The 54,957-nt window shown below is 71.0% G+C and carries 57 protein-coding genes and 1 pseudogene (2 of these 58 cut by a window edge); 36 read left to right on the top strand and 22 right to left on the bottom strand.

Annotated features, from left to right (window positions below; genetic code table 11):
- Positions 1-205 carry the 5' end (the start) of an enoyl-CoA hydratase/isomerase family protein gene (locus tag M8542_RS15210; protein WP_257920798.1) on the bottom strand. 533 nt of this gene lie to the left of the window's left edge, so 205 of the gene's 738 nt are visible here — the first part of the coding sequence; its start codon is at positions 203-205; the stop codon falls past the left edge of the window.
- A 48-nt stretch (positions 206-253) separates the two neighbouring features.
- On the opposite strand from M8542_RS15210, the gene M8542_RS15205 reads away from it, so the two are divergent.
- Entirely contained in the window at positions 254-1,840 is a 1,587-nt protein-coding gene (locus M8542_RS15205) for an amidohydrolase (protein ID WP_257920797.1), read from the top strand.
- A gap of 4 nt (positions 1,841-1,844) precedes the next feature.
- Here M8542_RS15205 and M8542_RS15200 read toward each other — a convergent pair whose 3' ends face one another.
- Positions 1,845-2,165, bottom strand: a complete 321-nt coding sequence (locus M8542_RS15200) for a hypothetical protein (protein ID WP_257920796.1) — start codon at positions 2,163-2,165, stop codon at positions 1,845-1,847.
- A gap of 55 nt (positions 2,166-2,220) precedes the next feature.
- Between M8542_RS15200 and M8542_RS15195 the strand changes: the two genes are divergently transcribed.
- Together M8542_RS15195 and M8542_RS15190 are read left to right on the top strand one after the other, a co-directional pair.
- A complete protein-coding gene (locus M8542_RS15195; protein ID WP_257920795.1) occupies positions 2,221-2,661 on the top strand; it encodes a GNAT family N-acetyltransferase in 441 nt (146 codons plus the stop codon).
- Between the two features lie 39 nt (positions 2,662-2,700).
- Complete coding sequence (locus M8542_RS15190; RefSeq protein ID WP_257920794.1) at positions 2,701-3,384, top strand: metal-dependent transcriptional regulator; 684 nt, start codon at positions 2,701-2,703, stop codon at positions 3,382-3,384.
- Between the two features lie 5 nt (positions 3,385-3,389).
- Here M8542_RS15190 and M8542_RS15185 read toward each other — a convergent pair whose 3' ends face one another.
- Complete coding sequence (locus M8542_RS15185; protein WP_257920793.1) at positions 3,390-3,998, bottom strand: hypothetical protein; 609 nt, start codon at positions 3,996-3,998, stop codon at positions 3,390-3,392.
- A gap of 143 nt (positions 3,999-4,141) precedes the next feature.
- On the opposite strand from M8542_RS15185, the gene M8542_RS15180 reads away from it, so the two are divergent.
- From M8542_RS15180 to M8542_RS15165, 4 genes and pseudogenes are all read left to right on the top strand, one after another.
- Positions 4,142-4,954 (top strand): LLM class flavin-dependent oxidoreductase, encoded by an 813-nt coding sequence (locus M8542_RS15180; protein WP_257920792.1) that lies wholly within the window; start codon positions 4,142-4,144, stop codon positions 4,952-4,954.
- Positions 4,955-5,041: 87 nt separating this feature from the next.
- Complete coding sequence (locus tag M8542_RS15175) at positions 5,042-5,386, top strand: transcriptional regulator (protein WP_257920791.1); 345 nt, start codon at positions 5,042-5,044, stop codon at positions 5,384-5,386.
- A gap of 51 nt (positions 5,387-5,437) precedes the next feature.
- Positions 5,438-6,495 (top strand): annotated as a pseudogene (locus M8542_RS15170) (zinc-binding dehydrogenase).
- A 248-nt stretch (positions 6,496-6,743) separates the two neighbouring features.
- The gene (locus tag M8542_RS15165; RefSeq protein WP_257920790.1) at positions 6,744-7,367 is read left to right on the top strand and encodes an alpha-ketoglutarate-dependent dioxygenase AlkB family protein; all 624 of its coding nucleotides are present in this window, start codon (positions 6,744-6,746) and stop codon (positions 7,365-7,367) included.
- Here M8542_RS15165 and M8542_RS15160 read toward each other — a convergent pair.
- Positions 7,364-7,942, bottom strand: a complete 579-nt coding sequence (locus tag M8542_RS15160) for an ArsR/SmtB family transcription factor (protein ID WP_257920789.1) — start codon at positions 7,940-7,942, stop codon at positions 7,364-7,366. The two genes, M8542_RS15165 and M8542_RS15160, sit on opposite strands and share 4 nt — an antisense overlap.
- Before the next feature lie 61 nt (positions 7,943-8,003).
- Between M8542_RS15160 and M8542_RS15155 the strand changes: the two genes are divergently transcribed.
- The 3 genes from M8542_RS15155 to M8542_RS15145 are packed head-to-tail and all read left to right on the top strand — an operon-like array spanning position 8,004 to position 9,782.
- A complete protein-coding gene (locus M8542_RS15155) occupies positions 8,004-8,372 on the top strand; it encodes a hypothetical protein (RefSeq protein ID WP_257920788.1) in 369 nt (122 codons plus the stop codon).
- A complete protein-coding gene (locus tag M8542_RS15150) occupies positions 8,365-8,556 on the top strand; it encodes a hypothetical protein (RefSeq protein ID WP_257920787.1) in 192 nt (63 codons plus the stop codon). Before M8542_RS15155 ends, M8542_RS15150 begins: the two co-directional genes overlap by 8 nt.
- Before the next feature lie 35 nt (positions 8,557-8,591).
- Entirely contained in the window at positions 8,592-9,782 is a 1,191-nt protein-coding gene (locus M8542_RS15145) for an FAD-dependent monooxygenase (protein ID WP_257920786.1), read from the top strand.
- Here M8542_RS15145 and M8542_RS15140 read toward each other — a convergent pair.
- Genes M8542_RS15140 through M8542_RS15120 form a run of 5 tightly spaced genes read right to left on the bottom strand, consistent with a single transcriptional unit; the run spans position 9,734 to position 13,990 of the window.
- Positions 9,734-10,585, bottom strand: a complete 852-nt coding sequence (locus tag M8542_RS15140) for a 5-oxoprolinase subunit C family protein (protein WP_257920785.1) — start codon at positions 10,583-10,585, stop codon at positions 9,734-9,736. The two genes, M8542_RS15145 and M8542_RS15140, sit on opposite strands and share 49 nt — an antisense overlap.
- A complete protein-coding gene (locus tag M8542_RS15135; protein WP_257920784.1) occupies positions 10,582-11,193 on the bottom strand; it encodes a 5-oxoprolinase subunit B family protein in 612 nt (203 codons plus the stop codon). The genes M8542_RS15140 and M8542_RS15135 overlap by 4 nt, the downstream gene beginning before the upstream one ends.
- Positions 11,190-11,939, bottom strand: a complete 750-nt coding sequence (locus M8542_RS15130; protein ID WP_257920783.1) for a LamB/YcsF family protein — start codon at positions 11,937-11,939, stop codon at positions 11,190-11,192. Before M8542_RS15130 ends, M8542_RS15135 begins: the two co-directional genes overlap by 4 nt.
- Position 11,940: 1 nt before the next feature.
- Positions 11,941-12,735, bottom strand: coding sequence for a putative hydro-lyase (locus M8542_RS15125; RefSeq protein WP_257920782.1), 795 nt, complete (start codon positions 12,733-12,735; stop codon positions 11,941-11,943).
- A gap of 10 nt (positions 12,736-12,745) precedes the next feature.
- Positions 12,746-13,990 carry an MFS transporter gene (locus tag M8542_RS15120; RefSeq protein ID WP_257920781.1) on the bottom strand — a complete coding sequence of 415 codons (1,245 nt, stop codon included), beginning with the start codon at positions 13,988-13,990 and terminating at the stop codon, positions 12,746-12,748.
- Positions 13,991-14,103: 113 nt separating this feature from the next.
- On the opposite strand from M8542_RS15120, the gene M8542_RS15115 reads away from it, so the two are divergent.
- Positions 14,104-14,823, top strand: a complete 720-nt coding sequence (locus M8542_RS15115) for a GntR family transcriptional regulator (RefSeq protein ID WP_257920780.1) — start codon at positions 14,104-14,106, stop codon at positions 14,821-14,823.
- Between the two features lie 232 nt (positions 14,824-15,055).
- On the opposite strand, the gene M8542_RS15110 is transcribed toward M8542_RS15115, so the two are convergent.
- From M8542_RS15110 to M8542_RS15090, 5 genes are all read right to left on the bottom strand, one after another.
- The gene (locus tag M8542_RS15110) at positions 15,056-16,477 is read right to left on the bottom strand and encodes a ricin-type beta-trefoil lectin domain protein (protein WP_257920779.1); all 1,422 of its coding nucleotides are present in this window, start codon (positions 16,475-16,477) and stop codon (positions 15,056-15,058) included.
- Positions 16,474-18,327, bottom strand: a complete 1,854-nt coding sequence (locus tag M8542_RS15105; RefSeq protein ID WP_257920778.1) for a ricin-type beta-trefoil lectin domain protein — start codon at positions 18,325-18,327, stop codon at positions 16,474-16,476. Before M8542_RS15105 ends, M8542_RS15110 begins: the two co-directional genes overlap by 4 nt.
- Positions 18,324-19,367, bottom strand: coding sequence for a ricin-type beta-trefoil lectin domain protein (locus M8542_RS15100; protein ID WP_257920777.1), 1,044 nt, complete (start codon positions 19,365-19,367; stop codon positions 18,324-18,326). Before M8542_RS15100 ends, M8542_RS15105 begins: the two co-directional genes overlap by 4 nt.
- Before the next feature lie 106 nt (positions 19,368-19,473).
- The gene (locus tag M8542_RS15095) at positions 19,474-20,703 is read right to left on the bottom strand and encodes a family 16 glycosylhydrolase (protein ID WP_257920776.1); all 1,230 of its coding nucleotides are present in this window, start codon (positions 20,701-20,703) and stop codon (positions 19,474-19,476) included.
- A 469-nt stretch (positions 20,704-21,172) separates the two neighbouring features.
- Complete coding sequence (locus M8542_RS15090) at positions 21,173-22,402, bottom strand: ROK family transcriptional regulator (protein ID WP_257920775.1); 1,230 nt, start codon at positions 22,400-22,402, stop codon at positions 21,173-21,175.
- 132 nt (positions 22,403-22,534) lie between these two features.
- Between M8542_RS15090 and M8542_RS15085 the strand changes: the two genes are divergently transcribed.
- From M8542_RS15085 to M8542_RS15050, 8 genes are all read left to right on the top strand, one after another.
- Positions 22,535-23,791 carry an ROK family transcriptional regulator gene (locus tag M8542_RS15085; protein WP_257920774.1) on the top strand — a complete coding sequence of 419 codons (1,257 nt, stop codon included), beginning with the start codon at positions 22,535-22,537 and terminating at the stop codon, positions 23,789-23,791.
- Between the two features lie 206 nt (positions 23,792-23,997).
- Positions 23,998-25,668 (top strand): ABC transporter substrate-binding protein, encoded by a 1,671-nt coding sequence (locus M8542_RS15080; RefSeq protein WP_257920773.1) that lies wholly within the window; start codon positions 23,998-24,000, stop codon positions 25,666-25,668.
- Positions 25,669-25,682: 14 nt separating this feature from the next.
- Positions 25,683-26,777: an ABC transporter ATP-binding protein gene (locus M8542_RS15075; protein ID WP_257920772.1), complete on the top strand. Its 1,095-nt coding sequence runs from the start codon at positions 25,683-25,685 to the stop codon at positions 26,775-26,777.
- A complete protein-coding gene (locus M8542_RS15070) occupies positions 26,774-27,754 on the top strand; it encodes an ABC transporter permease (protein WP_257920771.1) in 981 nt (326 codons plus the stop codon). The genes M8542_RS15075 and M8542_RS15070 overlap by 4 nt, the downstream gene beginning before the upstream one ends.
- 1 nt (position 27,755) lies before the next feature.
- Entirely contained in the window at positions 27,756-28,739 is a 984-nt protein-coding gene (locus tag M8542_RS15065; protein WP_257920770.1) for an ABC transporter permease, read from the top strand.
- The gene (locus M8542_RS15060) at positions 28,736-29,731 is read left to right on the top strand and encodes an ABC transporter ATP-binding protein (protein ID WP_257920769.1); all 996 of its coding nucleotides are present in this window, start codon (positions 28,736-28,738) and stop codon (positions 29,729-29,731) included. Before M8542_RS15065 ends, M8542_RS15060 begins: the two co-directional genes overlap by 4 nt.
- A gap of 41 nt (positions 29,732-29,772) precedes the next feature.
- Positions 29,773-31,176, top strand: coding sequence for a GH1 family beta-glucosidase (locus M8542_RS15055; RefSeq protein ID WP_257920768.1), 1,404 nt, complete (start codon positions 29,773-29,775; stop codon positions 31,174-31,176).
- A gap of 223 nt (positions 31,177-31,399) precedes the next feature.
- The gene (locus M8542_RS15050) at positions 31,400-32,017 is read left to right on the top strand and encodes a DUF2306 domain-containing protein (protein WP_372508538.1); all 618 of its coding nucleotides are present in this window, start codon (positions 31,400-31,402) and stop codon (positions 32,015-32,017) included.
- Here the strand turns inward: M8542_RS15050 and M8542_RS15045 are convergent.
- Both M8542_RS15045 and M8542_RS15040 read right to left on the bottom strand, forming a co-directional pair.
- The gene (locus tag M8542_RS15045; protein WP_257920766.1) at positions 31,968-33,128 is read right to left on the bottom strand and encodes an acyl-CoA dehydrogenase family protein; all 1,161 of its coding nucleotides are present in this window, start codon (positions 33,126-33,128) and stop codon (positions 31,968-31,970) included. The two genes, M8542_RS15050 and M8542_RS15045, sit on opposite strands and share 50 nt — an antisense overlap.
- The gene (locus M8542_RS15040) at positions 33,125-35,467 is read right to left on the bottom strand and encodes a bifunctional salicylyl-CoA 5-hydroxylase/oxidoreductase (RefSeq protein ID WP_257920765.1); all 2,343 of its coding nucleotides are present in this window, start codon (positions 35,465-35,467) and stop codon (positions 33,125-33,127) included. Before M8542_RS15040 ends, M8542_RS15045 begins: the two co-directional genes overlap by 4 nt.
- A 66-nt stretch (positions 35,468-35,533) precedes the next feature.
- Between M8542_RS15040 and M8542_RS15035 the strand changes: the two genes are divergently transcribed.
- Complete coding sequence (locus M8542_RS15035) at positions 35,534-35,929, top strand: RidA family protein (protein ID WP_257920764.1); 396 nt, start codon at positions 35,534-35,536, stop codon at positions 35,927-35,929.
- Here the strand turns inward: M8542_RS15035 and M8542_RS15030 are convergent.
- On the bottom strand, positions 35,916-36,758 hold the full coding sequence (locus M8542_RS15030) for a PaaX family transcriptional regulator (protein ID WP_257920763.1): 843 nt from the start codon (positions 36,756-36,758) through the stop codon (positions 35,916-35,918). The genes M8542_RS15035 and M8542_RS15030 overlap by 14 nt on opposite strands.
- 202 nt (positions 36,759-36,960) lie before the next feature.
- On the opposite strand from M8542_RS15030, the gene M8542_RS15025 reads away from it, so the two are divergent.
- The 3 genes from M8542_RS15025 to M8542_RS15015 are packed head-to-tail and all read left to right on the top strand — an operon-like array spanning position 36,961 to position 38,749.
- Positions 36,961-37,635: a GNAT family N-acetyltransferase gene (locus tag M8542_RS15025; protein WP_257920762.1), complete on the top strand. Its 675-nt coding sequence runs from the start codon at positions 36,961-36,963 to the stop codon at positions 37,633-37,635.
- Between the two features lie 43 nt (positions 37,636-37,678).
- Complete coding sequence (locus M8542_RS15020; protein WP_257920761.1) at positions 37,679-38,350, top strand: cytochrome P450 family protein; 672 nt, start codon at positions 37,679-37,681, stop codon at positions 38,348-38,350.
- Positions 38,351-38,389: 39 nt separating this feature from the next.
- On the top strand, positions 38,390-38,749 hold the full coding sequence (locus M8542_RS15015; RefSeq protein WP_257920760.1) for a PLDc N-terminal domain-containing protein: 360 nt from the start codon (positions 38,390-38,392) through the stop codon (positions 38,747-38,749).
- Between the two features lie 176 nt (positions 38,750-38,925).
- Here the strand turns inward: M8542_RS15015 and M8542_RS15010 are convergent, their stop codons facing one another.
- Complete coding sequence (locus tag M8542_RS15010) at positions 38,926-39,381, bottom strand: MarR family winged helix-turn-helix transcriptional regulator (protein ID WP_257920759.1); 456 nt, start codon at positions 39,379-39,381, stop codon at positions 38,926-38,928.
- Between the two features lie 103 nt (positions 39,382-39,484).
- Between M8542_RS15010 and M8542_RS15005 the strand changes: the two genes are divergently transcribed.
- Complete coding sequence (locus tag M8542_RS15005; RefSeq protein ID WP_257920758.1) at positions 39,485-39,907, top strand: nitroreductase family deazaflavin-dependent oxidoreductase; 423 nt, start codon at positions 39,485-39,487, stop codon at positions 39,905-39,907.
- On the opposite strand, the gene M8542_RS15000 is transcribed toward M8542_RS15005, so the two are convergent.
- Together M8542_RS15000 and M8542_RS14995 are read right to left on the bottom strand one after the other, a co-directional pair.
- A complete protein-coding gene (locus M8542_RS15000) occupies positions 39,904-41,073 on the bottom strand; it encodes an acyltransferase family protein (RefSeq protein ID WP_257920757.1) in 1,170 nt (389 codons plus the stop codon). The genes M8542_RS15005 and M8542_RS15000 overlap by 4 nt on opposite strands.
- A 40-nt stretch (positions 41,074-41,113) precedes the next feature.
- Entirely contained in the window at positions 41,114-42,397 is a 1,284-nt protein-coding gene (locus M8542_RS14995; protein WP_257920756.1) for an FAD-binding oxidoreductase, read from the bottom strand.
- Between the two features lie 70 nt (positions 42,398-42,467).
- Between M8542_RS14995 and M8542_RS14990 the strand changes: the two genes are divergently transcribed.
- Genes M8542_RS14990 through ligD form a run of 4 tightly spaced genes read left to right on the top strand, consistent with a single transcriptional unit; the run spans position 42,468 to position 46,797 of the window.
- A complete protein-coding gene (locus tag M8542_RS14990) occupies positions 42,468-43,352 on the top strand; it encodes a LysR family transcriptional regulator (RefSeq protein WP_257920755.1) in 885 nt (294 codons plus the stop codon).
- Positions 43,353-43,383: 31 nt separating this feature from the next.
- Entirely contained in the window at positions 43,384-44,181 is a 798-nt protein-coding gene (locus M8542_RS14985) for an oxygenase MpaB family protein (RefSeq protein ID WP_257920754.1), read from the top strand.
- A gap of 49 nt (positions 44,182-44,230) precedes the next feature.
- Positions 44,231-45,805, top strand: a complete 1,575-nt coding sequence (locus M8542_RS14980; protein ID WP_257920753.1) for a DUF8728 domain-containing protein — start codon at positions 44,231-44,233, stop codon at positions 45,803-45,805.
- 38 nt (positions 45,806-45,843) lie between these two features.
- Positions 45,844-46,797 (top strand): non-homologous end-joining DNA ligase, encoded by a 954-nt coding sequence (gene ligD / locus M8542_RS14975; RefSeq protein ID WP_257920752.1) that lies wholly within the window; start codon positions 45,844-45,846, stop codon positions 46,795-46,797.
- 107 nt (positions 46,798-46,904) lie between these two features.
- Here the strand turns inward: ligD and M8542_RS14970 are convergent, their stop codons facing one another.
- Positions 46,905-47,657, bottom strand: coding sequence for a CDP-alcohol phosphatidyltransferase family protein (locus tag M8542_RS14970; protein ID WP_257920751.1), 753 nt, complete (start codon positions 47,655-47,657; stop codon positions 46,905-46,907).
- Positions 47,658-47,734: 77 nt separating this feature from the next.
- On the opposite strand from M8542_RS14970, the gene M8542_RS14965 reads away from it, so the two are divergent.
- From M8542_RS14965 to ribA, 6 genes are read left to right on the top strand one after another with little or no spacing between them, the layout of a single operon-like run.
- The gene (locus M8542_RS14965) at positions 47,735-48,751 is read left to right on the top strand and encodes a zinc-dependent alcohol dehydrogenase (protein WP_257920750.1); all 1,017 of its coding nucleotides are present in this window, start codon (positions 47,735-47,737) and stop codon (positions 48,749-48,751) included.
- Positions 48,729-49,127, top strand: coding sequence for a 6-pyruvoyl trahydropterin synthase family protein (locus tag M8542_RS14960; RefSeq protein ID WP_257920749.1), 399 nt, complete (start codon positions 48,729-48,731; stop codon positions 49,125-49,127). Before M8542_RS14965 ends, M8542_RS14960 begins: the two co-directional genes overlap by 23 nt.
- Positions 49,124-50,191: a glycosyltransferase family 4 protein gene (locus M8542_RS14955; protein WP_257920748.1), complete on the top strand. Its 1,068-nt coding sequence runs from the start codon at positions 49,124-49,126 to the stop codon at positions 50,189-50,191. The genes M8542_RS14960 and M8542_RS14955 overlap by 4 nt, the downstream gene beginning before the upstream one ends.
- Positions 50,188-51,012 carry a methyltransferase domain-containing protein gene (locus M8542_RS14950; RefSeq protein ID WP_257920747.1) on the top strand — a complete coding sequence of 275 codons (825 nt, stop codon included), beginning with the start codon at positions 50,188-50,190 and terminating at the stop codon, positions 51,010-51,012. Before M8542_RS14955 ends, M8542_RS14950 begins: the two co-directional genes overlap by 4 nt.
- A complete protein-coding gene (locus tag M8542_RS14945) occupies positions 51,009-52,028 on the top strand; it encodes a lysylphosphatidylglycerol synthase transmembrane domain-containing protein (protein ID WP_257920746.1) in 1,020 nt (339 codons plus the stop codon). Before M8542_RS14950 ends, M8542_RS14945 begins: the two co-directional genes overlap by 4 nt.
- Positions 52,025-52,681: a GTP cyclohydrolase II gene (gene ribA / locus M8542_RS14940; protein WP_257920745.1), complete on the top strand. Its 657-nt coding sequence runs from the start codon at positions 52,025-52,027 to the stop codon at positions 52,679-52,681. Before M8542_RS14945 ends, ribA begins: the two co-directional genes overlap by 4 nt.
- Here the strand turns inward: ribA and M8542_RS14935 are convergent.
- Positions 52,667-53,365: a creatininase family protein gene (locus tag M8542_RS14935; RefSeq protein ID WP_257920744.1), complete on the bottom strand. Its 699-nt coding sequence runs from the start codon at positions 53,363-53,365 to the stop codon at positions 52,667-52,669. The two genes, ribA and M8542_RS14935, sit on opposite strands and share 15 nt — an antisense overlap.
- A 28-nt stretch (positions 53,366-53,393) precedes the next feature.
- Between M8542_RS14935 and M8542_RS14930 the strand changes: the two genes are divergently transcribed.
- Positions 53,394-54,194 carry an inositol monophosphatase family protein gene (locus tag M8542_RS14930; protein WP_257920743.1) on the top strand — a complete coding sequence of 267 codons (801 nt, stop codon included), beginning with the start codon at positions 53,394-53,396 and terminating at the stop codon, positions 54,192-54,194.
- Between the two features lie 136 nt (positions 54,195-54,330).
- On the top strand, positions 54,331-54,957 hold the 5' end (the start) of the coding sequence (locus M8542_RS14925) for a serine/threonine-protein kinase (protein WP_257920742.1). 858 nt of this gene lie beyond the right edge of the window; the window shows 627 of its 1,485 coding nt (coding positions 1-627); the start codon lies at positions 54,331-54,333; its stop codon lies beyond the right edge, outside the window.

Raw genomic sequence — 54,957 nt, 5'->3', positions numbered from 1 at the left:
GGGTGGGTTCCTTGAGGTCGTGGCCGGCGCAGAAGGCGCGGCCGTTGCCGGAGAGGACGACGACGCGGGCGTCGCTGCGCGCGGCGGCGTCGAGCGCGGTGAGGAAGTCGTCGACCAGGGCGGCGGCGACCGCGTTGAGCCGCTCGGGCCGGTTCAGCCGGATCTGCGCGATGCCGTCCTCGACGGCGAAGTCCACGGTGGGCATGCGGCCGATGCTAGACGTTCGATCGATCGATCGATAGCCTCGGGACTCATGCGGGTCGATGCGGTTTACGAGAACGCCACAGTGTGGACGGGCGTGGGTGTCACCAGCGCACTCGCCGTCCTGCACGGCCGGGTGGTCGCGTTGGGCGACGACGCGGTTTCGCTGTCGGCGCGCTCGCGGGTCGACCTCGCCGGCGGGTTCGTCGTGCCCGGCTTCCACGACGCGCACAACCACATGGCGTGGTTCGGGATGGGCCTCGACGACGTCGCGCTGAGCGGCTGCCGCAGCGTCGAGGAGGTCTACGACGCCGTCGCCGCCCGGGCCGCGAAGCTGCCGGCCGGGAGCTGGGTGGTCGGCAGCGGCTACGACCAGAACAAGCTGGCCGGCGGCCACCCCGACCGGCACGGCCTCGACCGCGCCGCGCCCGGGATGCTCGTTCGGCTCAAGCACACCTCCGGGCACATGACCGTGGTCAACTCGGCCGTGCTCGACCAGCTCGACCTGGCGAACGTGCCCGTCGGTGGCGACGTCGTGCCCGACGCGGACGGCTCGCCGACCGGGCTGCTGCGCGAGCAGGCCCAGCTGCTGCTGCGGCCGCTCACGTACCCGACCCCCGTCGAGCGCATCGTGCGCGGGCTCGACCGGGCGTCCGAGCGGTACTTGTCGGAGGGCATCACCAGCGTCCAGGAAGCCGGGATCGGCGGCGGCCTGGTCGGCGAGACACCCGCGGAACTGGCCGCCTACCAGGAGGCGCGCGATCGCGGCGTGCTGCGCGTGCGCAGCACCGTGATGGTCGCCGCGAGCGTGCTGCACGACCTGCCCGACGACGCCGGCTTCGGCCTCGACCTGGGCTTGCGCACCGGCCTCGGCGACGAGTGGCTGCGCGTCGGCCCGATGAAGTTGTTCGCCGACGGCTCCCTGGTCGGGCGCACCTGCGCGATGCACGACCCCTTCGACGGCGAGCCGGACAACCGCGGCTACTTCCAGGTGCCCGAGGACGCGCTCGCGGAGACGATCCGCCGCGCCCACCAGGCCGGCTGGCAGATCGCGACGCACGCGATCGGTGACCGCGCGATCACAGTCGTCCTCGACGCGTACGAAGCCGCGCTGGCCGTTTCGCCGCGCACGGACCACCGGCACCGCATCGAGCACTGCGCGGTGCTTCAGCCCGCGGAGCTGACTCGCCTGGCATCGCTGGGGTTGCTCGCGTCGCCGCAGGGCCGCTTCGTCAACGAGCTCGGCGACGGCATGCGCGCCGCGCTCGGCGAGTCTCGCGTCCCGTGGTGCTATCGGCTGCGAAGCGTCCTCGACGCGGGTTGCGTGCTTCCCGCGTCTTCGGACCGCCCGGTCGTCGAGGGCGCGCCGCTGCTCGCGCTGGCCGACATGGTGCGCCGGCGCACGTCCTCAGGCGCGCCCTTCGGCCCCGAAGAGGCGCTGACGCCCGAGGAGGCGTTGCGCGCGTACACGTATGGCTCGGCCTACGCGACCTTCGCCGAGCGTGACCTGGGCACGCTCGAACCCGGGAAGCTCGCCGACTTCGCCGTGCTTTCCGGCTCGCCCCTGGAGGAGTCCGCTTTGGACGGGCTCAGCGTGCAAGGCACCGCCGTCGGCGGCGAACTGCGTTATCAAGCGTGATGACTCACTTCCCCTCCACGAATTCCAGCGCTTCTTCGGCCAGCGCGGACCAGGGTTGCGCCGACCCCGTGTCCAACGCCAGCCACTCCTTCATCGGCGTGCCCTTGTTGGCGTCGAAGCGCACGCCATGCCCGCCTTCGGCCAGCTCGTCCACCCTCGCCCGGGGTAGCTTCAGCACCAGCTGCCCGCGGACGAACATCGCGAAGATCCGGCCGTTCGCGCGCAGTGCCGTGCGCCCGAAGCCACCGGTCGCGCCCGGTGGCGTGATGCCCGGACGTCCGGTGAACTCGTCGACCAGGTCCTCGAACCGCTGTTCCGGTGCCATCGATCACCTCCGACCACGACCGTAACGACCACCACCGACAAAAACGGGAGGCACGATGCCCGTCCGCGATGCCGTCTTCGAAGACATCGAGGAAATCTGCGCGCTCATCGAGGAGCACGCCGTCTACGAGGACAACCACGACCTCAAGCTCGACCGCGCCGAGATGAGCGGTCACCTGTTCGGGCCCGATCCCAAGGCGTGGGTGCTGATCGCGACCCCGCCGGGCGAGCCCGGCACGGTCGCCGGCTTCGCGTTCTGCAGCTGGAACTTCTCCACCTGGGAGGCGCGGCCGGGGATCTGGCTGGACGACCTGTTCGTCCGCCCGGCGCACCGCCGCCACGGCCTCGGCGGCGAGCTGCTCGACGAGCTCCGCAACCGCACGACCGGCCGCGTCGAGTGGGACCTGCAGGCGGGCAACGAGAAAGGCGAGGCGTTCTACGCGCAGCTGGGCGCGGAACCGGTGCCCGGCTGGATCCGCTACCGCTGGCGGCCGTGACTTTCACGAGAAAGTACGTAGCCCCGTAAAGTATGCGGCATGGGAGATGGTTCGGTCCGGAGGTCCTCGTCGGTCGAGGACTACGTCCGGGTGATCTACGGCCTGGTCGAGCGGGGTGAGGCGGTCACGAACACCTCGCTCGCCGGCCGGCTGGAGGTCAGCCCGTCCTCGGCGTCGGGGATGGTCACGAAGCTGTCCCAGCTGGGCCTGGTCACCCACGTGCCGTACCGCGGGATCGAGCTGACCGCCGACGGGCGGCTGCTGGCCCGCTCGGTGCTGCGGCGGCACCGGCTGATCGAGACGTACCTGGTGTCGGAGCTCGGCTACACGTGGGACGAGGTCCACGCGGAGGCGGACGCGCTGGAGCACGCGGTGTCGGACAGGCTGGTGGAGCGCATCGCGGCCAAGCTCGGCAACCCGGTCCGCGACCCTCATGGCGACCCGATCCCGGCCCCGGACGGCAGCGTGGAGGAGCTGGCGGTCCGGATCCTGGACGACCTCGAGCCGGGCGCGGTGGGCGAGATCGTCCGGGTCTGGGACACGGACCCGGAGCTGCTGAGGTACCTGACGGAACACGCGATCAACCTGGGCGAACGCATCGAGGTCGTGGAGCGGCAGCCGTTCGGGGGACCGATGGTGGTGAAGGTGGGGTCACCGCCTGATGCGGCTACGCACGCCATTGGCAAGGAGATCGCGCAGGCGTTGTCGGTCACCCTGCGCTGAGCGGCTCAGTACGACCATTCCCAGCCATGTGCACCGGGGCCGAACAGCCCGGAACCATCTGTGAGCTGCACAGTGCCGCTCTTCGCTGTGGTGGATAGCGCAACCTGACCGGTGTAGGTGCGATTCGCCGCGTACGCGGAGGGCAGACTCTTCGGCTCCACGCACATGTCGGTCTCCGCCTGGTTCGTGACGCCGTCGGCGCCGGTCGTCGAGAAGGCGAACGGGTTGATCAGCCCGGGCAGGACCGTGAACGCGTTGATGTCGCTATTGGCGTCGTGTTCGGTGTAGGTCTTGACGGTCACATCGAGCAGCAACGTGTGTTTTCCGGCTTCGCGCGACATGTACGAGCCGCACTTCGGATCGACAGCGATCTTGGTGACCCAGAAGTCCACCGCAGGACTGCCGTCGGTGTTCGTGATGCCGGCCCGCTCGCCGACCTTCTTCGTGATGTAGGCCGGGGCTGTGGAGGACGGAGCGGTCGAGGCGGTCGGGGACACACTCGCCGGCGCCTGGACCGATGCCGCCGCAGTGGTTGGGGGTGCCTCGTTGCCGCAGGCGGCCAGCCCGAAGGCAGTGGTGGCGGCCGCCATGAGGTAGATCGTGCGCTTGATCATCTCCTGCCCCCTTGATCGTGTTGATCGGGAGTCGCGGGCCGCGGTTCAGCTGTTACGGCCACCGACGGACTGCGAGGGGCGTACGCCCAACTGACGTCCTGAAGCGGATGTGGTGACCGCTCCACCACCGACACCATGACCGCATGAAACCCTTCCGCTTCGGCATCGTCGCCGGTCACGCTCGTGACCTCACCTCCTGGACCGCCCAGGCCGAGCAGGTCGAGAAGCTCGGCTTCGACACCCTGCTCGCCACCGATCCCGTTGGCGCCGCCGATCCCTTCGTGCTGCTCGGGGCCGCCGCCGCGGTGACCCTCGACCTCACCATCGGGACCTTCGTGCTCGCCGATCCCTTCCGCGACCCGAAAGCCGTCGGCTGGCAGGTCCAGACCCTGCACCAGCAGACCGGCGGCCGGTTCGAGCTCGGGCTCGGGGTCGGGCGGCCCGGTGCGAAGGCGCACGCCGAAAGCCTCGGGCGGGAGTTCGGCGGACCGGGTGAGCGCATCACACGGATGGCGGAAACGATCGCCCACCTCAAACGATCGGTCGACCGCCCGCGGTTGATGCTCGCCGGCGGGGGACCGAAAATGCTCGCGCTCGCCGCGCAAGAAGCCGACACCGTCACCTTCACCTGGGCGCCGACGACCACCGAAACCGAGGCGCAGTCCATTGTGGATCGATTCCGGACGCTCGCCGGTGAGCGGCTGCCGGAGATCGAGCTCGGGCTGAACCTGATGGCCGTCGGGGACCGGCCTTCGCCCGGGATCGCGCGGTGGGCCGGGGTCGACGTGCCCGAGCTCGCCGCCGGCGGTGCCGTCACCGTGCTGCCCGCGGATCCCGCGCAGGCAGCGGAAAAGCTTCTCCGCTGGCGCGAGCGGTGGGGGATTTCCTACGTCACGATCAACTCGGGCTACGCGGAACCGTTCGCCGAGATCGCCGAAACAGCGCGCGCAGCGTAACTCGCAGGTGGGTGAGTGCTCTTCCGATCTTGCGAACCTGCGCCTACGCTCCAGGTTTCGTATTCGAGAGTGCTTCGGAGCGATGTGATGACCGGTCAGCGAACACGCACCATCGACCGGGGGGAACAGGCGGAGCTGAGCCACTTGCTGGCCGCGGGGCCGTTCGACGTCGCCCTGCGGGCGGCGATCCGGGCCCGCGGACTCGGCCTCGACCGGATCCGCTATCGCTTGCGCGGCAGGGGAACCACGGTCAGCCTGGCCACCCTCAGCCATTGGCAGTCCGGGCGGTGCCGGCCCGAACGGGCGGAGTCGTTGGAGGCCTTGCGGAATCTCGAGGACATCCTGAACGTGCCGGACGGCTCGCTCAGCAAGCTCCTCGGGCCGCCGCGGGGAAGAACGCGCTTCCACGCGCAGCCGCCGCCGCTCAACTGAGCGGTACCAACGGAAAACCGCTCACTTGAGCGGATCACGTAGGCTCGCGCCATGCGAGCTGTGGTGATGGAGGAGTTCGGCGTCCCGCCCGTCGTGCGGGACGTGCCGGAGCCGGTGGCCGCACCGGGCGGCGTCGTGATCGAGGTCGACGCGACCGGCGTGTGCCGCAGCGACTGGCACACGTGGCAGGGCCACGACACCGCGGTGAGCCTGCCGCACGTCGCCGGGCACGAGCTGGCCGGCCGGATCGTCGAGCTCGGCGCCGGTGTGCGCGGCTGGGCGCTCGGCGCGCGCGTCACCGTGCCGTTCGTCTGCGCCTGCGGCACGTGCGCCCAGTGCGCCCGCGGCGACCAGCAGATTTGCGACCGCGAGTTCCAGCCCGGCGCGACGCACTGGGGCTCCTTCGCCGAGCGCGTGGCCATCGAGCACGCCGAGACGAACCTGGTCGCGCTGCCGGACTCGCTCGGCGCCGCCGAAGCCGCGGCGCTGGGCTGCCGGTTCGGGACGGCGTTCCGCGCGGTGCTGCGCCAGGGCCGTGTCACCGCCGGGCAGTGGGTTTCGGTCTACGGCTGCGGTGGCGTCGGGATCTCCGCGGTGCTGCTGGCCGTCGCGGCGGGCGCGAAGGTCGTCGCGGTCGACGTCTCGCCGTCGGCGTTGCAGCTGGCCGCGAAGTCCGGCGCCACGCTCACCGTCGACTCCTCGGCGTTCGACGGCCCGGAAGCCGTCGCCGAGCACGTGCGGGAGCTGACCGGTGGGGTACGCACGTCTCCCTCGACTGCCTCGGCGCGCCGTCGACCTGCGCGGCGTCGGTGGGCAGCCTCCGCAAGCGCGGCCGGCACGTCCAGGCCGGGCTGATGCCGCCCGCCCAGGGGGTCGCGCCGATCCCGATGCACCGCGTCATCGGCGGCGAGCTGGAGCTGGTCGGCATCCACGGGCTGCAGGCCCACGAGTACCCGGAGCTGCTGCGCGTCGTCGAGACGGCCGGGATCGACCTCGCCGCGCTGATCGGGCGGCGGATCGGCCTCGACGACGTCCCGGCGGCGCTGGCCGCGATGAACGATCCCGTGCCGGCGCAGGCGGGCGTCACCGTTGTGACGTTTCGTGACTGATCCGCGCCGCCCAGGTCAAGTGACCGGTTCGTAGCTGATCCACGCTGGCCTTGTGACATTCAGGTGTGGGAACGTCTAGACATGGTGGCCCAAAGCGAGGGGATTCGGCCGCAGGAGCGCCCGGTTGGTCCGTTCGGGCGGCTCCTGCGGCTGTTCGCTGTTGCGGGGGTGACGTTCCGCGGCCACCGGATCGTGCCCTCGACGATCACCGAGCGTGCGCGACGGGAGTCTCCGGCACAATCGAGGTGATGGACGCCCTCCTCCCGCGGCCGCGTGCCGAGCTCGCGCCCGGCGCGGTCCACCTGCCCGACTGGCTCGGTTTCGACGAGCAGCGGGACTTCGTGGCGGCCTGCCGCGGCTTCGCCGGCTACCGCCACACCCGCCTGCCGAACGGCGGCGTCATGTCGGTCAAGTCGGTCTGCCTCGGCTGGCACTGGTACCCGTACGGCTACTCGCGCACGACCGGCGAGGGCACGCCGGTGCTGCCGTTCCCGGACTGGCTCGGCGACCTCGGCCGCCGCGCGCTGGCGGACGCGTACGGGGACACCGAGCCGTACGAGCCGGACATCGCGCTGGTCAACTTCTACGACGCGGCCGCGAAGATGGGTCTGCACCAGGACAAGGACGAGCGCAGCCTGGCGCCGGTGGTGTCGTTCAGCCTCGGCGACGCGTGCGTGTTCCGCTTCGGCAACACCGAGACCCGCGGCCGCCCGTACACCGACGTCGAACTCCGGTCGGGCGACGTCTTCGTGTTCGGCGGCCCTTCGCGGCTCGCGTACCACGGGGTGCCGAAGACGCTGCCCGGCACGGCCGACCCGGCGCTGGGCCTCACCGGGCGGCTGAACATCACGCTGCGGGTGTCGGGGCTCTAGTCCGTTGTGGACTCGTCGTCGGGGACCACGATGAGCCGGACGGCGAGGGAGCGTGAGCCTTCGGGGTGGTCGCCGGGCTCGGTGACGTACTTCCACAGCAGGTTCTGGTACTCCTCGACGAACGACGTGACCTGCTCCTTCGTCAGCCGCAACCCCGCGCGATAGATCTGGTTCCAGCCCCGGGCGCTGTCGTAACCCGCGTACGCCCGCGTGACCAGGCCGAGGTCGTGGCTCATCTTGAGCGCGCCGAGCTTGCGCGCGGCCTCGCGCTCGTCCGGGGTCATCTCCAGCCCCGGCGGGGTGTAGATGTCCTTCATCAGCGACTTCCACCAGCGTTCGCGGCCGGTGGAGCGCTCCTCGATCTCCGCGATCAGCTCGAGGTCGGCGAGCTTGCGGAGGTGGTAGCTGGTCGTCCCGGTGCTCTCGCCGAGGGCCTTCGCGACGCTGGTCGAGTTCGCTTCGCCGTGTTCGCCCAGGTAGGACAGGATGTCGCGGCGCACCGGGTTGGCCAGGGCCTTGTAGAAGGCCTTGAGATCCGCGCCGGTGAGGACGCGCCGTTCGGGACGTTCGACCATGCCCGGAGCCTACTACAGAGACTGTTTGCAGAGATTCTCTGCAATCGCTACCTTGGTTGGCATGGGGACTTCGGGGGTTTCGAAGAGACGGCTGCTCTGGGCGGCGGGCCTCTGCCTGCTGCCGTGGATCGCGGTGCTGGCGACGACGTTGCCGGACACCGCGGTGGCCCAGCACTGGCGGCTCGCGTGGACGGGCTTCGACGCGGCGGAGGCACTCGGCCTGCTGGTCACGGCGTGGCTGCTCGCCCGCACCGACCCGCGGGCGCCACTGGCGGCGACGGCCACGGCGACCCTGCTGCTGGCCGACGCCTGGTTCGACGTCACGACGGCCGGCAGCGACGTCGGGCTCTCGCTGCTCATGGCGGCGCTGGAGGTGCCGCTGGCGCTGGTGTGCCTGTCGGTGGCCCGCGCGGTGCCGGCCCATGTCTGAGCTGACGCCGCGGCTGCGCGACGAGATCGACGACCAGGTCGCCGAAGCGTTCGACGCCTGCCTCGCCGACCGGCTGGCCGAGCGTGGCCCGCTGCGCGACGCGCTGCGGGGGCGTCGCACGTGGCCGTTGTGGGTGGCGATCGTCCTGACCAACCTCGCCTGGCTGGTGGCCGCGAGCCGTTAAGATCCGAGCCCCGACCGGCGAACAAGGGGGACTCGATGAGCGGTGTCAAGGTGTTGGTGGCCGGAGCGAGCATCGCGGGGCCCGCGCTCGCGCACTGGCTGCAGCGGCGGGGCGCCGAGGTGACCGTCGTGGAGCGGGCGCCCGGGCTGCGGCCCGGCGGGCAGGCCGTCGACGCGCGTGGGGTGGCCAGGGAGGTCATCCGGCGGATGGGGCTCGACGCGGCCGTGCGCGCGGCCCGCACCGACACCGCCGGCGCGTACGTCGTCGACGCCGACGGGAAGGTGCTCGAGACCTTCAGCGCGGAAGACGACGGCGGCGACGGCTACATCTCCGAGATCGAGATCCTGCGCGGGGACCTGTCCCGGGTGCTGCACGAAGACACCCGCGACACCGTCGAGTACGTCTTCGGCGACCGGATCGCCGAGCTCGCCCAGGACGCCGACGGCGTCGACGTCGGCTTCGAAGGTGGTGACCGGCGGCGGTTCGACCTGGTGGTCGGGGCCGACGGGCTGCACTCGGCGCTGCGGGGGATGGTCTTCGGGCCGCGTGAGAAGTTCGTCCGCCACTTGGGGTCCGTGCTGGCTTTCTACAGCGTGCCCAACGAGTTCGGGCTCGAGCGCTGGATGCTCGACTACCAGGAGGCCGGGCGCTCGGCCGGGCTGCGGCCGCTGCCGGACGCGACCCGCGCGATGGCCATGTTGTCCTTCCCCGCGGCCGAGTTCGACGTCGACTACCGCGACATCGAGGCCCAGAAACGCCTGCTGCGTGAACAGATGGCCGGGTTCGGCTGGCTGACCCCGCGCATCCTCACGCACCTGGACGACACCCCGGACTTCTACTTGGACCAGATCGCCCAGGTGGTCATGGACCGCTGGTCGGCCGGGCGGGTGGCGCTGCTCGGCGACGCGGCGTTCAGCTCGTCGCCGCTGTCCGGCGGTGGCACCGGGCTGGCTCTCGTCGGCGCCTACCTGCTGGCCGGTGAGCTGGCCGCCGCCGGCTGGGACCCGGCGGCCGGGTTCGCCGGCTACGAGCAGCGGATGCGTTCCTACGTCGAGGCCAACCAGGAGATCGGGCGGCTGCACGCGAGCATGCGTGAGGGCGCCGAACCCGAGGAGCCCGACATGGAGAAGCTCGGCCCGCTGATCGAGCGCGCGATCAACGGCGTCGAGCTGCCGGACTACGCCGGCCTGCCGGACTCCCGGGCCGCCGCGAACCGCACTGTCTGACCGGGACGCAGCTGCGCCGCCAGGTCGAGATCGGCCTCCTCGACGACGGCGAGCACCGGGTAGCCGCCCGTCGTCGGGGCGTCCGCGTGGAACAGGATCGGCCGGCCCGACGGCGGCACCTGCACCGAGCCGGGCACGCACGCCTCCGACGGCAGTTCGTCGTGGCGGACCCGCTCGAGGGCGGGCCCGGTCAGGCGGATGCCGACGCGGTTCGAGTCCGGCGACACCGTGTACACAGTGGACAGCAGCTCGTCCGGGGCCGCGAACCAGTCGCGACGCGGTCCCGGCGTCACACGCAGCACCGGAGCCTCGGGCAACGCCGCGCGTGGCGCCAGATCGACGACCGGGAACGCGCCGGGAGTGCCCACCGGCACCAGCATCCCGGCGGCGAGCGGCGGCGGTCCCAGCTGCCCGAGCGTGTCGGTGGCGCGCGACCCGAGCACTGGCGGCACGTCGATCCCGCCCCGGACCGCGACGTAGCACCGCAGTCCCGAAGTTGCCGTGCCCAGCACGAGCTCATCGCCCGGCCACAGCGTGACCGGCGCGTTCATCCCGCCCGGCGACACCGGGCACGACGCGCCGGTCACCGCGACCGTCGTCACGCTCGAGGCACGCAGCACCAGCCCGCCGAGCGTCACCTCCAGCGCCGCGGCTCCGGCCGGATTCCCGACCAGGCGGTTGGCCAGCTCGAACGACCCGCGGTCCGCGGCGCCGGACCGCGAGACGCCGAGCGCCGCGTACCCGGGCCGGCCGTGGTCCTGCACCGTCGTCGAGAACCCCGGCCGGACGATCTCCAGCTTCACGCCGTCACCGCCTCGAACCGCACGCGGGTGCCCGGCGGCAGCAGGTTCGGCGGGTCGCGTTCGACGTCCCACACCGGCACTTCCGCGCGGCCGAGCAGCCGCCAGCCACCCGGCGACGCGCTCGGGTACACCGCGCTGTACTCCCCGGCGATCGCCACCGAGCCGGCCGGGATGCGCGTCCGCGGCGTCGAGCGCCGCGAGACGTGCAACGCCGGGTCCAACCCGGACAGGTACGCGAACCCCGGCGCGAACCCGCAGAACGCGGATACGTAGGAACCCGCGCTGTGCCGGGAAATCACCGAAGCCACCGAGACGCCCGCCTCGGCCGCGACGTCGGCCAGGTCCTCGCCGTCGTACACCACCGGGACCACCACCTCGCCGGCGCCGGTCACCGTGCTGTCCACAGGGGACACTTCGCGCAGCACGGCGCCCAGGCGGTCCGCGTCCGTCACCGCGGGGTCGAAGCGGACCAGCAGGGTGCGGGCCGCCGGGACCAGCTCCTCGACGCCGGCCAGGTCCAGCGCGGTCACCGCGGCTTGGTACCCCAGCACGTCTTCCGCTTCCACCAGCACCGCGCGCCGCCCGCACGGCAGCAGCCGGACGGTCATCCGGTGAACGCCCCCAGCTGCACGCCGGCCGCGGTCAGCGCCGCCTCGATCCGGCGGGCCAGCTCCACCGCGCCCGGCGTGTCCCCGTGCACGCACAGGGAATCCGGACGCACGTCGAGCTTGCTGCCGTCCTCGGTGACCACGCCGCCGGTCGCCATGCCGATCGCGCGTTCGGCCACCGCGTCCGGATCGTGCAGCACCGCGCCCGGCTTCTTGCGCGACACGAGCTTGCCGTCGGCGGTGTAGGCGCGGTCCGCGAACGCCTCCGCGTACGCCACGACACCCGCTTTTTCCGCCTCCCGCTGCATTTCCGAGTCCGGCAGGCAAAGCAGCGCGAGCGCGGGGTCGTACCGGCGGAGGCCGGCGACGATCGCCGCGGCCTGCTCCGGGTCCACCGCCGCGGTGTTGTACAACGCGCCGTGCGGCTTCACGTACGTCACGCGGCTGCCCGCCGCGCGGGCGAACGCGTCGAGCGCGCCGATCTGGTAGAGCACCTCGTCGGCGAGGGCGTCCGGCGCGATGTCGAGCGCGCGCCGGCCGAACCCGGCCAGGTCGCGGTACCCGACGTGCGCGCCGATCGCGACGCCGCGTTCGGCCGCCAGCTCGCACACCCGCCGCATCACCGACGGGTCGCCGGCGTGGAAGCCGCACGCGATGTTCGCGCTGGTCACGATGTCGAGCATGGCTTCGTCGTCGCCCATCTTCCAGGCGCCGAAGCCCTCACCAAGATCGCTGTTCAGATCCATTTCAGCCCACCCGGTAGTCGCTGTCACGGGAATCGGTGATGAACATGTACCCCGGCGCGTGGGTGATCGCGAACGGGGGCCGCGAGGCCATCAGCGCCGCCTGCGGAGTGACACCGCAGGCCCAGAACACCGGGACGTCGCCCGGTTCCGCGTCGACCGGGTCGCCGAAGTCCGGCCGGGCGAGGTCGTCGATGCCCAGCGCGCCCGGATCGCCGATGTGCACGGGAGCGCCGTGCACCGCCGGCATCGCGCCGGTGATCTCGACGGCGTCGTCGACGCGGTCCTCCGGGATCTGCCGCATGGACACGACCATCGGCCCGTGCAGCCGCCCGGCGGGCTCGCACTGCCGGTTCGTCATGTACATCGCGACGTTGCGGCCCTGGTCGACGTGTCGCAGCGGGACGCCCTCGGCGGCCAGCGCCGTTTCGAACGTGAAGCTGCAGCCGATCGAGAAGGCCACCATGTCGCTGCGCCACAAGCCGGTCGCGTCGGAGACTTCGCCGGCCAGCACGCCGTTCTGCCAGATCCGGTAGCGCGGCAGGTCGGTGCGCAGGTCCGCGCCCGGGGCGAGCCGCGTGGCCGGGTCACCGGGGTCGGTGACGTCGAGCACCGGGCACGCCTGCGGGTTGCGGGTGCAGAACAACAGGACGTCGTAGGCCCAGTCTTCGGGCACGGCGATCAGGTTGGTCTGGGTGAAGCCGTTGGCCCAGCCCGTGGTCGGGCGGGCGGTGCCGCGGCGGAACACCTCGCGCGCTTGCGCCGGCGTGTACGTCGCGGGTTCGTCAAAGGTCGTCATGAGAGCCCCCTCAGTCGACGAGTTCGATACCCCGGGTTTCCGGCAGGCCCAGCAGGGCGAGCACCGCGATGCCGTAGCCGATCGCGCCGAACACGATCGCGCCGCCCGCGCCGAGGAAGCCCACGACGGTCGGGAAGACCGCGCCGACCGCCCGGCCGAAGTTGTAGGTGAAGCCTTGTCCCGTCCCGCGCAACGTCGTCGGGTACAGCTCGGCGAGGTAGGCGCCGAAGCCGCTGAAGATCGCGGACATCGAGAAGCCGAGCGGGAAGCCGAGGACGAGCACGAGCCCGTTGGCGCCCTTGGGGATCTGCGTGTACGCGACGATCAACGCGGCCGACAGCAGCGCGAACGTCAGGAAGGTTTTCTTGCGGCCCATCAGGTCCGTGAGGTAGCCGCCGCAGACGTAGCCGACGAACGCGCCGGTGATCAGGAACGCGAGGTAGCCGCCGGTGCCGATCACGGTCAGCTCGCGCGTCTTCTTCAGGTAGGACGGCAGCCACGTCGAGATCGTGTAGTAGCCGCCCTGGACACCGGTGGCCAGCAGCGCGGCGAAGAACGTCGTGCGCAGGAGGTCGCCCTTGAAGATCTTGACGAGCGTCCCCTTCGGACGTTCGGCCTTCAGGCGTTCCTCGGCGCGCGGCGCGTCTTTGACGCTCTTGCGGACCCACAGCACCAGCAGCGCCGGGATGACACCGGTCCAGAACATGATGCGCCAGGCGACGTCGTCGCTCGCGACGCTGAACACCACGGTGTAGACGATCACCGACAGCGCCCAGCCGACCGCCCACGCGCTCTGCACGAACGCCACGGTCCGGCCGCGGTACTTGGCCGAGGAGTACTCCGCGACCAGTGCGGCGCCGGCCGCCCACTCGCCGCCGAAGCCCAGGCCCTGCAGCGCGCGGAAGACCAGCAGTGTTTCGAAGTTCGGCGCGAACCCGCAGAGCACGGTGAAGATCGTGTACATCGCGATGGTGATCTGCAGCGTGCGGACGCGGCCGATCCGGTCGGCCAGCATGCCCGCGCCGACCCCGCCGACGGCCGACACGACCAGTGTCGTCGTGCCGAGCAGGCCGGCCTCACCGCTCGAAATGCCGAAGTACGCGGTGATCGCGGCGAGGCCGAGCGGCAGGGTCTGGTAGTCGAACGAGTCCAGGCCGTAGCCGCCGAACGCGCCGAGGAACGCGCGGCGGCCGCGCTTGCCGAGCGTGCGGAACCAGTCGAACGGCCGGGCCTCGGTTGCTGTTGTGGCAGTCATGGGCACCTCCTGGCCAGTGTCTCATCGTGGCGTGGTTCACACAGTAAGGATTGTTGAACAATTCCACAAGACGGCAATTGGATCGTCCTCTCTGTGACGGCTATCATCGGAGCGTGGTCATCGAAGACAGCGGGTCACCGGGCCTGGCCGCCGACCGGGGCCTGGTCAGCCGCAAGAGCACGGCCGAGCGGGTCGCGGGCGTCCTCCGCAAGCGCATCGCGGAGGGCTTCTTCCTGCCGGGCGGCCGGCTGTCGGAGCAGGACATCGGCAACGCGCTCGGCGTCTCCCGCAACACGCTGCGCGAGGCGTTCCGGCTGCTCACGCACGAGCGGCTGCTGGCCCACGAGCTCAACCGCGGCGTCTTCGTCCGCATCCCGAGCGTCGAGGACGTCGTCGACATCTACCGCGTCCGCAAGATCATCGAGTGCGCGGCGGTCCGCGGCGTGACGGCGAAGCCGGACACGTTCGCGCGGATCAAGGAGAAGGTCGACATCGGCGACGAGGCCGCCCGCAGCGGCAACTGGAAGGACCTCGGCACCGCGAACGTCTGGTTCCACCAAGAGCTGGCAGCGCTGTCGGGCAGCGAGCGGGTCAACGAGCTGGTCGGCCGGCTGATCGCCGAGCTGCGGCTGGTCTTCCACATCATGGCCGAGCCGCGGCGGTTCCACGAGCGATACCTGCCGCGCAACCACGAGATCCTCGACCGCATCGAGGCCGGCGACGGCCCCGGCGCGGAGCAGCTGCTGATGAAGTACCTCGAGGACGCGGAAGAACAGCTGGTCGGGGCGTATGCGGACCGCGCGGAAGCGGCCCGGGCGGCGATGTCGGAGTAGTGGCCGTTCGGGCACCGTCGCCGTCCGGATGGGCCCGAGTGCTCGCCTCCACGGCACCTGGCTGGATAACCTCGGTGCGGTTTCGCCGCCGGAGACCCCCAGCGGCCGCGAAACCACTTCGCTGCCGGGTCGGGGCTCCCCCAGTGCCGTGGCCCGGCAGCCCTTTTTGCCCGAAATGCCGTCAAGGCCACCGCACGGACGTCCGTGCGGTGGCCTTGACGGCGTCGGGGGATCAGCCGGCGTAGCGGGCGAAGATCCTCGTGAAGTCCCACGCCTGCTGGGAAACGCCCGAACACGTGTCGTCGTTCGGGTAGGCGCCCGGGCAGGGGCGGTCGCGGTTGGCCGACCAGAACGTCAACCGGGCCAGGTGGTGCTGGTTCGCGTAGGCCAGGATCGTGGTGAAGTCGTTCAGGGTGACCGTCTCGTTGTTGTCCGTGATGCCGTTCATCGACGAGATGCCCATGTGCCGGTAGGCCGTGTCGTCGTCGTAGCCGTACGCGCCCTTGACGACGTTCTTGAGCCCCTCGGCCGCACGCTGCGTGAGCGTGCCCATGTTCTGGCCCGCGCCGCCGAAGTCGAACGGCATGATGACCCAGCCGTCGACCGTCAACCCGGACTGCGCCGCCCGGTTCACCAGGCTGTTGTCCGGACCGGACTGTCCGGTGCCGAACGTGACGTACAGCTTGATGCCCGGGTTGTTCGCCCGCACCGTCTTCAGCGCGTCGACCGTGCGCTGCTGCACCGTCGGGTTGCTGTAGGCGTCGGCCTCGATGTCGATGTCGATCGCCTTGAGACCGTAGGCGCTGATCACCTTCTGGTAGCCCGCCGCCAGCTCACCCGCGCTGCCGCACGACGACTCCAGCTTGTTGCCGGAGTAGCCGCCGAACGACGGGATGACGTCGCCGCCGCCCGCGCGCACCGCGTTGATCGTGTTCTGGTCGACGCCGCCGGTGAGCGCCCGGCCGCCGTCCCACATCGGGTTGCAGTAGCCGTTGGACAGGATGAACGCCAGCGTGAACCACTTGACGCCGGTGGCGTTCTGGATCGTCTGCGGGCTCGGCGGGTTGCCCCAGCCGTTGTAGAGGTACGGCGCCACGGCCATCACGCCCGGCCCGCTCGGCGGCGGGGTGGTGCCGCCGGACGGGAGCGTCCACTGCTGGTTGGCCGTGCTCGCGCACGTCCAGATCTGCAGCCGCGTGCCGTTGGCGCTGGAGTTGCCGGTGGCGTCGAGGCACTTGCCCGACCCGGTGTTGACGAGGTTCTTCGCCGCGTTGGCCGTCCACTTCTGGGCGTTGGAGCCGTTGCAGTCCCAGAGCTGGATCGTGGTGCCGTTCGCGGTGCCCGCACTGGTGACGTCGAGGCACTTGCCCAGCGCCTGCAGGGATCCGTCGGAGCCGACTGTCCACTGTTGAGCGCCCGAGCCGTTGCAGTCGTAGAGCTGGATCGCGGTGCCGTTGGCGCTGTTCGCCGCGTTGACGTCGACGCACTTGCCGGCGATGCCGGTGATCGGGCCGGTCGCCGCCTGCGCGACGCCTGGGACGGCTATGAGAGCCGATGCGGCGATGAGGGCGCCGAATGCTGCTTTTCGGGGGTTCCGGGTGGCGGAGCCCCCGGCCCGGGGCGGAGCCCCGGTTGTCACTGCCAGTTTCTTCATGCGGGCACGTTCCACTTCTGGTTGGCGGCGCCGGTGCAGGTCCAGATCTGCAACCGGGTGCCGTTGGCACTGGAATTGCCGGTCGCGTCGACGCACTTGTTCGACCCGGCGCCGACGAGGTCCTTGGCCGCGGTCGCCGCCCACCGCTGGTTCGCGGTCCCCCCGCAGTCCCACAGCTGCAGCTGGGCACCGTCCGCTGTGGACTGCCCGGTGACGTCGAGGCACTTGCCGAGTGCTTTCAGGGTTCCGTCGGTGCCGACCGTCCACTGTTGCGCGCCCGAGCCGTTGCAGTCGTAGAGCTGGACCGCGGTGCCGTTGGCGCTGTTCGCGCCGGCGACGTCGAGGCACTTGCCGCCGAGCCCGGTGATCGGGCCGGTCTTGCCCGTGGTGCCGCCATTGCCCTGGGTGCCGTTCCAGGTGAACGTCGCGGACGTGTGGCCGGGCAGCGAGTAGGTGAAGGACGAGTTGCCCCAGTTCACGCGGACGTTCTGGGCGGCGGTGCTGGAGTTGTACGCGATCAGCGCCTTCGAGCCGTCCGGGTTCTTCCACGCGACGTTGCGGACGGTCGAGTTGTCGTTCGAGTCGATCCGGTACGCGCCCGGCTTCACGAACTTCGTCAGGTGCCCCATCGTGTAGTACTCGACGGTGTAGTCGACCTGCCCGCTGCGCGAGTCTCCGTTGTGGACGGTGATCAGGCCGGTGCAGGTGCCGCAGCCGCCGTTGTGCGGGCCCATGTTCTGGTCGACGGCGAGGCTCCACTTGGTGACGCTCTTCGACCAGTTGCGCGTGTAGTCGACGATGTTGTTCATGTCCTCGGCCTGCTGGTTCGAGATCCAGGTGCCCCCGGAGTGCTCGGTCGAGTAGGCGTTGACGTTCGGGTACTGGTTGTGCGTCGTCGTCTGCTGCGCGATGTTGCCGCCGTACCCGTGCCAGGCGACGCCGCCGAAGTTCGGGTGGTTGCGGATCGCCGAGTCGTCCAGAGTGGGTGCGCCGTAGGAGGCGTAGGTGTCCCAGTTCCAGTCCAGCGCTAGGACCTTTGTGGACAGTCCGGCGCCCTGCAGGGCCGGCAGCAGGTTGTTCTTCGCGAAGTACGCCAGCCCGGCGCCGTTCCAGTTGGTCGACGGGTAGCTCGCGCAGCACGTCGGCTCGTTCTGCATCGAGACGTAGTCGATCGGCACGCCCGCGGCCTGGTAGGCCTGCAGGTACTTGACGAAGTACTGCGCGTAGGCCGGATAGTACTGCGACTCGACCCAGCCGAGCATGTAGCTGTCGTTGTCCTTCATCCACGGCGGCGCGCTCCAGGGCGACGCCATCACCTTGGCCTGCGGGTTGAGCTGCTTGGCCTGCTTGGTCAGCGGCAGCACGTCGGCCTGGTCGTGGGCGATCGAGAAGTGCGTCAGGTTCGGGTCGGTCTGGCCGGCCGGCATGTCGTCGAAGGTGTAGCTGTAGCGGGCCAGGTCGGACGCGCCGAGCGGGTTGCGGATGAAGCTCAGGCCGATGCCGTTGTTCGGGTCGAACAGCTTGCGCATCGTGTCGTCGCGGGTGGCCTGGGAAAGCGCGCCGCTGGAGTTCATCAGCCAGGCCGCGGTGTCCGTGAAGGACGCTCCACCGCCCTCGAACTGCTGGTAGGTGGTGCCTTCGTTGACGTTGATGGTCACGCCGCCGGTGCCGGTGCCCGCGGCGAAGGTGACCGGCGTCTGCTGCTGCAGGCCGCGGGTGACCGTGCGGCCGCCGGAGTCGCTGGTGGTGGTGAGCCAGACGTTCACGGTCTCGCCCGCGGCCTGCGCGGGCGCGGCGAAGGTGGCCGCGGCCAGGGCGGTCACGCCGAGCAGGGTGAGCAGTTTCCTCATGGCAGGCTCCACTTCTGGTTCGCGCCGGTGCCGCAGGTCCAGATCTGGAGCCGGGTCCCGTTGGCACTGGAGTTGCCGGTGGCGTCGAGGCACTTGCCGGAACCGGCGTTCACGAGGTTCTTCGACCCGTTGGCCGACCACTTCTGCGCGTTGGAGCCGTTGCAGTCGTACAGCTGGACCGTGGTCCCGTTGGTCGTGCCCGCGCTGGTGACGTCGAGGCACTTGCCGAGCGCCTTCACGGTTCCGTCGCTGCCGACCGTCCACTGTTGAGCGGTCGTGCCGTTGCAGTCGTAGAGCTGGACGGCGGTGCCGTTGGCGTTGTTCGCGCCCGCGACGTCGACGCACTTGCCGCCGACACCGGTGATCTGCCCGCCACCGGCCGGCGGCGGAGTGGTCGTGCCACCGGCGAACTGCGTGGCGACCTGCTCACCGAGGCTCGTGGCGTTGGCGTGGTTCTCGATCGGGTTGACGTGCGTGTTCGGGAACACGATGTAGGTCACCGGGCCCTCGGTGCCGCCGTTGGACGGGTCCGGGTTGATGCCGAGGTTGACCGCGGTGGCGTAGGACGCCTCACCGATGATGCTCGTCGGGCCGGTGTCGCCGACGACCGCGTAGGTGACCTGGTTGTTGTAGATCACCGCCACGACGGAACCGCCGTCGATGCCGTAGTTGCGGTAGTCCCATGTGGAAGTCGGCTGCGGGAGGACGATGTAGGGCAGCTGCGCCGCGTTCAGCGGCTGGTCGGTCGAGGTGTGGAACGCCGTGTCCGGGTAGAAGCAGCAGTCGGTCTGCTCGTTGCACTGGGACGTGCGGACACCGTCGCAGTCGATGTCCATGTCGGCCTTGAAGAACACCGCGCCGTTGGCCTGGCAGACGGGCACGGTCGCCGCGCCGCCTTCGTCGAAGGAATACTTGCCGTTCGAGATCTGCTGGCAGTTCTGCGTCTTCGCGAGCAGCTGGCTCGCGGACGGGCCGGCCTCGACGGCGGCTTGGGCGGAGCCGGTGGTGAGGAAGGAAAGCGCTAACAGGGCACACCCCATTAGCGCGACGAGGAATCGTCGCACTTGGATTCTCCTGCCGTGGGGTCAGGGGTCGTGAGTGTTTAGGGCGGTTAGAACCGCCCTAAACACTCACGACAGGTGTGGGTCAGGGAGTGGTCCACTTCTGGTTGGCGCCGCCGCCGCAGGTCCAGATCTGCAGACGGGTGCCGTTCGCGCTCGAGTTGCCGGTGGCGTCGAGGCACTTGTTCGCGTTGGGGTTCACGATGTCCTTGGCTCCGGAGATCGCCCACTTCTGGGCGACGGTCCCGTTGCAGTCGTAGAGCTGCACCGGTGTCCCGTCCGCGGTGCCCGCGGCGCTGACGTCCATGCACTTGCCGAGCGCCCGGATCGTGCCGTCGCTGGCGATGGTCCAGTTCTGCGCCGCGTTGCCGTTGCAGTCGGTGATCTGGATCGGCGTGCCGTTGGCGGAGTTCGCGCCCGCGACGTCGACGCACTTGCCGCCGATGCCGGTGATCCGCCCGGTGCGCCCGGTCGGCGGGGTGCCGCCGCCGACGTCGTTGGTCACGTGGACGTAGTCGACGACCAGCTGCTGCGGGAACTGCGTGCTGCTGTTGGGGTCGCCGGGCCAGTACCCGCCGACGGCGAGGTTGAGGATGATGAAGAAGTTGTGGTCGTAGACCCAGCGGTTGCCGTTCAGGTCGGACGGCGTGCGCGTCTGGTAGAGGTTCCCGTCGACGTACCACTTGATCTGGTTGGGCGACCAGTCGACGGCGTAGGTGTGGAAGTCGTCGGAGAAGTTCGGGCCGTTGTAGGCCGCGCCGATGCCGCCGGAACCGGAGTAGCCGGGGCCGTGGATGGTGCCGTGCACGGTGTTCGGCTCGAACCCGACGTTCTCCATGATGTCGATCTCGCCGTCGGTCGGCCAGTTGCCGCCGCCGAGCATCCAGAACGCGGGCCACATGCCCTGGCCGCGCGGGAGCTTCATGCGCGTCTCGAAGTGGCCGTAGGCCTGGCTGAACTTGCCGGCGGTGTTCATCCGCGCGGACGTGTACTCGCAGCGGCCGTACCAGCAGTTGTAGTTGCCGGGGTTTTCCTTCTTGGCCGTGATGACGAGGTGGCCCTGGCCGTCGAGCTGGGCGTTGTTCGTGCCGGACGTGTAGTACTGGCGCTCGTGGTTGTTGACGTTGTCGCCGGTTTCCAGCTGCCACTTCGAGCCGTCCACGGCTGAGCCGGCTGGGCCGTTGAAGTCGTCGGTGAAGGTGGCTGCCGCTTCGGCCGCCGGTGCGGTCAGTACTTGCTGGCCGAGCAGCAGGAGGGACGCTGCCGCGAGGAGGGCCGCTGTTCTTCTTCTGGCCTTGCGGAATGAGGTGGACATCGTTGTCGCCTCTCTCACCGTTGGGGGGACGGCGTTCCGCGCGCAGCACGGAACGCGGGGAGGGGGAGGTGGCCTCGCATGCCGGGGCGGCGGCAGGCGCGACCGGTTCGCCGTCTCCTGTGCTCCTGTACTCCTGGGCGGGGGCGGAGTTCGGGCGGCGGCGGGCTTTGTTGTGCCTGGCAACAAAGTATGCATGGTCCAGACAAGCCGGGCAACCGTCGGGCGGTCATTTTTTTTCAACCCGAATTAAGGGTGAGGGGGTGGCGGGTTGGTTCCCGATCAGCGGTGCATGCGTCTTCCGGCACCCCGAAGGGTTTCCTTCCGGCACCCCGAAGCCTTCATTGTGACTACGGCCGGCAGCACCGCGTCAAGGCGGGAAAGATGCCTTGACCCGGCGCCGCCGGCCGTGTTCTGGCTTCGGATCGGGGTGCGGGAGGGGGGTCTGGGTGCTCGTTCCGCTGTTGCTGTATCAGGCCGCGTCGGAGTTTGATGAGCCCGGTTTTGCGATCTTCGAAGTTGCTCCCTGGGCCAGCAAGTCCGCCACTGGCAGTGTTGCCGCCCCCGTTGCCACCGCGTCCAAGCCCAGGGAGCCCAGCTGGATCGATGTCTGGCTGAACGGGTGTCGCAGTGCGTGCTCGCTCGCTGCCTCGCGGATTCGTGGGAGCAGTTGCTCGCCCAGTGCCAAGCCTGCCCAGCCGCCGATCACTATGCGCTCCGGGTTGAACAAGTTGATCAAATTCGCGATCCCCGCGCCGAGGTAGCCGGCCGTCTCGTCCAGGACGCGGGCTGCCGTCTTGGACTTTGCCGCCGCCTCCAGCAGGGCCGTGAACTGGGCCTGCTCGTCCTCTCCGGGGACCTCCTTGCCCCGGGCCTTCCGATACCTCGCCAGCACCCCGCCTGCGCCGATGTACGCCTCCAGGCAGCCCAGTGCGCCGCAGCGGCACTGCTGCCCGCCGTACGCGATCGTCGTGTGGCCCCACTCGCCCGCGCTGCTCGTCGACCCGCGGTACGTCGTTCCGTCCGTCACCACCGCCGCGCCCACGCCCGAGCCGATCAGCGCTATCACCGCGTGCCGTGCCCCGCGGCCCGCGCCGAACCACATCTCCGCCTGGCCCTGCGTCTTCGCGCCGTTGTCCACGAACAGGGGCAGGGACACCCCCGCGTCCTGCAGCAGGGCCACCAGCGGCACCGCGTCCCAGCCGACCGTCGGCGCGTGGACCAGCACCCGCTCGCCCTGCTCGACCATTCCCGGCACGCCGATGCCGACGCCCAGCACACTCGCGTCGTCGAAGCCCGCGAACACCTCGCGCAGCCCGGATGTCACCTGCTCGACCGCCGTCGCCGGGTCCGGGGCCTTCGGGAGCGGGTGCTCCACCGTCGCCAGCCTGTTCATCGCCAGGTCGAACAGCTCCACCTTGACGCCCGTCTCGCCGATGTCGACGCCCGCGACGTGCCCGTACGCCGGGTCGACGCGCAGCAGCACCCGCGGCCGGCCGCCGTCCGACTCGACCTGGCCCGCCTCCGTGATGAGCCGCTCTTCGCCCAGCTCGGCCGTCACGTTGCTGACCGTCGCCGCACTCAATCCGGTGAGCTGGCTCAGTTCGTGCCGCGACAGCGGGCCGTCGAAGTACAGTTTCGACAGCAGCAGGGAACGGTTGTGCCTCCGCAGATCACGGACGGTGGTGCGCTTGCTCGCCATGGGCAACCCATCTGAAGCTTCTACCGGCTGCGACCAGGATGCCTGATCACCCTAAGTTGTGGCTATGTATTAAGTGGTGAACTAAGTCCCGAACCCATAGTGACATGGGGGGCGTCTGGCAGAATCCCCCAGGTGACCCAGGTGGTACGCCAGACAACCCGAGACCTCCGGCGGCACAACCGCGCGGCGCTCCTCTCCTCCCTGTACCTCCGCGGTCCCGTCAGCAGGCTGGAACTAGTAGCTGAATCGGGCTTGTCCGCCGCCACCGTTACCAACGTCGTCTCCGAGCTCATCGCCGACGGCGTCGTCGCCGAGGCCGGCTCGGTCGAATCCGACGGCGGACGGCCGCGGACGCTGCTGGCCGTGCGGCCCGACTTCGGGCACGTCGTGGGCGTCGACGTCGGCGAGACACATGTCGAGGTCGGGCTGTTCGACTGCGCCCTCGGGACGCTCGGCACGGTCCGCCACCCGCTCGTCGGCACCCGCCTCGATCCGGATGAAGTGGCCGGATTGGTGCGAACCGGTATCGCCGAAGTGCTCGAAGGCGGCGAACCGGACGCGGTGTTCGGCGTCGGCATCGGCGTGCCCGGCGCGGTCCGCGACGGCGGGATCGTGCACGCGCCCACCCTCGGCTGGCGCGGCGTGGCCTTCGCCGACCTCGTCCACCCGCACATCCAAGCGCTGTTTCCTTCGGGGCCGAGCCCCGAACCCCGGCCGGGGGGCGAGCCCCCCTGGACCCCCCAAAAGATGCCGGTGCACCTCGACAACCGGGCCCGCACGCTCGGCCAGGCGGAGACCTGGCGCGGTGCCGGCCGGGGCGCCGAACGCGCCATCGTCGCCCTGCTCGGCGTCGGGGTCGGGGCCGCTGTCGCGACGGCCGGGCGCTCGCACCCGGACATCACCACCAGCGAGTGGGGCCACACCGTCGTCAAGGCGGGCGGCGCCGCCTGCCGCTGCGGCTCGCACGGCTGCCTGGAGGCCTACGTCGGCACCGAGGCCGTCGTCCGGCACTACGCCGACCGCGTCGGCAAGGAACCGGTCATCGGGGATGAAAGCGACAACGAACTGGCGCGCATCGTCGACGAAGCCGCCGGCGACGGCCCGGCCGCCGACGTGCTCGCCGAGACCGCCGAACACCTCGGGATCGGCATCGCGAACCTGATCAACCTGCTCAGCCCGGACCGGGTGGTGCTCTCCGGCTCGGCGGGGGCGATCATGGGACCGGCGATCCTGCCCGCGGTGCGCGACGCCGTGCGCCGGCACGCGCTCGACTACCTCGCCGAGCGCACCGAGGTCGTCCTCGGCCGGCTCGGGCCGGAGGCGGTCGCGCTCGGCGCGGCCACCCTGCCCATCGCGCAACTGCTCGCGAACGGGGGCCGGACCGGCTGATTCCCTTGCGTCGCAAGGAGTAATCACCGATATAGGTCTGGACCGCCAGTTCTTTTAGTACTTAAACTTAGGCACAAAATGTTACCGCCGTGTTATTGACGTGACCCGAGTCACCCGGGTTGACTTCGGGACGTCGTTCGGTCGCCGGCGGTCGGGGCTCGCTACCAGTCGACACCTACGCACGTCGTCGATGACTAGGAGGAACGATGCGAGTCAAGCGCTCCATCGTCGCAGCGCTCGTAGCGGGCATGGTCTTGAGCGGCCTGACCGCCTGTTCGGGCGGCAGTTCGAACGCCGCGCAGAGCAACCCGGACCAGGTGCTCAACGTGGGCAAGCCCGACGGCCCGCAGTCGGAGAACAACAACCCGTTCCTCGAGACGTCCGCCCTGTCGAACATGGGGTACCGGTGGATGATCTACGAGCCCCTGGTCATGCTCAACCGCGTCAAGCCGCAGGAGCCGGGCAAGCCGTGGCTCGCGACGAAGTGGGACTGGTCGGACAACTACAAGAAGCTCGTCCTGACCATCCGTGACGGCGTCACGTTCTCCGACGGCCAGAAGATGACCGGCGACGACGTCGCCTACACGTTCCAGCTGCTGCGCGACAACAAGGCGCTGAACGTCGACGCCGTCCCCTACAAGGACATCACCGCGGCCGGGAACCAGGTCACCCTGGGCTTCGACAGCTCGCAGTTCGTCAACCAGGTCAAGATCCTCCAGACGCTCGTCGTGCCGAAGCACGCCTGGCAGTCCGTCAAGGACCCGGCGCTCGACACGGTGAAGAACCCGATCGGCACCGGGCCGTACACGCTCAAGTCGGCCACGCCGCAGACGATGATCGTCGTCCGCCGCGACAGCGGTTACTGGCAGGAAGCGCCGAAGGTCAAGGAGATCCGCTACACCTCCTACACCGACAACAACGCGCAGGTGAACGCGCTGGTCAGCGGGGCGTCGGAGTGGAGCTTCGTCTTCATCCCGAACTACAAGGCCGTCTACACCAACAAGGACCCGCAGCACTACAAGCTGTGGTTCCCCGCGCAGCTCGCCGTCCACGGCCTGTGGTTCAACACCGAGAAGGCGCCGTGGAACGACGCGAAGCTGCGTCAGGCGGTCAGCAAGGTGATCAACCGCGACGACATCTTCAACCAGGGCGAGGCCGGCTACTTCTACCCGAAGAACGACCAGGTCACCGGCATCCCGACGCCGGCGGGCGACCCGTTCATCGCGCCGCAGTACAAGGGCCAGACGGTCAAGGTCGACGTCCCGGGCGCCAAGGCGCTGCTCACCGGCGCGGGCTACAAGTTCAACGGCGACAAGCTGGCCGACCCGAGCGGCAAGCCGGTCACCCTCAAGCTCACCGTCCCGTCGGGCTGGTCGGACTACATCACCGACCTGGAGATCATCAAAGACAACCTGGCGCAGATCGGCATCACCGCGACGGTCGAGAAGATGAACCAGGACGCGTGGATCAAGTCGGTCGACACCGGTGACTTCGAAGGCCTGATGCACTGGACCAACGACGGTGCGACGCCGTACGACATGTACCGCGACGTCATGGACGGCAACCGCTACAAGCCGACCGGCCAGGGTGGCATCAACGGCAACTACGGCCGCTTCAAGAACGACGAGGCGACCAAGGCGCTCGAGACCTACGCCAACGCCGAGGACGACGCCGCTCGCACCGCCGCCATGGCGACGCTGCAGAAGATCATGATCGACCAGCAGCCGATGGTCCCGACCTCGGCGGCCAACTCCGGCGGCGAGTACAGCACGAAGAACTGGGTCGGCTGGCCGGACGAGGCCAACCCGTACGGCCCGGCGCAGCCCACGCTGCGCAACGCGCTCGACATCGTTCTCCACCTGAAGCCCGCGGCCTGATGGCGGATTCAGTCATGACGGAACACGGGGACGGCCGCGGCGACGCGGCCGCCCCGGCCCCCTCCGACCCCGTCGCCGTCGGGTCGGAGGGGGACCTCCCCGTCGTTCTGGAGGCGGCGGGACTCACGAAGCACTTCCCCGTTCGGCGACGCGGGCGCGCGGCCCTCACCGGCCCGCGCCGCGCGGTCCAGGCCGTCGACGACGTCACCTTGACACTCCGGCGGGGCCGCGTCACCGCGTTGGTCGGCGAGTCCGGCTCGGGCAAGTCGACGGTCGCCCGGCTGCTCGCGGGGCTCTACCCGCGCACCGGCGGCGACATCCGGCTGCACGGCGAGACGGTGAACGTCAAGCACGGCAAGGCGTTCCGCGCCTACGCGCGGCGCGTCCAGATGATCTTCCAGGACCCGTTCGCGTCGCTGAACCCCGTGCACACCGTCCGCTACCACCTGACGCGGGCGCTGAAGATCCACGGCCGGGCGGGCGACGACCTCGAGAAGTCGTTGCACGACCTGCTTTCCCGCGTGCAGCTGACGCCGCCGGAGCGGTACATCGACAAGTTCCCGCACGAGCTGTCCGGCGGACAGCGCCAGCGCGTCGCGATCGCGCGGGCGCTCGGCGCCGACCCCGAGGCGCTGCTGGCCGACGAGCCGGTGTCCATGTTGGACGTCTCGATCCGGCTCGGCGTGCTGAACCTGTTGCGGGACCTCAAGGAACGACTGCACCTCGCGATCCTGTACATCACGCACGACATCGCGTCGGCACGCTACTTCGCCGACGAGACGATGGTGATGTACGCCGGCCGGATGGTCGAAGGCGGCGACAGTGAGACCATCACGCAGAACCCGGCGCACCCGTACACGCGCCTGCTGATCGAGTCCGCGCCCGACCCGGACCGGCTCACCACGGGAGCGGATCCCGCCGAGGTGCCCGCCGAACGCGGCGCGGGTGAACCGCCGAGCTTGATCGACCCGCCGTCCGGCTGCCGGTTCCACCCGCGCTGCCCGGTGGCGATGGAGCGGTGCAAGACCGACCTGCCGCCGCGGTTCGAGGTCGACGACGCACCCGGCCACTGGGCCGCGTGCTGGCTGTACGACGGAGCCGCCCGATGAGGTTCCTGCTGCAACGGCTGGCCTTCTACGTCTTCACGGCCTGGGCCGCCGTCACCATCAACTTCTTCATCCCGCGGATGATCCCGGGCGACCCGGTGCAGTCGCTGATCGCGAAGAACCAGGGCATGATCAGCGCGGACGCGATCCAGTCGCTGTACGTCCTCTTCGGACTGGACAAGAACGAAAGCCTGATCTCCCAGTACTTCGACTACTGGGGCCAGCTCTTCCGGGGCGACCTCGGGATCTCGTTCACGTTCTTCCCGTCGCCGGTGTCCGAGCTGATCGGTGACAGCCTGCCGTGGACGATCATCCTGGTCGGCATCACCACGATCGTCGGCTTCGCGCTCGGCACCGGGCTCGGCGTGGTCGCCGGCTGGAAGCGCGGCTCGTGGGTCGACGGCCTCCTGCCGGTGACGACGTTCCTCTCGTCGATCCCGTACTTCTGGCTCGGCCTGATCGCGCTGACGCTGCTGGCCGGCCCGGGCAGCTTCTTCCCGTCGTCCGGCGGCTACGACCCGGGCACGGTGCCCGGCTGGGACGGCACGTTCATCGGCAGTGCGATCCAGCACAGCCTGCTGCCCGCGCTGACCATCCTGATCAGCTCGATGGGCAGCTGGATCCTGGGCATGCGCAACATGATGGTGACCGTCGCGTCGGAGGACTACGTGACCGTCGCGCACGCCAAGGGCCTGCCGGAACGCCGGGTCATGGTCGGCTACGCCGCGCGCAACGCGTTGCTGCCGAGCGTGTCGGGGTTCGCGCTGGCGCTGGGGTTCATCGTCGGCGGCACGCTGCTGGTGGAGATCGTCTTCTCCTACCCGGGCGTCGGCTACCAGCTGTTCCAGGCGGTCGGCTCGCAGGACTACCCGCTGATGCAGGGCATCTTCCTGATCATCACGCTGTCGGTGCTGGTCGCGAACCTGTTCGCCGACGTCGCCTACCTCGCGCTCGACCCCCGTACCCGGAAGGAGGGCTGACATGGCCGTACCCGCGGCGGACGTCAAAGCCGCCCAAGCCCTCCCGGTCGACGCGGTGGCGCGCCGGCGCCGGTTCCGCTTCCTCACCGGCGGGAAGACGGCCACCGGCCTCGCCGTCATCGTCTTCTTCGTGGTGATCGCGGTCATCGGCGACTGGATCGCGCCCTACGACCCGTCGGCGCGCAGCAACGACCTGCTCGAAGGGCCGTCGGGCCGGCACTGGTTCGGCACCACCCACCTCGGCCAGGACATCTTCAGCCAGGTCGTGGTCGGCACGCGCAGCGTCATGCTGGTCGGGCTGACCGCAGGGATCGTGGCGACGATCCTCGCGGTGATCGTCGGCGTGACGTCCGGCTACCTCGGCGGGACCCCCGGCGAGGGCCTGTCCGCACTGTCCAATGTGTTCCTGGTGATCCCGGCGCTGCCGCTGATCATCATCATCGGCAGCGCGGTGCCCACCGGCGGCGACTACCTGGTGGCGGTGATCATCGGGTTCACCTCCTGGGCGTGGGGCGCACGCGTGCTGCGGGCGCAGACGCTTTCCTTGCGTGGCCGGGAGTACGTCGAAGCGGCCCGGGCGACCGGCGAGTCGACGTGGCGGATCATCTTCTTCGAAATCCTGCCGAACCTGACCGCCGTGATCGCGTCGAGCTTCGTCGGCACGGTGATCTTCGCGGTGATGTCGGAGATCACGCTCGCGTTCGTCGGCGTCTCGGGACTGTCCAACTGGAACTGGGGCACGATCCTGTTCTGGGCGCAGAGCCAGCAGGCCCTCGCGCAGGGCGCGTGGTGGTGGTTCGTGCCGGCCGGGCTGGCGATCGCGATCCTCGGCACCGCGTTGTCCCTGCTCAACTTCGGCATCGACGAGTTCGTCAGCCCGCGGCTGCGCGGCAGCGGCAAGGCGCGCGTCAAGGGCGCCGACGGACGGACGCATCGCATGCGCGTGGGCTTCACGCCCGTGCTCGGGCGGGAGGAACAGCCATGATGGACCCGGTCCTGGAGATCAAGGGCCTGGACGTCGACTACGGCGTCGGCGACGAAGCCGTGCGCGCGGTCCGGGACGTGCACCTGACGCTGCACCGCGGCGAAGTCCTCGGCCTGGCCGGGGAAAGCGGCAGCGGGAAGTCCACTTTGGCCTACGGGCTGACCCGGCTGCTCGCGCCGCCGGGCGTGATCCGCGGCGGCCAGGTGCTCTACCACCCCGCCGACGGTGAGCCCTACGACGTCCTCAAGCTGACGGACAAACAGCTGAGAGACTTCCGCTGGGCCGAGACGTCCATTGTGTTCCAGGGCGCGATGAACTCGCTCAACCCGGTGCACAAGGTCGTCACGCAGCTCGTCGACGTCATCAAGGCGCACGAGCCCCGCAGCACGAAAGCGAGCCGCCTCGCGCGGGCCCGCGACCTGCTCAAGCTGGTCGGGATTTCGGCCGACCGGCTGGAGGCGTACCCGCACCAGCTCTCCGGCGGCATGCGCCAGCGCGTGATGATCGCGATGGCGCTGGCGCTGGAGCCGCGGGTCGTCATCATGGACGAGCCGACCACCGCGCTCGACGTCGTCATGCAGCGCCAGATCCTCGGCCAGCTCGTGGAACTGCGGGAGCGGCTGGGCTTCTCGGTCCTGTTCATCACGCACGACCTTTCACTGCTGGTGGAGTTCTCGGACCGGATCGCGATCATGTACGGCGGCCGGATCGTCGAGCAGGCGCCGGCGGCCGAGCTCTACCGGGACGCGCTGCACCCGTACAGCTTCGGCCTGCTGAACTCGTTCCCCGCGCTGCGCGGCCCGCGCCGTGAGCTGGCCGGGATCCCGGGCTCGCCGCCGGACACGCGCGGGATGCCCGCCGGCTGCGCGTTCCACCCGCGGTGTCCCAAGGCCTTCGAGCCGTGCGACTCGAAGGTGCCCGAGCTGGGCTTGCCCGGCGGCGACCCGACTCGCGAAGTGGCGTGCTGGCTGCACCCGGTCGCCGCCCACTGAACGCCGCCCGTCCTATCCGGTACCCCTGGAGGAGACCCGCCTTGACCGAGACCACAGCCGCGACCGCCGAACAGCAGGCGCTGATCGACACCCTGCCGCCGGACTTCCGCTGGGGCGTGGCCACCGCCGCGTACCAGATCGAAGGCGCGGTCGCGGAAGACGGGCGCACTCCGTCCATTTGGGACACGTTCTGCCAGGTCCCGTGGGCGATCGACAACAACGACACCGGTGACGTGGCGTGCGACCACTACCACCGGATGCCCGAGGACATCGGACTCGTCGGCGAGCTGGGCGCGGACACGTACCGGTTTTCCGTGGCGTGGCCCCGGGTCCAGCCGCGCGGTCGGGGCGGCGTCAACGAGGCGGGCATCGGGTTCTACGAGCGGCTGGTCGACGAGACGCTCGAGCGCGGCGTCACGCCGTGGCTGACGCTCTACCACTGGGACCTGCCGCAGGAGCTGGAGGACGCGGGCGGCTGGCCGGCGCGGGACACGGCGTACCGGTTCGCGGACTACGCGATGCTGGTGTTCGACCGGCTGTCCGATCGGGTGCGGCACTGGACGACGTTGAACGAGCCGTGGTGCTCGGCGATGCACGGGTACGTCCACGGCGTGATGGCGCCGGGCCGCCGGGACTACGCGGCCGGGCTGCACGCGGTGCACCACCTGCTGCTGGGCCACGGTCTCGCGACGCAGCGGATGCGTGCGGCCGCGCCGGCGGACACGGAGTTCGGCATCACGCTGAACATGTGCACGGCCGACCCGGCGACGGACTCTCCCGAAGACGTCCGCGCGGCCCGGCAGGCCGACGGCCTCGGCGTCCGGATCTACCTGGACCCGCTGGTGCACGGACGCTACCCGACCGACGTGGTCGACGACCTGGCCGCCCGCGGAGTCCGCCTCCCGATCCAGGACGGCGACCTGTCGGTGATTTCGACGCCGCTGGACTTCCTGGGCGTGAACTACTACTTCGGCCAGCAGTTCTCGGGCGTGGACGAGTCCGGCAACGCGGTCGACGACGAGGGCGTCCCGGCGTCTCGGGCAGTTCCGTTCGGCGAGCCGACGACGGCGATGGGCTGGGAGATCCTGCCGGGCAAGTTCACCGAGCTGCTGACCCGCCTCGGCCGCGACTACCCGGGCCTCCCGATGTACATCACGGAGAACGGCTCGGCGTTTGACGACGACCCGGACTCGTCCGGTTTCGTCCGCGACGAAGGCCGTACTGCTTACCTGGCTTCGCACATCGCCGCGGTCGCGGCGGCGCGCAATGCCGGTGCCGATGTCCGCGGGTACTTCGCTTGGTCCCTTTTGGACAACTTCGAGTGGGCGTACGGGTACGCGAAGCGGTTCGGGTTGATCCGCGTGGACTACGAGACGCAGGCGCGCACGATCAAGCAGAGTGGCTACTTCTACCGCGACACCGTTCGGCGGGTGCGCGGCAGCTGAGGGGAAGAGCGTGAAGGTCACCATGGCGCTGCCGTGGTGACCTTCACTGCTTTCGGCGGTAGGGCGGGCCCCACCGGGGGCGCGGTGGCGGGCACCATGGCCCGGTTCCGGGGACTTCCCTACCTTCGGGTCGGTAGCCGATCCGGGGGTAGTCATGACCGTCCGCACGGAAATCAGACCCGCACCAGCCGTGGCGACACCGAAGTGGTGGCGCCGGCCGTGGGTGGCGCCGCTCGCCTTGGTCGCCGTGTTCCTCGCCTACTCGGTGCCGCCGTACCTCACCTTCGATCCGGCGCAATCGCGGGTGCCCGCGCCGGCCGGGTTCGCCGCGCACTACGGATTCCTCGTCGCGCACATCGCCTTCGGCAGTGTGGCCATCATCGGGGTGATCCTGCAGATCTGGCCCTGGCTGCGCCGGACGCACCCGGTGGTGCACCGGCGGGCCGGGCGGGTCTACGTCTTCGCCGGGGCGATCCCGTCCGCCTTGATGGCGGCGACGATCGGGGCGGTGAGCCCGTTCGGCCCGGTGGTCGGCACGCTCGACGTCGTCGCCGCGCTGCTGTGGCTCGGGTTCACCGTCGCGGGGTGGCGGGCCGTGCGGCAGCGGCGGTTCGCCGACCACCGGAAGTGGATGATCCGCAGCTTCGCCATGTGCATGAACACGCTGATGACCCGCGCGTTGTCCCCGGTCGGCTTCCTGCTGGTCATGCCGCGTGGCGGCGACAAGGGCACGATGATCCTGACCGCGGCCACGGTGTCGGCCGTGCTCAGCGTCCTGAGCCTGCTGCTGCTCAGCCAGTGGTGGCTCGACCGGAAGCCGAAGCCAGCCAGCGCGCGATGATCGTCCGCTGGATCTCCGACGCGCCTTCGTAGATGCGTGGCGCCCGGACCTCGCGGTAGAGGTGCTCCAGCAGGTGCCCGCGTCGCAAGGCGCGGGCACCGTGCAGCTGCACCGCCGAGTCGACGACGAACTGGGCCGCCTCGGTGGCGAACAGCTTCGCCATCGCCGCGCGGCCGCCGAGGTTCTCCTCGCCCGCGTCGTACGCACCCGCCGCCGCGTAGACCAGCAGCCGGGCGGCTTCCGTGCGCGTCGCCATTTCCGCCAGCGCGTGGGCCACCGCTTGCTGCTTGATCAGCGGCCCGCCGAAGGCTTCCCGCGCACCGGTGTAGTCCACCGTGGCGTCCAAAGCGGACTGGGCCATCCCGACGGCGAACGCGCCGACGCTGGGGCGGAACAGGTCCAGCGTCCGCATGGCGACAGCGAAACCGCGGTTCTCCTCGCCGAGCAGCTCTTCGCGCCGGACCTCGACGCCGTCGAACGTCACCGTGCCGATCGGATGCGGGCTGACCAGGTCCAGGTGCTCGCCGCCCAGGCCGGGGCGGTCGCCCGGGACGACGAACGCGCTGACGCCGCGCGAACCCGCGCCCGGCGTGGTGCGCGCGAACACCGTGTAGAAGTCGGCCTCCGGGGCGTTCGAGATCCACATCTTCGACCCGGTCAAGCGCCAGCCGTCGCCGTCCGGCTCGGCCGAGAGCGAGAGCGCGGCCGCGTCCGAACCGGCGTCCGGTTCGGTCAGCGCGAACGCCGCCACCGCGTCGCCGGCCGCCACGGCGGGCAGCCACTTCGCGACCTGACTGTCCTGCCCGGACTGGAGGACCGGGTAGCTTCCCAGGCCCTGCAACGCGAGCGCGGTCTCGGCCTCGGTGCTCACCGTGGCCAGGTTCTCGCGCAGGATGCAGAGGTCGGTGGCCGCCGCCTGGCGTGACGGCTTGCCGGCGGCGACACCGGGGAAGAGCCGTGCGAGCAGGCCGAGTGCGCCCATCGCCTTGAGGAGCGGCCGGTTCACCGCACCCTCCACACCGGACTCGGCGAGCGGCCGCAACTGCTCGCTCGCGAGCCGTCGCACCTCCGCGGCGAAGGCCTGCTGGTCGGAGTCGAGCGTGAAAGTCATTCCGGGGCTCCCGGTCGCCAGCGGGCATGGGCGGTGCCGGCCGGGCCCGACCGGACGAGGTCCAGCCGCGGCTCCGGCCCGTCGGACCGGCCGGTCTGCGGCTTGCGGTTACCCGCGGCGAACGGCTTCGGCCACGCCACCGGATAGTCCTGCTCGGCGGCCGCGTGCAGCGTCCACTGTGGATCGTAGAGGTGCGTGCGACCGAGGGCGCAGAGGTCCGCGCGCCCGGCCAGGATCAGCGAGTTGACGTCGTCGTAGGACGAGATCGCGCCGACCGCGATCACCGCGATCCCGTACTCCTCGCCGATTTCGTTGCGGATCCGGTCAGCGTAGGGCGTCTGGTAGCTGCGCCCGTACTGCGGTCGCTCCTCGCTGACGACCTGGCCGGTCGAGACGTCGACGCCCGCCGCGCCGTGGGCGGCGAAGGCTCGCGCGATCTCGACGGCATCGTCGGCATCGATGCCGCCGTCGCACCAGTCGGTCGCCGAAATGCGGACGGTCATCGGGCGTTCGGCCGGCCACACCGCGCGCACCGCGTCGAAGACCTCGAGCGGGAAGCGCAGGCGGTTCTCCAACGAGCCACCGTAGCCGTCGGTGCGCTGGTTGGTCAGCGGCGAGAGGAACGACGAGAGCAGATACCCGTGCGCGCAGTGCAGTTCGAGGACGTCGAACCCGGCGCGAGCAGCCGCTCGCGCGCAGTCGACGAACTGGTCCCGGATCTCCGAAAGGTCCGTTGTGGACAGTTCACGAGGGACCTGGTTCCGCGACGAGTACGGCAACGCCGAAGGGGCGCAGACTTCCCAGTTGCCTTCGGGGAGCGGCTCGTCGATGCCGTCCCACATGAGCTTCGTCGAGCCCTTGCGCCCGGAGTGTCCCAGCTGGACACCGATCCGGGCCGGCGTCTGGGCATGCACGAAGTCGACGACCCGTTTCCAGGCGGCTTCCTGGTCCGATGTGTACAGTCCGCCGCAACCGGGCGTGATCCGGCCTTCGGGGGAGACGCAGACCATCTCGGTCATCACCAGTCCGGCGCCACCCAGGGCCTTGCTGCCCAGGTGCACCAGGTGGAAGTCGCCGGGCACGCCGTCCACCGCCGAGTACATGTCCATGGGGGACACGACGATCCGGTTGGGCAGCTCCAGCGAACCGAGCTCGAACGGCTGGAACATCGGCGGCCGCGACGTCGTCCCGAGCGACGTCGCGAACCAATGGTCGAGCTCGGCCGCGAACTCGGGGTCGCGCAGGCGGAGGTTGTCGTAGGTGACGCGGCGGCTGCGCGTGAGGATGTTGAACGCGAACTGCGGCGGCTCCTGGTGGGCGTACTGCGCGATGTTCTCGAACCACTCCAGGCTGGCCTGAGCAGCGCGCTGCGTCGACGTGACCACCGGCCGCCGCTCCAGCTCGTAGGCCTTCAACGCCTCGGCGACGCCTTCGTTTTCGTGCAGGCACGCGGCGAGCGCGAGGGCGTCCTCCATGGCCAGCTTCGTGCCGGAGCCGATCGAGAAGTGCGCGGTGTGCGCGGCGTCGCCGAGGAGGACCACGTTGTCGTGCACCCACGTTTCGCAGCGCACGGTGCCGAACGAGATCCACTTCGAGTTGTTCGCCATGATCGAGTGTCCACCCAGGACATCGGCACACAGCTCGCGGATCAGCGCGATGGACTTCTCGTCGCTCTCGCCGGGCTTGAGCGCGCTCGCCGCGATCGGGCCGAACGTCCGCTGCCAGACGTCTTCCTGCACTTCGAGGATGAACGTGCTGCCGTCGCGGCCGTACGGGTAGCCGTGGATCTGCATGATCCCGGCCGGCGTCTCGAGGACGTAGAACTTGAAGGCGTCGAAGACGAGGTCCGTGCCGAGCCAGATGAAGCGGCACCGGCGGGTCTCGACACTCGGCCGGAACGTCTCGGCGTGCCGGGCCCGGATCGCGGAGTTGACGCCGTCGGCCGCGATGACGAGGTCGTACCCGCCGAGGTCGGCCGGCGCCTCGGTCCGGAAGTGGAGTGCGACGCCGAGCTCGGCGCAGCGGCGCTGGAGGATGCCGAGCAGCCGCTTGCGGCTCATCGCGGCGAAGCCGTGGCCGCCCGAGGTGGTGACGGTGCCGCGGTAGTGGACGTCGATGTCGTCCCACCGGGCGAACTCGGCCTTCATCGCCTCGTGCACGGCCGGGTCGGCGTGCTCGATGCCGCCGAGCGTCTCGTCGGAGAACACGACGCCGAAGCCGAACGTGTCGTCCGGGGCGTTGCGCTCCCAGACCGTGATTTCGTGGCCGGGACCGAGCTGTTTCGCCAGCGCGGCGAAGTACAGGCCCGCCGGGCCGCCACCGATGACCGCGATTCGCACGGGTTCAGGGTATGTCGTCGCCCGCACGACCGTCAATAACGCGAAAGATGGCGTACGGTGTGCCGCATGGAACGCATCAACCCGCCGGAGCTGGGCAAGCCGTCCGGGTTCTCGCACGCGGTGGTGGCCGAGGGGCGCGTGGTCTTCCTCGCGGGCCAGACGGCGCTGGACGCGACGAACAAGATCGTCGGCGCCGGGGTCGTCGAGCAGTTCGAGCGCGCGCTGGGCAACCTGCTGACCTCCCTGCGCGCGGCGGGCGGGTCCCCGGAGGACCTGTGCAGCGTGACGATCTACATCGTCGACATGCCGGACTACCGGGCGCACGCGCGCGAGATCGGCGCGGTCTGGAAGCGGCTGGCGGGCACGGAGTACCCGGCGATGGCCGGGATCGGCGTGTCGCGGCTCTGGGATGAGGAGGCGCTGGTCGAGGTGCAGGGGTTCGCGGTGGTCAAGCCACGTTGATCGACTTCGCGACGTACGCGCGCGCGGAGTGCTCCAGCTTCGCGTGCAGCTCGAAGAACAACCCCGCCGCGCGGATGCCCGACCAGTCCCGCGGCAGGAACTCCGCCGGCAGGCCCGGGTCGAGGTACGGCATCCGGCGCCAGCCCGTCAGCACCCGGACGTAGTCGGCGAAGGCCTGCTCGTCCGTCACCGACTTGCGGCGCAACGCCGGGCCGTGCTCGTCGAGGAAGGTCGTGTACAGCTCGTCCAGGCGGTCGAGGTCCCACCAGTCGCGGACCTTCGCGCGGACGTCGCCGAAGGCCAGGTGGTCCGCGCGGAACAGGTCCGCGTACTCCGCCAGGCCGAGGCGGGTCAGCGCCTCCTCCGTCGCCGCGTGGAGGTGGGCCGGGGCGATCCAGACGCCGGACGCGGCCGTGCCGAAGCCCATCCGGGCCAGCTGGGTGCGCAGCAGGTGGCGCTTGTGCCGCTCGGTCTCCGGCACCGAGAACACCGCCAGCAGCCAGCCGTCGGCCGGTGTGGCCCGCTCGCGGCGGAAGATCCGCTCGTCGCCTTCACGCAGGATCTCGCGGGCGTCGTCCGAGAGCTCGTACCCCGCCGTCGCGCCGCGGCGGACCGCTTCGAGGATGCCGCGCCGCTTCAGCCGGGAGATCGACGAGCGCACCGCGGGCTCGTCGACGCCGACCGCGGCCAGCAGGTCGATCAGCGAAGCCACCGAAAGCCAGCCGCCCTCGGTGCGCGAGTAGAGGCCGTACACCGTCACGATGAGCTGGCGAGGCTGGGCCGCACGGCCGGAGCCGTCCAGTTCGGTTGCCTCGGGTACGGCCGTCATCGGGCCACAATAACGCGTGGCTCGCCACCAGGGAGAACACGATTTGGGGCGGGTGGTCGTGAAGGGGGGTCGGCCACGCCGTCTTGGGCCGGTTCTGGAATCTCGCGCTGCTGTTTCGGTGCGGTGCCGAGCAGGTGGTGCCGTCGCCGATGGACGCTTCCCGTCACTCGGACGCCGGTCGCTCCGCTACGATTTCGCCGCGATGCTGCCAGCCACCAAGGGGATCTTCGACCGGCTCACCCGGCGGGGCCGCCTGATGACCAAACGGACCTGCGACAAGCAGGGCCACGTCCTGCGCGGCGGGCGCTTCCTGTTCCGGACGCCGACCGCGTGGGAGTACGCCGCCGCCGTCGCCTGTGGCAGTGATCCCGCTGCGCAGCGGTGGCTCGGCTGGCAGGAGGACTCGATCGTGGCCGAGTCCGCGCGGGGTGACGCGCTGCGCGTCGTGCCCGGCACCGGCCCGGACTGGGTCTCGCCCGACCCGCAGTCCATCGACCTCGTGATGATCGACGTCGAGGCCAACCGGTGCGTCGGGCTGGTCAGCGTCCACACCGGTGAGGACGGCGGGCCCGAGACCGGCGGCTACCTCGCGCCGGACTACCGCGGCCGCGGCCACGGGCGGATCCTCTTCGCGGCCGGGCTGACGCTCGCGCACGAGCACCTCGGCCTGCCGCGCGTGCGGGCCGGCGCCGAGGTCGGCAACGTCGCGAGCGCGCGGTCGTTGCAGGCCGCCGGGCTCGCCCGCGTCGCCGGGCCGCCGACCTACCGGCTGCCGGACGGCCGCGTCACCGAGGCGTGGTGGTTCCAGCACGCCGTCCCGCGGACGACTCGCTGCGGCGGTCCGCAGGCGACCTGGTTCCCGCCCTCACTGCTCTGACACTTCGGCGGGCGCCGACGTTTCCCGCGGCTAACTTCACGACATGACTTCGCTGACCGCTCCGGTGCCGCCCGTTCCGTCCGACGTCCCGCCGGGCAGCGTCGCCTGGCTGCGGGCGACAGTGGCCCGGTTCAGCAACGGCGACGACCACACCCGTCGCCGCGCGCTCGCGGTGTCGCTGCTCGACGACGTCGATCCGGACGTGTTGCGGCGCAAGGCATCCGGTGCGGCCGGTGGAGACTCGCGCCTGGTCGTCGTCGGGGTGCTCGCGGGCGAGCTGGGTCTGCCGGTGGTGCCTTCGGACGTCGTGACGGTCGCGGCCGCCTACCACCCGCACGTGACGCCGTCCGCGGAAGCCGAAGCCGCGCTGGGCCGGCTCGTCGCGGCGTGCGGTGGGACCACCGACGAGCTCGCCGCCGCGCGGATCGGCCTGCTGATCCAGGCCTGCGAAGCCACCGCCGGACTGATCGGCGCCGCGGATCCGTTGGTGCGGGCGGGAAAGTCACCTGAGGAAGCGGTCGCCGAAGTGCTGCGCACGGACCCGCCGGTGGCGCACACCCGGCGCCGGGTGCGCGGCGAGGACGTCTTGGTGCCGCTGGCCGGGACGCCGTTCGGGGCGGGCCCGCGCGAGTGCCCGGGGCCGGCGCACGCGATCGCGCTCGCCGCCGGCGTGCTGCGGGTGACCCGCGACCGGCGCGAAAACGGGCTCTGCTAAGACTTACCGCGTTCATCTTCTTGGGGGAAGGCGCGGAAATTGCTGTACATGGACGGATTGCTCGGCGTCGTCACGCTCGGGCTGTGGATCTTCTGCCTGGCCGACGTGATCACGACCGATGAGTCGTCGTGCCGCAACCTGCCGAAGGGGCTGTGGTTGCTGCTCGTGCTGGTGGTGCCGCTGGTCGGGTCGATCATCTGGCTGGTCGCGGGGCGGCCGCAGCAGGTGTCGCGGGCCCGCGGGCCGTACGAGCGCAACGCGCCGGCCTATCCGGAGTACGACCGCCCGGGCCGGTTCGCGGCCGGCAACGCGGACGACGACGAGGAGTTCCTGCGCAAGTGCCGCGAACGCGCGGAGGCGCAGCGGAAGCTGGCCCGCGAAAAGCCCGCCGACGACTGAGCCTCAAGCGCCCCAATGTGGCCTTCGGTGCGTGAGACGCACCGAAGGCCACATTGGGTGCGTGAGACGCAACCAAGGCCACCTTGGGTGCGTTGAATAGGCACTGCGGCGCGGAGCGCCTCCGTTGAGGGTGGCGGTGGGGGCATCGGTGGAGCAACCAAGGCCACATTGGGGCGCTAGCAGGCGCACGTGCCTTGTTCGTAGGCCTCCAGCGTCGAGATCACCAGCTGGCGCTCGGCCGGCGTCAACGGCGCCAGCGCGTTGCTCCACGCCTGCGCGCCACGCGCCAGCCAGGCGTCCACCGCCGGGCGGCGGGCCGGGGTGATGCTCACGATCGTGCGGCGGCGGTCCGCCGGGTCCTCGTCGCGGTTCAGCACGCCCTGGCGGCTGAGGTCGCCGACCATCAGGCTCGCCGTCGTCGGGGCGACCTCCAGGCGGCCGGCCAGCTCGGTGACCGTCATCGGGCCGTCGAAGAGCAGGTACGACAGCAGCGAGAGGTGCCGCGGCGCGAGCGCGCAGCCGTTCAGCTCGTCGGGGACCGGTGTCCGCTTCGCGCGGCCGACCAGGCGTGGCATCAGCAGCAGGAGCCGGCGCACGCCGTCCTCGAGACTCAACCCGGCCTCCGTTGACACCCCTGCCTCCCCTCGGTAGCTTTGTTTGCAAAGCAAACGCTTCTTCGGTTCCCGAGCCTACCTCGGGACACGATCGAGCGTACCGGCCAGAACAGGGGATTCCATGACCACGCCAGCCGACATGAACGACTTCAACAACCAGGTCGTCGCGGAGTTCCGCGCCAACGAGGGCAAGGTCGGCAACTACTTCGAGGGCAAGAACGTGCTCCTGCTCACCACGATCGGCGCGAAGAGCGGCGAAGCGCGCCTCTCCCCGCTGGTCTACACCCGCGACGGCGGCCGGCTCGTCATCGCCGCGTCCATGGGCGGCGCGCCGAAGAACCCGGCGTGGTACCACAACCTCGTCGCCAACCCGAAGGTCACCGTCGAGGTCGGCACCGAGAAGTTCGAGGCCACGGCCACGGTGATCGCCGACCGCGCCGAGCGCGACCGCCTCTACGCCGGCATGGTCGCGCACGCCGAAGGCTTCGCCGACTACGAGACGAAGACCACGCGGGTCATCCCGATCGTGGTGCTCGAGCGCTAGGACGCGGCTGCCGCTTCGACGCGGGCGCTGGGTGCGGGCGAGGCCTCCCGGCGCTCCGCGCGGCGCAGTTCCTTGCGCGCGATGACCCGCTTGCCCACGTCGATCAGCGGCTTCTCCACCCAGCGGTGGATCAGATCCGCGATCGCCAGGCCGACCAGGAACACCGTCAGCGCCGACACCGTCCGGTGCGTCGCGAGCCCCGGCACCGCCTGCACGACCACGAAGTGCACCGGTCCCTGCAGCAGGTACAGAGAATACGACCGCTCGCCGACGAAGCGCATCGGCGCGGTGCCGAGCAGCCAGCGCAGCGGGCCGGGGCTGAGCAGCACGATCAGCAGCAGCATCGTCAGGCCCGCGTAGCCGGCCAGCAGCCAGACGTTGTTGCGGCTTTCGGTCCATAGCGTGTCGAGGTTCGTGTGCAGCAGCGCGAACCCGGCGAAGATCGGGATCGCCGCCAGCGGGTGCGTCAACGGCTTCAGCAGCGCGTACCCGCGGCGGTAGTGCAGCAGGATCGCGAGCAGGCAGCCGCTCGCGAGGATGAAGTAGTGGATCGTCGACCGGTAGATCGCGACCGGTGAGTAGGCGAGCTCCCAGCCGCCCGCGGTCAGCGGCACCAGCGCCAGCAGCACCACCATCGCGCCGCCGACCAGCAGGAACTTGCGCTTCGCCGCGCCGATCCCGATCGCCACCAGCAGGAACGGCCACACCAGGTAGAACTTCTCCTCGATGCCGAGCGTCCACGAGCCGCTGAAGAAGTTGTCCGCGGAATGGTCGGTCACCGACGGGAAGAACTCGTTGAGGAACGTCAGGTAGTACTTCAGCGCGCGCGGGAAGCCGCGTTCGAGGAACTCGGCGCGCAGCAGGACGAACGCGATGATGCCGCCGAGGATCACCAGGTACGGCGGCAGGATCCGGAACACGCGCCGGATGTAGAAGTTCGACAGCGAGATCCGGCCGGTCCGGTCCTGCTCGCGCAGCAGCAGCGTGGTGATCAGGAACCCGGACAGCACGAAGAAGATGTAGACGCCGACCCAGCCCGACAGCCACGTCCAGTTCGGACCGCCGAAGTGGTAGAAGATGACCATCGTCGCGGCGAGCGCCCGCAGGCCGTCGAGACCGGGGAAGCGCCGCATGCCGAGGTAGTCCTCGTGACTCATCGTGCGCATGCGGTCCTCATCGGTCGGACGGCCCGGCGGGCGGATCGGCTCAGCCGGCGGGGAAGATCGAGTCCGGATCGTACTTGGCCTTGAGCCGGACCAGCCGGGCACGGTCCTCCGCCGCGAACGTCCCGGTCAGGTCGGCCGCCGGGTGCTCGCCGTAGAGGAACGGCAGCAGCCGGCCGGTCGACCACGGCGCCAGCGCGTCGAACAGCTTCGCGTGCGCGCGCCGGATCGGGTCGACGCCGTCCTCGACCACCGACAGCGCCCGGACGACGAACTCCGCCGCCGAGTCCCAGCCCGGGGCGTCGACCGGACGGCGGGCCAGCTCGCCGCCGAGGCGGTCGATGATCAGCACCGTGCTCACCGGCGCGCCCGGGCCCGCGTGCTCCAGGATCGAGGTCAGCATCCCGTCGTTCAGCGCGGTCACCGTCGCGTTCGTGCCGTGGTACGGGTGCGGGTGCGGCGGGTCGCTCGCGATCGACCCCGACTCCGTGTACGGCAGCCGCCGCAGCGTGTCCACCAACGCCGGCGCGGCCGCCCGCAGCGGGGCCACCAGCTCGTCGCCGTCTTCGCCGAGGTAGGCGACCCGGACGTTCGCCACGTGCTTGCCGCGGATCTCCTCCGGCAGCATCGGCAGGTCGGGCAGCGCGACCAGCGCGATCGACGTCGTCAGCTCGTCGGGCGCGGTCATCGACCACGTCCGCCACGCGCGCAGCACCGCCGGCAGGTCCGCGGTGTCGAAGAACAGCCCGCCGCCGTACAGCTCCGTCACCGGGACCAAGCCGAACTCGAGCGCGGTCACGACGCCGAAGCCGGCGCGGCCGCCGCGCAGGGCCCAGAACAGCTCCGAGCCCGGCGTCACCGTGCGCAGCTCGCCGTCGGCGGTGACGACGTCGATCGAGCGGACGTGGTCGGCCGCGCGGCCGAACCTCCGGGACATCAGTCCGAAGCCGCCGCTGAGCGTGTAGCCGACGACGCCCACGTCCGGCGACGAGCCGCTCAACGGCGCCAGGCCGTGCTTCGCGGCGGCCTCGATCACCGCGCCCCACCGGGCCCCGGCGCCGACCCGCGCGGTCGCCGTCCCGGCGTCGATCTCGACGGAGGTCATCCGGCGGGTGCTGATCAGCAGGCCGTCGGTGCCGGCGGTCAGGCCGTGGCCGGTGGCCTGGACGGAGACCGTCAGGTCGTGCTCGGCGGCGTACTTCACGGCGGCGACGACGTCGTCCGCGCTTTCGGCGGCGACGACCACCGCGGGCTGCGTGGCCACGGACGTCTGGAAACCGGCGATTTCTTCGGGGTAGCCGTCCTGGCCGGGTCGGAATGTCTGCATGTCTCCAGCTTCGGGCCGGGCCGATCAGAAGTCCAAGATCTGGTTTTTCTGCCTACTAGAATCAGTGCTTATGGAACTGCACCAGCTCGCTTACTTCGTCGCGGTCGCGGAGGAGGGCAACTTCACGCGCGCCGCGGAACGGCTGCACGTCGCCCAGCCGGGGGTGAGTGCCCAGGTCAAGCGCCTCGAGCGGGAGCTGGGGCAGGAGCTGCTGGACCGATCGGGCCGCACCGTCCGGCTCACCGACGTCGGCGCCGCCGCGCTGCCGCACGCTCGGGCGGCGCTGGCGGCGGTCAAGGGGGTGCGCGAGGCCGTGGACGAGCTGGCGGGGCTGGTCCGCGGCCAGGTCGCGATCGGCGCGGTGACGTCGGCGGGCCCGGTCAAGCTGCCCGATCTGCTGGCCCGCTTCCACGAGCGCTTCCCGGCGGTCGAGATCACGCTGTCGGAGGCCAACTCCGACACGATGCTCGCGGCCCTGCGCGAAGGCCGGCTCGACCTCGCGGTGGTCGGTTTGTCGACCGACCCGCCGCCGGGCATCGCGACGCAGGTGCTGATCGACGAGCCGTTCCTGGCCGTGACCGCGCCCGGGCACTTCCTGGCCGAGCTGGGCGAGATCACGATCCGAGACCTCCACGGGCTGCCGCTGATGGCCCTGCCGCCGGGCACGGGCCTACGCACGGCGCTGGACGCCGCGTTCGCGCGCGAGGGCTTGGCGCCGCGGATCGCGTTCGAGGCGGCGGATCCGAACGTCCTGGTCCAGCTGGCGACGCGAGGGCTCGGGGTGGCGATCGTGCCGGAGTCGCTGGCTCGCTACCACGAGGCGGACCTGCGGGTCGTCACGATCACCGGCCCGGGGTTGCGCGGCGTGCTGGCGCTGGCGTGGCGCACGGAGGGTCCGCTCAGCCCGGCGGCCCGCGCCCTGATCGCGTTCGCCCGGCGGAACTACCGCTCTTGACACGTCGTCAACAGTGTCGTTCCCTGGACGGGTGACCGAAACCGCGCTCGAGGACGCCGTCGTGGGGGCGGGGCTGCTGGCCGGCACCGCCAACGTGATCATGCAGCTCTCGCGCGCCCCCGTCGGGTACGGCGTGCTCGAGAGCAAGGTCGACAGCGGGAACCTCTTCCGGCACCCGCTCAAGCGCACCCGCACCACCCTGACCTACCTCGCGGTCGCCTCGATGGGCACCGAGGCCGAACGCGCCGCCTACCGCCGCGGGGTCAACGCCGCCCACGCCCAGGTGCACTCGAGCGCCGAGAGCCCGGTCGCCTACAACGCCTTCGACACCGACCTCCAGCTGTGGGTCGCGGCCTGCCTCTACAAGGGCTTCGAAGACGTCTACCTGGCCTTCGTCGGCGGCGAGCCCGCCACGTTCTACCGGGACGCCGCCCGGCTCGGCACCACGCTGCAGGTCCGCCCCGAGATGTGGCCGGCCGACCGCGCCGCCTTCGAGGCGTACTGGGCCACCGGCGTCGCCGCGACCGGCATCGACGACACCGTCCGCCGGTACCTGACCGACCTCGTCGACCTGCGGTACCTGCCGTCACCGGCGGCCGCGCTCGGCCGGCGGTTCAGCCGCTTCGTCACCACCGGCTTCCTGCCGCAGCACTTCCGCGACGAGATGCGCCTGCCCTGGACGTCGGCCGATCAGCACCGCTTCGAGACATTCCTCGCGGCGGTCGGCCGGGTGACGCGCGTGCTGCCCGGCTCGCTGAGGCGGTTCCCGTACAACCTCTGCCTCTGGGACCTTCGCCGCCGGCTGCGCACCGGGCGTCCGCTGGTGTGAGGCGCCCCGGTTAAGGTGTCGGGTCGGCACAGCCACCCGAGGGGAACCCATGACGGCGATCGAGGCGGACGTCGAGCCCGAAACGCCCGCGCCGCCGCGGCCCACCCGGCGCGCCCCGCTGATCGTGGTTTCGCTGGTCCTGCTGGCTCTCTTCCTCGTGGGCGCGTGGGCGGCCTGGTTCTTCACGATCGACGACGCGTTCATCAGCTTCCGGTACTCCGCGAACCTCGCGGCCGGGCACGGGCCGGTGTGGAACGTCGAGGGCCCGCGGGTCGAAGGCTTCACGAACTTCGCCTGGGTCGTCTGGTCCGGGCTGGGCGCGGTGCTCGGCGTCGCGCTGCCGTTCTTCACCAAGGTCACGTCGCTGGTGCTCGGCCTGGGGACGCTGTACCTGCTGATCCGCGAAGGCCACCGCCGCGCGGGGCTCACCGGTGTCCTCGTCGGCGCGGGCGCGTACGTCGTGTTCCTGCCGACGTACTTCCACATCACCGCGGGTCTGGAGACCGCCGCGTTCGCCGCGGTGCTGCTGCGCGTCGTCGTGCTCGGCCTGCGCGTGCTCGGGAACGAGCGGGTGCGGACGTGGGAGCCGCCGGTGCTGCTGCTCCTGCTCGGCATGCTGAGGCCCGAAGGCGTGCTGGCCGCGCTGCCGGTCTTCGTGCTCTGGTTCGTCCGGTCGACGGGGCGGGCGCGCTGGCTGTGGAGCGGCGCCGCGGTGGTCGTCGGCGCGGGGTACTTCGTCTGGCGCTGGCGGTTCTACGGCCAGCTGCTGCCGAACACCTTCTACGTCAAGTTCGGGCACCTGGACTCCGGCTGGCTGTGGACCAAGCACACGACGCTGCTGCTGCTCCCGCTCCTGCTGCTGACGTTGTCGCTGGTGCTCCGCCGGGCGACGCGCGGCCCAGGGATCCTGCTCGTCGTCACGGTGGCAGTCACGTACGTGACCTACGCGGTTTCGGGCCCGACGATGGACTACCTCGACCGGTTCGCCGACCACGCCATCCCGGTGCTGTGCCTCGGCGCCGGGCTCGCGGCCGGGACGCTCAAGCCGCGCCTGGTCGGCGCGGTGCTCGGGCTCGTCGCCGTCGGCTGGTCGGCCGTCGCCGGCGCGACCCCGCCGGACCTGGCGGCGGCCGCCAACTACGGCCCCGACCTGCAGCGCGCGCACGTCGCGATCGGCAAGGGCCTGGCCGAGGCCGAGGTCCCGGCGCAGGCCCGCAGCCTCGCGGTCACCGACGCCGGCGCGATCCCGTACTACAGCGGCTGGCAGTCGATCGACTACATCGGGCTCAACGACGCGGCGATCGCCCGCGGCGCCGACCCGACCGAGGTCGTGCTGCGTGCGCGGCCGACGGTGATCGTGGTGACGGCGAGCGGCTCGCGGCCGGCGGGGCAGCGCTACGGCTTCGACTTCGAACGGGCGACCGCGGGCTACGAGCAGGTCGCGGCGGTCGAGATGCGGTCCGGGTACTGGCAGGACGTCTACGCGCTGCCGGAGTACGCGGCGACGGTCCGCGACCACGTCGGGGCGAGCACGGCCGCGGCGGTCCGCGTCAACGACCCCGGCCGGCCCGAGGACACCATCGACCGCTGGCTCGACCGGTTGCGCTCGCAGCTGCCGTTCTGAGAGTTGACCGCCGCGCGCGGGGACGCGAAGGTGGGCCGATGAGCGACGAGGTTCGGCACGGCGTCAAGCTGAGCAGTCTCGACCAGGAGGTCTTCCCCGGCGCGGGGGTGACCAAGCGGGAGTGGCTGGACTACCTCGAAGCCGTGTCCGACCGGATGCTGCCCGAGCTGCGCGACCGGCTGCTGACCGTGCTGCGGGTGCTGCGCGGGCAGGGCCCGTTCATGCAGAAGAACCTGCCGAAGTACACACCGGACTGGGTGGCACGGGTCGCGGTGTGGGCGGAGACGTCCAAACGGGACGTCCACTACGCCCTGTGCAACGACCTCCGCACGCTGATCTGGTTCGGCAACCAGCGGGCGATCGAGTTCCACACCTCGCTCTACCGCGGTTCCCCGGCCGACGGGCCGACGCACCTGATCCTGGACCTCGACCCGCCCGAAGACGGCCCGTTCTCGCTGGCCATCGGGGCCGCCCAGCTGGTGCGCGAGGCGCTGCGCGCGGACGGGCTCGACGGCGCGGTGAAGACGAGCGGCTCCAAAGGTGTCCACGTGTTCGTGCCGCTGGCGCCGGGCCAGTCGACGGAGGACATCGCGGCGGCGACCCGGGCGGTCGCGGCCCGCGCCGAGCGCATCGACCCGGCGCTGGGCACGACGGAGTTCGTCAAGGACCGCCGCGAGGGCAAGGTGTTCCTGGACTCGACCCGCGCCGGCGGGGCGACGGTGGTGTCGGTCTACAGCCCGCGGAACCGGCCGGACGCGCCGGTGTCGTTCCCGGTCCGCTGGGCGGACCTGGACGGCGTCAAGCCGGCGGACTTCACGGTGCGGACGGTCCCGGAGCTGCTGCCCGGCGGCGACCCGTGGACGGCGGAGATGCCGTCGCCGTTCGTGCTGCCGGAGGATCTGGTGGCGGAGGGGCACACGATCCCGATCGCCCGGGTGGTGGCGATGCACGAGGGCAAACGCCGAGCCCGGGCCGCGCGCGACTCGGGCTAGGGGCAAGCGCCCCAATGTGGCCTTCGGTGCGTCAGACGCACCGAAGGCCACATTGGGTGCGTCTGACGCAACCAAGGCCACATTGGGGCGCTTGCGTCCGGGCCTCGCTAAGCCGCCTGGTTGTGGCTCGGCCGGAAGGCGGGACGTTTGACGGGCGTCCGGGTGATCTCGACGATCCGAGCGGGCGCAACCGGCGTGCGGTGCCGGGCCAGCCACACGGTGTCCCGCCCGAAGGACCACACCAGCGACGTCAAGGCGAGCGCGACCGCGGTGAACGCCAGGACCGCGGGCAGCACCCCGGACACCGCCACCACCAGCACCACGCCCTGGACCGCGGCCACCGTCTTGCGGGCCATGCTCGGGTACAGCGGCGCGGTCAGCCACGGCAGCGCCCACGAGGCCGCCACGAACGCGTAGCGCATCAGGCCGATCGCCAGCACCCACAGCCCCAGCGTGCGGGACACCTGGATGCACAGCACCAGGATCAGGAAGGCGTCGACCTCCATGTCGAACCGCGCGCCGAACTCCGACGCCGTGCCCGTGCGGCGGGCGACCTGGCCGTCGAAGCCGTCCATCGCCAGCGCCACCGCGACGATGCCGACCAGCCACCACAGCGGGTGCCCGCCGGCCGCGACCAGCTCCGCCGCGCAGCCCACCAGGACCGCGCGGGCGAACGTGATCCAGTCCGCCGGGCCGAACGCGCCACGGCCGCTGCGCCGCAGGCCCCAGTCCGTCAGCAACACCAGCGCCAGGCCGTACGCGAGCCCGGTCGCCCCGGCGAGGACACCGCTCGCGAAGGCCGTGGTGGCGAGCACCGCCAGGGGGGCCAGCGAGCGTAGGAGAACCTCGTTCTTGATCATCTTCGACTCCGCGAATCGGCACGGCTGCTCATAGGGTGGCGGCGACACAGCCTCCGGTCGCCTGCAGAGGAGAACACGTGGAACAGGCTTTCTGGGTTCAACGCCCCGGCGAAGGAACGCTCCGGCCGGTGACGCTGCCCGACCCCGAAGAAGGCGAAGTGCTCGTCCGGACGCTCTGCTCGGGCGTCTCCCGGGGCACCGAAACCCTCGTCTTCCGCGGCGGCGTCCCGGCGAGCCAGCACGACGTCATGCGCGCCCCCTTCCAGGAGGGCGAGTTCCCCGGCCCGGTCAAGTACGGCTACCTCAACGTCGGCGTCGTCGAGCAGGGACCGGCCGAACTGAAGGGCCGGACTGTCTTCTGCCTCTACCCGCACCAGACCGCCTACGTCGTGCCCGCGAGCGCCGTGACGCCGGTGCCCGACGACGTCCCGCCCGGCCGCGCGATCCTCGCCGGCACGGTCGAGACCGCGGTCAACGCCGTTTGGGACGCGCGGCCGAAGCTCGGCGACCGGATCGCCGTGATCGGCGCCGGGATGGTCGGCTGCAGCGTCGCGAAGCTGCTGCAGGGCTTCCCCGCCACCCGCGTCCAGCTGATCGACGTCGACCCGGCATGCGCGGAGATCGCCGAAGCGCTGGGTGTCGGCTTCGCGACCCCGGAGGCCGCGAAAGGCGACTGCGACCTCGTCGTGCACGCGAGCGCGAACGAGGCGGGTCTCGCCAAGGCGCTGGAGCTCCTAGCGCCAGAAGGCGTGGTCGTCGAGATGTCCTGGTACGGCGACCGCCCGGTGCGCGTCCCGCTCGGGGAGAACTTCCATTCGCGGCGGCTGACCATCCGCAGCAGCCAGGTCGGGACGGTCGCCCGGCCGGACCGGAGTTACGCCCAGCGCCTGGCCATCGCGCTGGAGCTGCTCGCCGATCCGGCGTTCGAAGCGCTGGTGAGCGACGAGTGCGGGTTTGAAGATCTGCCGGCCGTGCTACCCCGGTTGGCCGCGAATGAACTATCCGCCCGCTGCCTCCGTGTCATGTACAGCCGCAGTGACCACGTCCACCCCGAACGCATCGGAGGCCTTGGTGTTCAGCATCACCGTCCGTGACCACGTGATGGTCGCCCACAGCTTCCGCGGGGAAGTCTTCGGCCCCGCGCAACGCCTGCACGGCGCGACCTTCGTGGTGGATGCGACCTTCCGCCGCGCCGAGCTCGACGAGGACAACATCGTCGTGGACATCGGCAAGGCCACGGAAGAGCTCGGGGCGGTGCTGAGCGACCTGAACTACCGCAACCTCGACGACGAGCCGGTGTTCAAGGGCATCAACACCTCCACCGAGTACCTCGCGAAGGTCATCGCCGACCGCCTCGCCGACGCCGTCCACGCCGGACGCCTCGGCGAGGGCGCGCGCGGCCTCGAAGGCATCGCCGTCTCGCTGAAGGAGTCGCACGTCGCCTGGGCCAGCTACGAGCGTGCCCTGTGAACTCCCTTTACGTGGTCCTCCCCGGGGACGTCGACGACACGTCGGTGCCGAGTGGCGGCAACACCTACGACCGGCGGCTGTGCGACCGCCTCGCCGCGGCCGGCTTCGACGTCCACGAGATCGCCGTCGCCGGCAGCTGGCCGCGGCCGGACACCGAGGCCCGCGCGGTCCTCGGGCACCTGCTCCAGGCGCTGCCCGCCGGGGCCGCGGTGCTGCTCGACGGCCTGGTCGCCTGCGGGGTGCCGGAGGTGGTGGTCCCGCAGGCGCGGCGGCTGTCGCTTTCGGTGCTGGTGCACCTGCCGCTGGCCGACGAGACCGGCCTGCCGCCGTCGCTCGCCGCCGAACTCGACGCGCTGGAGCGCGAGACGCTGCGGGCCGCCAGCTCGGTCGTCGCGACCAGCGAGTGGGCCGCGCGCCGGCTGATCGGGCACCACGGCCTGGCCCCGCACCGCGTGCACGCCGTGCCGCCCGGCGTCGACCCGGCGCCGCCGGCCATCGGCACGGACGGCGTGTCCCGGCTGGTCTGCGTGGCCAACGTGACCCCGCGCAAGGGCCAGGGCGCGCTCGCCCAGGCCCTGGAGACCGTCGCCGACCTGCGCTGGACCTGCGAATGCGTCGGCGGGATCCGGCGGGAGACCAAGTACGTCGAGCGGCTGCGCGAGCACCGCCTCGGCGCCCGGTTCACGCTCACCGGCCCGCGCACCGGCCGGGCGCTCGCGGCGACCTACCACACCGCCGACCTGCTCGTGCTGCCTTCGCGCGCCGAGACCTACGGCATGGTCGTCACCGAGGCGCTGGCCCGCGGGGTGCCGGTGCTGACCACCGACGTCGACGCGCTGCCCGACACCGTCGGCGTCGCGCCGGACGGCTCGGTGCCCGGCCTGCTCGTGCCCGGCGACGACGTCGGAGCGCTCGGCGCCGCCCTGCGCCGCTGGCTCACCGAACCCGAGCTGCGGACGCGGCTGCGGGCGTCGGCGAAGCTGCGCCGCGAGACGCTGACCGGCTGGGACGACACCGCGCGCCGGATCGCCGACGTCCTGCAGCGACAGGAGGCGGCCGCATGACCGCCTTCGCCCCGGACTGGCTGTACCTGCGAGAACCCGCCGACGCCGCGGCCCGCGCCACCGAGCTCCTCGACCCGCTGGCCGGCTTCCTGCCCGCGGAGTACGTCGTGCGTGACCTCGGCTGCGGCACCGGCTCGCTCGGCCGCTGGCTGGCCGCGCGGCTGCCCGGCGAGCAGCACTGGATCCTGCACGACCACGACACCGACCTGCTCGCCCACGCCGCCGCGGCCCTGCCGGCCACCGCGCTGGACGGCAGCCCCGTCGACGTCGTCACCGAGCAGGCCGACGTCACCGCGCTGCGGGCCGCGGACCTCGACGGGACGTCGCTGGTCACCGCGTCCGCGCTGCTCGACCTGCTGACCAAGGCCGAGGTCGCGGCGCTGGCCTCGGCGATCGTCGGGGCGGGCTGCGCGGCGCTGCTGATGCTCTCGGTCACCGGCCGGGTGGAGCTCTCGCCCGCCGACCCGCTCGACGCCTCGCTCTCCGCCGCGTTCAACGCCCACCAGCGCCGGCTCGCCGGGGGCCGCCGGCTGCTCGGCCCGACCGCGGTGGACGTCGCCGCGACCGCGTTCGGCCGGCTCGGCGCCACGGTCCTCCGCGCCGAGAGCGCGTGGCGGCTCGGGCCGGACCAGGCGGAACTGCAGCGGCAGTGGCTCGAGGGCTGGGTCGGCGCCGCCGTCGAACAGTTGCCGGAGCTGCGCCCCGCCGCCGACGTCTACCTCCAGCGACGCTTCGAAATGGCCGCGGCCGGCGAGCTGCACGCGGTCGTCCACCACGGCGACCTGCTGGTCCTGCCGCCGAGCGGGGAGGTGGCGGCGTGAAGCGCGCACTGGCCTGGCTGCGCATCCTCGGTGCGGTCGCCATCCTCGGTGTCCTCGTCTGGCAGCTCGGCAGCGACGCCTTCCTCGACGGCCTCGGCCGGATCAGCGTTCCCGGCGTGCTCGCCGCGCTCGGCATCGGCCTCGCGACGACGGTGTTCAGCGCGGGCCGCTGGCAGATCGTCGCCACCCGGCTCGGCCTGCGGCTTTCGCTGCGCACGGCGGTCGCCGACTACTACCGCGCGCTGTTCATCAACGGCGTGCTGCCCGCGGGCGTCCTCGGCGACGTCCACCGCGCGGTCCGGCACGGCCGCGACTCGGGTGACGTGCCGCGCGGCGTGCGTGCCGTCGTCCTGGAGCGCACCGCCGGGCAGATCGTGCTCATCGCGTCCGCCGTCGTCGTGGTGCTGACATCGCCGGACGTCGTGCCCGGCGCGTTCCGCGAGGTCGTGACCATCGCCGGAGTGGTCGTCGTGCTGGCCGCGATCGCCGGGGTGGTCGTCGGGCGGGTGTTCGGCGGCCGGTGGATCCACAGCCCGTCCAAGGTCCGCCGCGGCTTCGCCGTCTCCCTCGCCGACCTGCGGCTCGGCCTGTTCAGCCGCGAGACCTGGCCCGGCGTGGGCTTCCTGTCGGCCGCGACGCTGGCCGGGCACCTGGCGCTGTTCGTCGTCGCCGCCCGCGTCACCGGCGTCGACGCGCCGGTCGGGCAGCTGCTGCCGCTGCTGGTCCTCGTGCTGCTGGCGATGGGCCTCCCGCTCAACATCGGCGGCTTCGGCCCGCGCGAGGGCGTCTGCGCCCTGCTGTTCGGCGCGGCCGGTCTCGGCGCCGCCCAAGGTGTCACCGTCGCCGTCGTCTACGGCGTGCTCACGCTGGTCGCGAGCCTGCCCGGCGCCGGTGTCCTGCTCGTCCGGAGCGTCGCCGGGTTCCGCGTGACCCGCGCTCCGCACCCCGCTGTCCTGCCCGCTCCGCGCACGGCGGCGGACACCGGGATCGAATCGGAAGTGGGGTTGCAGTCATGACCGCAAGCGAAGTCATCGGGGACCTGCCGCACCGGGCCGTGGTCGAGCGGGTCGTCGAGACCCGGCTCCCGACCCGGCACGGGACGTTCCGCGCGGTCGGCTACCTCGACCGCACCGGCACCGAGCAGGTCGCGCTCGTGTACGGCGAGGTCTCGCCGCTCGGCGCCCTGACCCGGGTGCACAGCGAGTGCCTGACCGGCGACGTCTTCGGCTCGACGCACTGCGAGTGCGGCGACCAGCTGGCGGCGGCGCTGGACCGGATCGTCGAGGAGGGCTCGGGCGTGCTCGTGTACGTCCAGGGCCACGAGGGCCGCGGCATCGGCCTGCTCGCGAAGCTCGAGGCGATGCGGCTGCAGCAGGACGAGGGGCTCGACACCGTCGACGCGAACGTGGCGCAGGGCCTTCCGGTCGACGCCCGCGACTACCACGCGGCGGCGAGCATCCTGCAGGACCTGGGGGTCCGCTCGGTGCGGCTGCTGTCGAACAACCCGCAGAAGGTCGAACAGCTGACGCGCTACGGAATCCGGATCAGCGAGCGGGTGCCGCTGCTGGTTCCGCCGAACCCGGAGAGCCTGCGCTACCTGCGCACGAAAGCGGACCGGATGGCCCACCTGCTCCCGCACCTGGACCAGGCGTTCTCAGCCGCCAAATAGCTCCAGGACGCCGGCGAAGCGCTGGACCAGCGTGTCCAGCACGACGTGCCCCTTCGCCGCGCTCGCCAGCGACGGGCGGCCGACCACCCCCGACTCCGTGTACGCCCGCAGGCCCAGCGTCAGCAGGTGCTCCCGGTCGGTGACGTGATCGGCCGTCTCGTGGCCGGGCCGGACCAGGTGGGGGTGCGCGTGCAGCAGGATCGACGTCTCCAGCTCGCCCGCGTGCATGTCGTCGTCGAGTGACGTCCGCAGGCCGGCCGCGGTGTGCGCGGCCTGCCAGTCGGCGACGCCGGGGAACAGCGCCAGCGCGCCGGCCGCCTCCTGGACCACATTGGACAGTACGTAGTTGCCGCCGTGCCCGTTGACCAGCACGAGCCGCTCGACGCCGGACGCGCGCAGCGACGCGGCGACATCGGTGACCACGGCGTGCAGCGTCCGCGCGGAGATGCTGACCGTGCCGGCCCACGCCGCGTGCTCGTGGGAGCAGGAGATCGTGATCGGGGGCAGGTGGAGCACGGGGTGGACGGCCGCGAGCTCGCGGGCCAGCGTCGCCGCGATGATCGTGTCGGTCGCCAGGGGCAGGTGCGCGCCGTGCTGCTCGAAGCTGCCGATCGGCAGCACCGCGACCGACGCGCCGCGCCGCTGCTCGTCGACGCTGGTGGCGAGCGGGAACAGCTCGGTCATCGGCGCGTCCCTTCACTAGGTTGGTGACATGAGCGAGCATGCCGCACTACTCGACGTCGCGCGCGAAGCCGTGGCGAAGGCGACCGGAATCGTCCGGTCCCGTCCGGCTTTTTCCGTTTCGGCGAAAGGTGATCGCGACCTGGTGACCGACGTCGACACGGCGGTCGAGGACGCGCTGCGCGAGTTCCTCACCGCCGAAACGCCGGAAATCGGCGTGCTCGGCGAGGAGCGCGACCGCAGCGGCGCCGGCGGCGGGCGCTGGTGGGCGCTCGACCCGATCGACGGCACGGCGAACTTCGCCCGCGGAATTCCGCTCTGCGGTATTTCCCTGGCCCTGGTCGACGGCGAGCACAGCACGGTCGCCGCGATCGCCCTGCCGTACCTCGGGGTCACCTACACCGCGGCGCGCGGCGAAGGTGCTTTCGCGAACGGAGAGCGTGTCGGAGCTTCGGAAGCGACGCAGCTGCGGGACGCCATGATCGCCGTCGGTGACTTCGCGATCGGAGAACTCGCGGAAGAGAAGAACCGCGCGCGGCTGCTGCTCCTTTCGGACCTCGGCGCGCGGGCGCAGAAGATCCGGATGCTCGGCACCGCGGCGATCGACCTCGCCTGGGTGGCGGACGGAAAGCTCGACGCCGCACTGATCCTGTCCAACAACCCGTGGGACACCATGGCCGGCGTGCTGCTCGTGCGCGAGGCCGGCGGCGCCGTCGTGGACCGCGACGGCAGCGAGCACACGGTCTCTTCGTCGTCGACGATCGCGGTCGGCGCCGGGCTGCGCAAGGAGATCGTGGACGCACTTGATCGGGCGTACGGGGTTGTTCGTTAAGCTTTCGGGGTACTTGGTGGGCAGCGCCACGCGCACGATTGCCCCGTCGGGACAAGGTTTTCGGTTACGTTGGTACCGGTCGGCCCGTGATGCTGGCATGCTGGCCGGATCGCTCGGCACACGTTGAGAATGGTGGATGCTCGTGGAAAGTCGCCGGATCCGGGATCGGTACCGGCTGGTCGAGCCGATCGGTGGCGGCGCCATGGGCACGGTGTGGCGCGCCCAGGACGAAATGCTCGACCGCACGGTGGCGATCAAGGAACTCCTGCTGCCGCACGACCACGACGAGCACCGCACCGAAGAGGCGAAGAACCGCGCGATGCGCGAAGCGCGGATCGCCGCCCGGCTGCAGCATTCCCACGCGATCACCGTGTTCGCCGTCCTCGAAGAGGAGGACCGGCCGTGGTTGATCATGGAATACCTGCCGTCGAAGAGTTTCGCGGTCCTGGTCCGCGAGGAGCCGACGACGGTCGACGACGCCATCCGCGTCGGCGTGCAGATCAGCTCGGCGCTGGCCGGCGCGCACCGCGCGGGGATCGTGCACCGCGACGTGAAGCCGGCCAACATCCTGGTCTCCGAGGACGGCACGGCGAAGATCACCGACTTCGGCATCTCCCGCGCGATCGGTGACGTCAAGCTGACCGCCACCGGCGAGATCGCCGGCACGCCCGCCTTCCTCGCGCCCGAAGTGGCCCGCGGCGAGGACGCGAGCTTCGCCGCCGACGTCTTCTCACTCGGCGCCACGCTGTACGCCGCGGTCGAA

The organism is Amycolatopsis iheyensis, assembly GCF_024703995.1.
GTDB lineage: Bacteria > Actinomycetota > Actinomycetes > Mycobacteriales > Pseudonocardiaceae > Amycolatopsis > Amycolatopsis iheyensis.
Note: the sequence above shows the minus strand (reverse complement) of the source record. Positions and strands in the feature narration are given on the sequence as shown.

Bases quoted from the DNA above. Each gene is read 5' to 3' on its own strand.
- M8542_RS15150 (WP_257920787.1), top strand. From the start codon at position 8,365: ATGTCTGAGCTGACGCCGCGGCTGCGCGACGAGATCGACGACCAGGTC.
- M8542_RS15080 (WP_257920773.1), top strand. From the start codon at position 23,998: ATGCGAGTCAAGCGCTCCATCGTCGCAGCGCTCGTAGCGGGCATGGTC.
- M8542_RS15095 (WP_257920776.1), bottom strand. From the start codon at position 20,703: ATGTCCACCTCATTCCGCAAGGCCAGAAGAAGAACAGCGGCCCTCCTC.
- M8542_RS14970 (WP_257920751.1), bottom strand. From the start codon at position 47,657: ATGATCAAGAACGAGGTTCTCCTACGCTCGCTGGCCCCCCTGGCGGTG.
- M8542_RS15020 (WP_257920761.1), top strand. From the start codon at position 37,679: ATGACTTCGCTGACCGCTCCGGTGCCGCCCGTTCCGTCCGACGTCCCG.
- M8542_RS15025 (WP_257920762.1), top strand. From the start codon at position 36,961: ATGCTGCCAGCCACCAAGGGGATCTTCGACCGGCTCACCCGGCGGGGC.
- M8542_RS15190 (WP_257920794.1), top strand. From the start codon at position 2,701: ATGGGAGATGGTTCGGTCCGGAGGTCCTCGTCGGTCGAGGACTACGTC.
- M8542_RS14935 (WP_257920744.1), bottom strand. From the start codon at position 53,365: ATGACCGAGCTGTTCCCGCTCGCCACCAGCGTCGACGAGCAGCGGCGC.
- M8542_RS14930 (WP_257920743.1), top strand. From the start codon at position 53,394: ATGAGCGAGCATGCCGCACTACTCGACGTCGCGCGCGAAGCCGTGGCG.
- ribA (WP_257920745.1), top strand. From the start codon at position 52,025: ATGACCGCAAGCGAAGTCATCGGGGACCTGCCGCACCGGGCCGTGGTC.
- ligD (WP_257920752.1), top strand. From the start codon at position 45,844: ATGAGCGACGAGGTTCGGCACGGCGTCAAGCTGAGCAGTCTCGACCAG.
- M8542_RS15060 (WP_257920769.1), top strand. From the start codon at position 28,736: ATGATGGACCCGGTCCTGGAGATCAAGGGCCTGGACGTCGACTACGGC.
- M8542_RS15005 (WP_257920758.1), top strand. From the start codon at position 39,485: ATGACCACGCCAGCCGACATGAACGACTTCAACAACCAGGTCGTCGCG.
- M8542_RS15205 (WP_257920797.1), top strand. From the start codon at position 254: ATGCGGGTCGATGCGGTTTACGAGAACGCCACAGTGTGGACGGGCGTG.
- M8542_RS15000 (WP_257920757.1), bottom strand. From the start codon at position 41,073: ATGCGCACGATGAGTCACGAGGACTACCTCGGCATGCGGCGCTTCCCC.
- M8542_RS14950 (WP_257920747.1), top strand. From the start codon at position 50,188: ATGACCGCCTTCGCCCCGGACTGGCTGTACCTGCGAGAACCCGCCGAC.
- M8542_RS15165 (WP_257920790.1), top strand. From the start codon at position 6,744: ATGGACGCCCTCCTCCCGCGGCCGCGTGCCGAGCTCGCGCCCGGCGCG.
- M8542_RS15100 (WP_257920777.1), bottom strand. From the start codon at position 19,367: ATGGGGTGTGCCCTGTTAGCGCTTTCCTTCCTCACCACCGGCTCCGCC.
- M8542_RS15145 (WP_257920786.1), top strand. From the start codon at position 8,592: ATGAGCGGTGTCAAGGTGTTGGTGGCCGGAGCGAGCATCGCGGGGCCC.
- M8542_RS15135 (WP_257920784.1), bottom strand. From the start codon at position 11,193: ATGACCGTCCGGCTGCTGCCGTGCGGGCGGCGCGCGGTGCTGGTGGAA.
- M8542_RS14995 (WP_257920756.1), bottom strand. From the start codon at position 42,397: ATGCAGACATTCCGACCCGGCCAGGACGGCTACCCCGAAGAAATCGCC.
- M8542_RS15175 (WP_257920791.1), top strand. From the start codon at position 5,042: ATGACCGGTCAGCGAACACGCACCATCGACCGGGGGGAACAGGCGGAG.
- M8542_RS15105 (WP_257920778.1), bottom strand. From the start codon at position 18,327: ATGAGGAAACTGCTCACCCTGCTCGGCGTGACCGCCCTGGCCGCGGCC.
- M8542_RS15035 (WP_257920764.1), top strand. From the start codon at position 35,534: ATGGAACGCATCAACCCGCCGGAGCTGGGCAAGCCGTCCGGGTTCTCG.
- M8542_RS15195 (WP_257920795.1), top strand. From the start codon at position 2,221: ATGCCCGTCCGCGATGCCGTCTTCGAAGACATCGAGGAAATCTGCGCG.
- M8542_RS15065 (WP_257920770.1), top strand. From the start codon at position 27,756: ATGGCCGTACCCGCGGCGGACGTCAAAGCCGCCCAAGCCCTCCCGGTC.
- M8542_RS15125 (WP_257920782.1), bottom strand. From the start codon at position 12,735: ATGACGACCTTTGACGAACCCGCGACGTACACGCCGGCGCAAGCGCGC.
- M8542_RS15120 (WP_257920781.1), bottom strand. From the start codon at position 13,990: ATGACTGCCACAACAGCAACCGAGGCCCGGCCGTTCGACTGGTTCCGC.
- M8542_RS15130 (WP_257920783.1), bottom strand. From the start codon at position 11,939: ATGGATCTGAACAGCGATCTTGGTGAGGGCTTCGGCGCCTGGAAGATG.
- M8542_RS14980 (WP_257920753.1), top strand. From the start codon at position 44,231: ATGACGGCGATCGAGGCGGACGTCGAGCCCGAAACGCCCGCGCCGCCG.
- M8542_RS14990 (WP_257920755.1), top strand. From the start codon at position 42,468: ATGGAACTGCACCAGCTCGCTTACTTCGTCGCGGTCGCGGAGGAGGGC.
- M8542_RS15185 (WP_257920793.1), bottom strand. From the start codon at position 3,998: ATGATCAAGCGCACGATCTACCTCATGGCGGCCGCCACCACTGCCTTC.
- M8542_RS15070 (WP_257920771.1), top strand. From the start codon at position 26,774: ATGAGGTTCCTGCTGCAACGGCTGGCCTTCTACGTCTTCACGGCCTGG.
- M8542_RS15030 (WP_257920763.1), bottom strand. From the start codon at position 36,758: ATGACGGCCGTACCCGAGGCAACCGAACTGGACGGCTCCGGCCGTGCG.
- M8542_RS15155 (WP_257920788.1), top strand. From the start codon at position 8,004: ATGGGGACTTCGGGGGTTTCGAAGAGACGGCTGCTCTGGGCGGCGGGC.
- M8542_RS15075 (WP_257920772.1), top strand. From the start codon at position 25,683: ATGACGGAACACGGGGACGGCCGCGGCGACGCGGCCGCCCCGGCCCCC.
- M8542_RS15110 (WP_257920779.1), bottom strand. From the start codon at position 16,477: ATGAAGAAACTGGCAGTGACAACCGGGGCTCCGCCCCGGGCCGGGGGC.
- M8542_RS15200 (WP_257920796.1), bottom strand. From the start codon at position 2,165: ATGGCACCGGAACAGCGGTTCGAGGACCTGGTCGACGAGTTCACCGGA.
- M8542_RS15180 (WP_257920792.1), top strand. From the start codon at position 4,142: ATGAAACCCTTCCGCTTCGGCATCGTCGCCGGTCACGCTCGTGACCTC.
- M8542_RS15090 (WP_257920775.1), bottom strand. From the start codon at position 22,402: ATGGCGAGCAAGCGCACCACCGTCCGTGATCTGCGGAGGCACAACCGT.
- M8542_RS15160 (WP_257920789.1), bottom strand. From the start codon at position 7,942: ATGGTCGAACGTCCCGAACGGCGCGTCCTCACCGGCGCGGATCTCAAG.
- M8542_RS15045 (WP_257920766.1), bottom strand. From the start codon at position 33,128: ATGACTTTCACGCTCGACTCCGACCAGCAGGCCTTCGCCGCGGAGGTG.